General features: G+C 75.6%; 55 protein-coding genes and 1 pseudogene (1 of these 56 running past the window's edge). 24 read left to right on the top strand and 32 right to left on the bottom strand.

The window, feature by feature from the left end; genetic code table 11:
• From ACI796_RS12250 to ACI796_RS12275, 6 genes are all read right to left on the bottom strand, one after another.
• The coding region (locus ACI796_RS12250) for an alpha/beta fold hydrolase (protein ID WP_456941509.1) at positions 1-608 on the bottom strand (608 nt) is incomplete at its 3' end.
• Positions 592-2,361 (bottom strand): PHA/PHB synthase family protein, encoded by a 1,770-nt coding sequence (locus ACI796_RS12255; RefSeq protein ID WP_456941510.1) that lies wholly within the window; start codon positions 2,359-2,361, stop codon positions 592-594. The genes ACI796_RS12255 and ACI796_RS12250, both read right to left, overlap by 17 nt.
• A 73-nt stretch (positions 2,362-2,434) precedes the next feature.
• Positions 2,435-3,061, bottom strand: coding sequence for a phosphatase PAP2 family protein (locus ACI796_RS12260; RefSeq protein WP_456941511.1), 627 nt, complete (start codon positions 3,059-3,061; stop codon positions 2,435-2,437).
• Positions 3,058-4,164, bottom strand: coding sequence for a lysylphosphatidylglycerol synthase transmembrane domain-containing protein (locus tag ACI796_RS12265; RefSeq protein ID WP_456941512.1), 1,107 nt, complete (start codon positions 4,162-4,164; stop codon positions 3,058-3,060). Before ACI796_RS12265 ends, ACI796_RS12260 begins: the two co-directional genes overlap by 4 nt.
• Positions 4,161-4,784, bottom strand: a complete 624-nt coding sequence (locus ACI796_RS12270; protein ID WP_456941513.1) for a hypothetical protein — start codon at positions 4,782-4,784, stop codon at positions 4,161-4,163. The genes ACI796_RS12265 and ACI796_RS12270 overlap by 4 nt, the downstream gene beginning before the upstream one ends.
• The gene (locus ACI796_RS12275; protein WP_456941514.1) at positions 4,781-6,493 is read right to left on the bottom strand and encodes a phosphatase PAP2 family protein; all 1,713 of its coding nucleotides are present in this window, start codon (positions 6,491-6,493) and stop codon (positions 4,781-4,783) included. Before ACI796_RS12275 ends, ACI796_RS12270 begins: the two co-directional genes overlap by 4 nt.
• Positions 6,494-6,684: 191 nt before the next feature.
• On the opposite strand from ACI796_RS12275, the gene ACI796_RS12280 reads away from it, so the two are divergent.
• Positions 6,685-7,599, top strand: a complete 915-nt coding sequence (locus ACI796_RS12280; RefSeq protein ID WP_456941515.1) for an ABC transporter substrate-binding protein — start codon at positions 6,685-6,687, stop codon at positions 7,597-7,599.
• A gap of 84 nt (positions 7,600-7,683) precedes the next feature.
• Here ACI796_RS12280 and ACI796_RS12285 read toward each other — a convergent pair whose 3' ends face one another.
• Entirely contained in the window at positions 7,684-8,865 is a 1,182-nt protein-coding gene (locus ACI796_RS12285; RefSeq protein ID WP_456941516.1) for an acyl-CoA dehydrogenase family protein, read from the bottom strand.
• Positions 8,866-9,112: 247 nt separating this feature from the next.
• Here ACI796_RS12285 and ACI796_RS12290 point away from each other — a divergent pair, with 247 nt between their 5' ends.
• The gene (locus ACI796_RS12290; RefSeq protein ID WP_456941517.1) at positions 9,113-9,820 is read left to right on the top strand and encodes a hemerythrin domain-containing protein; all 708 of its coding nucleotides are present in this window, start codon (positions 9,113-9,115) and stop codon (positions 9,818-9,820) included.
• A gap of 52 nt (positions 9,821-9,872) precedes the next feature.
• Here ACI796_RS12290 and ACI796_RS12295 read toward each other — a convergent pair whose 3' ends face one another.
• Positions 9,873-10,919, bottom strand: a complete 1,047-nt coding sequence (locus ACI796_RS12295; protein WP_456941518.1) for a YihY/virulence factor BrkB family protein — start codon at positions 10,917-10,919, stop codon at positions 9,873-9,875.
• Between the two features lie 98 nt (positions 10,920-11,017).
• On the bottom strand, positions 11,018-12,535 hold the full coding sequence (locus ACI796_RS12300; RefSeq protein ID WP_456941519.1) for an MFS transporter: 1,518 nt from the start codon (positions 12,533-12,535) through the stop codon (positions 11,018-11,020).
• 199 nt (positions 12,536-12,734) lie between these two features.
• Between ACI796_RS12300 and ACI796_RS12305 the strand changes: the two genes are divergently transcribed.
• Positions 12,735-12,911 carry a hypothetical protein gene (locus ACI796_RS12305; RefSeq protein ID WP_456941520.1) on the top strand — a complete coding sequence of 59 codons (177 nt, stop codon included), beginning with the start codon at positions 12,735-12,737 and terminating at the stop codon, positions 12,909-12,911.
• A 65-nt stretch (positions 12,912-12,976) separates the two neighbouring features.
• On the opposite strand, the gene ACI796_RS12310 is transcribed toward ACI796_RS12305, so the two are convergent.
• The 3 genes from ACI796_RS12310 to ACI796_RS12320 all read right to left on the bottom strand — a co-directional run bounded on the left by ACI796_RS12310 (position 12,977) and on the right by ACI796_RS12320 (position 17,425).
• Positions 12,977-14,770, bottom strand: coding sequence for an acyl-CoA dehydrogenase (locus tag ACI796_RS12310; RefSeq protein ID WP_456941521.1), 1,794 nt, complete (start codon positions 14,768-14,770; stop codon positions 12,977-12,979).
• A gap of 346 nt (positions 14,771-15,116) precedes the next feature.
• Positions 15,117-16,892 carry an MDR family MFS transporter gene (locus ACI796_RS12315; protein WP_456941522.1) on the bottom strand — a complete coding sequence of 592 codons (1,776 nt, stop codon included), beginning with the start codon at positions 16,890-16,892 and terminating at the stop codon, positions 15,117-15,119.
• On the bottom strand, positions 16,889-17,425 hold the full coding sequence (locus tag ACI796_RS12320; protein WP_456941523.1) for a MarR family winged helix-turn-helix transcriptional regulator: 537 nt from the start codon (positions 17,423-17,425) through the stop codon (positions 16,889-16,891). Before ACI796_RS12320 ends, ACI796_RS12315 begins: the two co-directional genes overlap by 4 nt.
• A 296-nt stretch (positions 17,426-17,721) precedes the next feature.
• Between ACI796_RS12320 and hrpA the strand changes: the two genes are divergently transcribed.
• Positions 17,722-21,669, top strand: a complete 3,948-nt coding sequence (gene hrpA, locus ACI796_RS12325) for an ATP-dependent RNA helicase HrpA (RefSeq protein WP_456941524.1) — start codon at positions 17,722-17,724, stop codon at positions 21,667-21,669.
• Here the strand turns inward: hrpA and ACI796_RS12330 are convergent.
• Positions 21,666-22,067, bottom strand: a complete 402-nt coding sequence (locus ACI796_RS12330; RefSeq protein ID WP_456941525.1) for a hypothetical protein — start codon at positions 22,065-22,067, stop codon at positions 21,666-21,668. The genes hrpA and ACI796_RS12330 overlap by 4 nt on opposite strands.
• A 227-nt stretch (positions 22,068-22,294) precedes the next feature.
• Here ACI796_RS12330 and ACI796_RS12335 point away from each other — a divergent pair, with 227 nt between their 5' ends.
• From ACI796_RS12335 to ACI796_RS12345, 3 genes are all read left to right on the top strand, one after another.
• Positions 22,295-22,654: an ATP-binding protein gene (locus tag ACI796_RS12335; RefSeq protein WP_456941526.1), complete on the top strand. Its 360-nt coding sequence runs from the start codon at positions 22,295-22,297 to the stop codon at positions 22,652-22,654.
• Positions 22,655-22,730: 76 nt separating this feature from the next.
• Positions 22,731-22,904: a hypothetical protein gene (locus tag ACI796_RS12340; protein ID WP_456941527.1), complete on the top strand. Its 174-nt coding sequence runs from the start codon at positions 22,731-22,733 to the stop codon at positions 22,902-22,904.
• A 45-nt stretch (positions 22,905-22,949) separates the two neighbouring features.
• Positions 22,950-24,314 (top strand): cytochrome P450, encoded by a 1,365-nt coding sequence (locus ACI796_RS12345; RefSeq protein ID WP_456941528.1) that lies wholly within the window; start codon positions 22,950-22,952, stop codon positions 24,312-24,314.
• A gap of 65 nt (positions 24,315-24,379) precedes the next feature.
• On the opposite strand, the gene ACI796_RS12350 is transcribed toward ACI796_RS12345, so the two are convergent.
• The gene (locus tag ACI796_RS12350; protein WP_456941529.1) at positions 24,380-25,693 is read right to left on the bottom strand and encodes a sulfate adenylyltransferase subunit 1; all 1,314 of its coding nucleotides are present in this window, start codon (positions 25,691-25,693) and stop codon (positions 24,380-24,382) included.
• Between the two features lie 90 nt (positions 25,694-25,783).
• Between ACI796_RS12350 and ACI796_RS12355 the strand changes: the two genes are divergently transcribed.
• Positions 25,784-26,011 carry a hypothetical protein gene (locus tag ACI796_RS12355; protein WP_456941530.1) on the top strand — a complete coding sequence of 76 codons (228 nt, stop codon included), beginning with the start codon at positions 25,784-25,786 and terminating at the stop codon, positions 26,009-26,011.
• Here ACI796_RS12355 and cysD read toward each other — a convergent pair.
• The 6 genes from cysD to ACI796_RS12385 form a co-directional block, all read right to left on the bottom strand.
• Positions 25,965-26,873, bottom strand: a complete 909-nt coding sequence (gene cysD, locus ACI796_RS12360) for a sulfate adenylyltransferase subunit CysD (protein ID WP_456941531.1) — start codon at positions 26,871-26,873, stop codon at positions 25,965-25,967. The genes ACI796_RS12355 and cysD overlap by 47 nt on opposite strands.
• A 109-nt stretch (positions 26,874-26,982) precedes the next feature.
• Positions 26,983-27,714, bottom strand: a complete 732-nt coding sequence (locus ACI796_RS12365; protein ID WP_456941532.1) for an inositol monophosphatase family protein — start codon at positions 27,712-27,714, stop codon at positions 26,983-26,985.
• Positions 27,711-28,424 carry a PaaI family thioesterase gene (locus ACI796_RS12370; protein WP_456941533.1) on the bottom strand — a complete coding sequence of 238 codons (714 nt, stop codon included), beginning with the start codon at positions 28,422-28,424 and terminating at the stop codon, positions 27,711-27,713. Before ACI796_RS12370 ends, ACI796_RS12365 begins: the two co-directional genes overlap by 4 nt.
• Complete coding sequence (locus ACI796_RS12375; protein WP_456941534.1) at positions 28,414-30,000, bottom strand: sensor histidine kinase; 1,587 nt, start codon at positions 29,998-30,000, stop codon at positions 28,414-28,416. Before ACI796_RS12375 ends, ACI796_RS12370 begins: the two co-directional genes overlap by 11 nt.
• 59 nt (positions 30,001-30,059) lie before the next feature.
• Positions 30,060-30,788 (bottom strand): response regulator transcription factor, encoded by a 729-nt coding sequence (locus ACI796_RS12380; RefSeq protein WP_456941535.1) that lies wholly within the window; start codon positions 30,786-30,788, stop codon positions 30,060-30,062.
• A gap of 106 nt (positions 30,789-30,894) precedes the next feature.
• Positions 30,895-31,710, bottom strand: coding sequence for a siderophore-interacting protein (locus tag ACI796_RS12385; RefSeq protein WP_456941536.1), 816 nt, complete (start codon positions 31,708-31,710; stop codon positions 30,895-30,897).
• Between the two features lie 310 nt (positions 31,711-32,020).
• On the opposite strand from ACI796_RS12385, the gene ACI796_RS12390 reads away from it, so the two are divergent.
• Together ACI796_RS12390 and ACI796_RS12395 are read left to right on the top strand one after the other, a co-directional pair.
• The gene (locus ACI796_RS12390; protein ID WP_456941537.1) at positions 32,021-32,230 is read left to right on the top strand and encodes a DUF2945 domain-containing protein; all 210 of its coding nucleotides are present in this window, start codon (positions 32,021-32,023) and stop codon (positions 32,228-32,230) included.
• 28 nt (positions 32,231-32,258) lie between these two features.
• Complete coding sequence (locus ACI796_RS12395) at positions 32,259-32,681, top strand: DUF2795 domain-containing protein (protein ID WP_456941634.1); 423 nt, start codon at positions 32,259-32,261, stop codon at positions 32,679-32,681.
• Between the two features lie 27 nt (positions 32,682-32,708).
• Here the strand turns inward: ACI796_RS12395 and ACI796_RS12400 are convergent, their stop codons facing one another.
• Positions 32,709-33,710, bottom strand: coding sequence for a hypothetical protein (locus ACI796_RS12400; protein WP_456941538.1), 1,002 nt, complete (start codon positions 33,708-33,710; stop codon positions 32,709-32,711).
• 198 nt (positions 33,711-33,908) lie between these two features.
• Here ACI796_RS12400 and ACI796_RS12405 point away from each other — a divergent pair, with 198 nt between their 5' ends.
• Positions 33,909-35,999, top strand: a complete 2,091-nt coding sequence (locus ACI796_RS12405) for an LCP family protein (RefSeq protein ID WP_456941539.1) — start codon at positions 33,909-33,911, stop codon at positions 35,997-35,999.
• A gap of 219 nt (positions 36,000-36,218) precedes the next feature.
• Here the strand turns inward: ACI796_RS12405 and pstB are convergent, their stop codons facing one another.
• The 6 genes from pstB to ACI796_RS12435 form a co-directional block, all read right to left on the bottom strand.
• Positions 36,219-36,998 (bottom strand): phosphate ABC transporter ATP-binding protein PstB, encoded by a 780-nt coding sequence (gene pstB, locus ACI796_RS12410; RefSeq protein ID WP_456927567.1) that lies wholly within the window; start codon positions 36,996-36,998, stop codon positions 36,219-36,221.
• Between the two features lie 28 nt (positions 36,999-37,026).
• Complete coding sequence (pstA, locus tag ACI796_RS12415; RefSeq protein ID WP_456941540.1) at positions 37,027-38,106, bottom strand: phosphate ABC transporter permease PstA; 1,080 nt, start codon at positions 38,104-38,106, stop codon at positions 37,027-37,029.
• A complete protein-coding gene (pstC, locus tag ACI796_RS12420; RefSeq protein WP_456941541.1) occupies positions 38,106-39,059 on the bottom strand; it encodes a phosphate ABC transporter permease subunit PstC in 954 nt (317 codons plus the stop codon). Before pstC ends, pstA begins: the two co-directional genes overlap by 1 nt.
• A gap of 102 nt (positions 39,060-39,161) precedes the next feature.
• Positions 39,162-40,283: a phosphate ABC transporter substrate-binding protein PstS gene (pstS, locus tag ACI796_RS12425; RefSeq protein ID WP_456941542.1), complete on the bottom strand. Its 1,122-nt coding sequence runs from the start codon at positions 40,281-40,283 to the stop codon at positions 39,162-39,164.
• 244 nt (positions 40,284-40,527) lie between these two features.
• A complete protein-coding gene (mshD, locus tag ACI796_RS12430) occupies positions 40,528-41,466 on the bottom strand; it encodes a mycothiol synthase (protein WP_456941635.1) in 939 nt (312 codons plus the stop codon).
• Positions 41,463-42,233 carry a winged helix-turn-helix transcriptional regulator gene (locus tag ACI796_RS12435; protein ID WP_456927571.1) on the bottom strand — a complete coding sequence of 257 codons (771 nt, stop codon included), beginning with the start codon at positions 42,231-42,233 and terminating at the stop codon, positions 41,463-41,465. Before ACI796_RS12435 ends, mshD begins: the two co-directional genes overlap by 4 nt.
• A gap of 99 nt (positions 42,234-42,332) precedes the next feature.
• On the opposite strand from ACI796_RS12435, the gene ACI796_RS12440 reads away from it, so the two are divergent.
• The 7 genes from ACI796_RS12440 to ACI796_RS12470 all read left to right on the top strand — a co-directional run bounded on the left by ACI796_RS12440 (position 42,333) and on the right by ACI796_RS12470 (position 46,897).
• Positions 42,333-43,130, top strand: coding sequence for an alpha/beta hydrolase family protein (locus ACI796_RS12440; RefSeq protein ID WP_456941543.1), 798 nt, complete (start codon positions 42,333-42,335; stop codon positions 43,128-43,130).
• Positions 43,127-43,960 (top strand): hypothetical protein, encoded by an 834-nt coding sequence (locus tag ACI796_RS12445; RefSeq protein ID WP_456941544.1) that lies wholly within the window; start codon positions 43,127-43,129, stop codon positions 43,958-43,960. Before ACI796_RS12440 ends, ACI796_RS12445 begins: the two co-directional genes overlap by 4 nt.
• A 14-nt stretch (positions 43,961-43,974) precedes the next feature.
• Positions 43,975-44,664, top strand: coding sequence for an LmeA family phospholipid-binding protein (locus ACI796_RS12450; RefSeq protein WP_456941545.1), 690 nt, complete (start codon positions 43,975-43,977; stop codon positions 44,662-44,664).
• Between the two features lie 45 nt (positions 44,665-44,709).
• Positions 44,710-45,147 (top strand): TlpA family protein disulfide reductase, encoded by a 438-nt coding sequence (locus ACI796_RS12455; RefSeq protein WP_456941546.1) that lies wholly within the window; start codon positions 44,710-44,712, stop codon positions 45,145-45,147.
• A 177-nt stretch (positions 45,148-45,324) separates the two neighbouring features.
• Positions 45,325-45,732: a DUF4395 domain-containing protein gene (locus ACI796_RS12460; RefSeq protein ID WP_456941547.1), complete on the top strand. Its 408-nt coding sequence runs from the start codon at positions 45,325-45,327 to the stop codon at positions 45,730-45,732.
• A gap of 35 nt (positions 45,733-45,767) precedes the next feature.
• Entirely contained in the window at positions 45,768-46,601 is an 834-nt protein-coding gene (locus ACI796_RS12465) for a sulfurtransferase (RefSeq protein WP_456941548.1), read from the top strand.
• A gap of 2 nt (positions 46,602-46,603) precedes the next feature.
• A complete protein-coding gene (locus ACI796_RS12470) occupies positions 46,604-46,897 on the top strand; it encodes a DUF1416 domain-containing protein (RefSeq protein WP_456941549.1) in 294 nt (97 codons plus the stop codon).
• A gap of 60 nt (positions 46,898-46,957) precedes the next feature.
• Here ACI796_RS12470 and ACI796_RS12475 read toward each other — a convergent pair whose 3' ends face one another.
• Complete coding sequence (locus ACI796_RS12475; protein WP_456941550.1) at positions 46,958-47,269, bottom strand: hypothetical protein; 312 nt, start codon at positions 47,267-47,269, stop codon at positions 46,958-46,960.
• 29 nt (positions 47,270-47,298) lie between these two features.
• Positions 47,299-47,463, bottom strand: a pseudogene (locus ACI796_RS12480) (DUF4184 family protein); the annotation flags it as partial.
• Positions 47,464-47,528: 65 nt separating this feature from the next.
• Here ACI796_RS12480 and ACI796_RS12485 point away from each other — a divergent pair.
• The 3 genes from ACI796_RS12485 to ACI796_RS12495 all read left to right on the top strand — a co-directional run bounded on the left by ACI796_RS12485 (position 47,529) and on the right by ACI796_RS12495 (position 49,975).
• Entirely contained in the window at positions 47,529-47,675 is a 147-nt protein-coding gene (locus tag ACI796_RS12485; protein ID WP_456941551.1) for a hypothetical protein, read from the top strand.
• Positions 47,676-47,741: 66 nt separating this feature from the next.
• Positions 47,742-48,278 (top strand): FABP family protein, encoded by a 537-nt coding sequence (locus ACI796_RS12490; RefSeq protein ID WP_456941552.1) that lies wholly within the window; start codon positions 47,742-47,744, stop codon positions 48,276-48,278.
• Positions 48,275-49,975 (top strand): DUF885 domain-containing protein, encoded by a 1,701-nt coding sequence (locus ACI796_RS12495; RefSeq protein ID WP_456941553.1) that lies wholly within the window; start codon positions 48,275-48,277, stop codon positions 49,973-49,975. The genes ACI796_RS12490 and ACI796_RS12495 overlap by 4 nt, the downstream gene beginning before the upstream one ends.
• On the opposite strand, the gene ACI796_RS12500 is transcribed toward ACI796_RS12495, so the two are convergent.
• Positions 49,976-50,659, bottom strand: coding sequence for a TetR/AcrR family transcriptional regulator (locus ACI796_RS12500; protein WP_456941554.1), 684 nt, complete (start codon positions 50,657-50,659; stop codon positions 49,976-49,978).
• A gap of 129 nt (positions 50,660-50,788) precedes the next feature.
• On the opposite strand from ACI796_RS12500, the gene ACI796_RS12505 reads away from it, so the two are divergent.
• On the top strand, positions 50,789-51,721 hold the full coding sequence (locus ACI796_RS12505; protein ID WP_456941555.1) for an NAD-dependent epimerase/dehydratase family protein: 933 nt from the start codon (positions 50,789-50,791) through the stop codon (positions 51,719-51,721).
• Between the two features lie 2 nt (positions 51,722-51,723).
• On the opposite strand, the gene ACI796_RS12510 is transcribed toward ACI796_RS12505, so the two are convergent.
• Together ACI796_RS12510 and nhaA are read right to left on the bottom strand one after the other, a co-directional pair.
• Positions 51,724-52,422, bottom strand: coding sequence for a hypothetical protein (locus tag ACI796_RS12510; protein WP_456941556.1), 699 nt, complete (start codon positions 52,420-52,422; stop codon positions 51,724-51,726).
• Positions 52,423-52,766: 344 nt separating this feature from the next.
• Positions 52,767-54,116: a Na+/H+ antiporter NhaA gene (nhaA, locus tag ACI796_RS12515; protein ID WP_456941557.1), complete on the bottom strand. Its 1,350-nt coding sequence runs from the start codon at positions 54,114-54,116 to the stop codon at positions 52,767-52,769.
• A 129-nt stretch (positions 54,117-54,245) separates the two neighbouring features.
• Between nhaA and murD the strand changes: the two genes are divergently transcribed.
• The gene (murD, locus tag ACI796_RS12520; RefSeq protein ID WP_456941558.1) at positions 54,246-55,613 is read left to right on the top strand and encodes a UDP-N-acetylmuramoyl-L-alanine--D-glutamate ligase; all 1,368 of its coding nucleotides are present in this window, start codon (positions 54,246-54,248) and stop codon (positions 55,611-55,613) included.
• On the top strand, positions 55,606-56,489 hold the 5' portion of the coding sequence (locus ACI796_RS12525; RefSeq protein ID WP_456941559.1) for a hypothetical protein. It continues 463 nt past the right edge of the window; the window shows 884 of its 1,347 coding nt (coding positions 1-884); it begins with the start codon at positions 55,606-55,608; its stop codon lies beyond the right edge, outside the window. The genes murD and ACI796_RS12525 overlap by 8 nt, the downstream gene beginning before the upstream one ends.

The following is a 56,489-nucleotide window of genomic DNA, read 5'->3' on the forward strand; positions in this document are numbered from 1 at the left end:
CGGGCCGCGCCCGCCGCCCGCGCCCGCGCGCCCCCCCCCCGCGGCCCGCCCCCCCCGCCCCCCCCCCGCCCCCGCCCCCCCCCCCCCCCCCCCCCCCCCCCCCCCCCGCCGTAGACCGTCGGCGCGATCCGCCGGGCGTACTCGGCGTCGCGGTGCCGCCGCGGCGTGAGCATGTGCGAGAGCACCCGCGGGGACGCGGGCACCATCAGCGCGCCGGTGCCGGTGGCCGCGAGCACCAGCCGGCGGCAGCGGCGCCGGTGCTGGACGGCGAAGTGCTGCGCCAGGCCGCCGCCCCAGGACAGCCCCAGCACGTCGACCGGCCCGTCGTGGCCCAACCGGCGCAGGACCCCGGCGACCACCGGCGTCAGCGTCCCCAGCACGTAGGGGACGACCGGCCGGGGGGACCCGCCCACGCCCGGGACGTCGAACCGGATCACGGTGCGCCGCGGGTCGAGCGCGTCGACGAAGGGCTGCAGCACCTCGAGGCTCGCGCCGATGCCGTTCATGAGCAGCAGCGGCGGCGTCCTGCCGTCGCCGGGCCGCTCGGCCACCCGGAGGGTGCGGCCGAGGACGGTCAGCGTGCGGACGGACTCACTTCTCGAGGACATAGGTCCCAGGAGCCTCCCCCAGGACCGGCAGCTCCGCACTCCCGAGCGACTCCGGCGCGGGCACCTCGTCCCCCGACCGCTCGCCGAGCCAGGACATGAAGTCCGGCCACCAGGAGCCCTTCTCCTTCGTCGCCCGGGACAGCCACTCCTCGGGGTCGGCCGGGGTGTCCGGCGCCACCTGGAACGTCGACTTCGGGTTGCCCGGCGGGTTGACCAGCGAGGCGATGTGGCCGTTGGTGGAGAGCACGAACCGGGTGTCCCCGCCGAGCAGCTGGGTGGTGCGGTAGCACGCCTGCCAGGGGCAGAGGTGGTCGGCGATCCCGGCGGTGACGTAGGCGTCGACGTCGACGGCGGACAGGTCCACCGGCGTGCCGAGCATCGTCGCCCTGCCCGGTTCGGTGAGGGAGTTGCCGACCGCGACCTCGATGAAGTCCCGGTGCAGCGCCGCGCTCATGCGGGTGGTGTCGGCGTTCCAGAAGAGGATGTCGAAGGCGGCCGGCGGCTTGCCCTGCAGGTAGTTGTTGACCCAGTAGTTCCACACCAGGTCGTTGGGGCGCAGCCAGGCGAAGACCTCGGCGAGCATCGCGCCGTCGAGGTACCCCTTCCTCCGCGACTTCTCCGTCGCGTCCCGGACCGCCTCGGGGTCCATGAGCGCCGACACCGTGCCGGCCCGCGCCCAGTCGAGGACGGTGACGGCGAAGCTGGCGGCGGCCACCCGGTCCAGCCGTCCGGTGGCGGCCAGGTGGGCCAGCACCATCGCGGTGACGATCCCGCCGGAACAGAACGCCTGGAGGGCCACCCGCTCGCTGCCGGTGATGCGCTGCGCGGCGTCCATCGCGTCCAGCACGGCCTGGCCGTAGGCGTCCAGGCCCCAGTCGGCGTGCCGCTCGTCGGGGTTGCGCCAGCTGATCATGAAGACCTGCTGGCCGGCGGCCACGTAGTGCTCCACGATGCTGCGGCCGGGCGCGAGGTCGGTGATGTAGTACTTGTTGATCGTCGGCGGGACCATCAGCAGCGGGACGGCGCGGACGGTCTCCGTCGTCGGGCGGTACTGGATCAGCTCGAACACGTCGGTCCGCAGGACGACGGCGCCCGGGGTGACCGCGAGGTCCTCGCCCACGGTGAAGGCGTCGGGCTCGACCATCGAGGGCACCCGCGGCGGGGACACCAGGTCCGAGACCATCCGGCGGAGCCCGCTGACCGCGTTGCGGCCGCCGGTGTCGATGACCGCCTTGAGCGCCAGCGGGTTGAGGAACGGGACGTTGGACGGCGCCAGCGCGTCGACCACGTTGGTCAGCGTGAACCGGATCCGCTCGTCGTCCTGCCAGTCGAGGTCGGCGTCCTCGACCAGGCGCGCGGCGGCCTGCGCGGCGGCGATGTGCGCCTGCATGGTCCGCCGGAGGAAGGGGTTGCCGGTCCAGGCGGGGTCGGCGAAGCGGCGGTCCTTCGGCGAGGGGGCGACCTCCGAGCGGCCCACCGCGATCCGCCCCAGCTCGCGCACCAGGTCCCCGCCGGTGCGGACGACGGTCTCGGGCCGGCGCGCCAGGGAGGCGCCGAGCCGGGCGACGGTGCGGGCCGGCGGGACCATCCGCCGCAGCGGGCCGCGGGCGCCGTCGACCAGCACCATGTCCAGGCCCATGACCGCCTCGGACGCCTCCGGGGAGGGGGACCGGCCGCCGTCGGGAGCCCCGTCGGTGACCGGCGCGGGGCGCGGGCGGGGCGGGGCGGACGGGCGGGGGGCGGTGGTGGTCATCCCGGGCTCCTCGGGTCTTCGGGCCTCCTGTGACCTCAGTCACTCAACCACAGGCGGCGCCCGGCGGCAGACCTCACCGCGGCCGGCCGACCACCAGCAGCGCCACCGACCCGACGAGCAGCCCCAGCCCGATCCCGCCGACGACGTCCAGCGGCAGGTGCGCGGCGGTCCACACCCGCGCCAGGCAGACCAGCGCCACGAGCACCACGGCCACGATCCGCGCGCGGCGGCCCAGCCACGGCCAGGCCACGGTCAGGACGGCGGTCACGACGGCCGCGTGCCCGGACAGGAAGCCGCGGCCGCGCGCCGCCGCACCGCGGATCACGACGTCGTCGAGCAGCCCGTCGGGCCGGCCGCGCACGACGACGTCCTTGATCCCCTTCGCCGCGAGGTAGGTGCCGACGCCGGCGAGCAGCAGCCCCAGCGCGAGCCGCCAGCGCCGCATCGCGGCCGCGACCACGGCGGCCGCCGGGACGACGAGGAAGTTGCCCAGCTGCATGACCGGCCAGACGAGCAGGAACGGCACGACGTCGACGCCGTTCACCGCCCGGAACACCGCCGCCTCGGCCGCGGGCACCGACGTCCGCTCCACCGGCAGCGCGGCGAGCACGAGAACCAGCGCGCCGACGGCGGCCAGGACCACCTCGCGACCGCCGCGGGTGACCGGCGGCCGCGGGCGGGTGGCCGCCCGCCCGGTCACGCCGTCTCCGGCACCAGGTCCGTGCGCGGTGCGGAGTTGGGCTCCCGCCGCCACGAGCGGTTGTGCCGCCAGAACAGGTAGGTGCCGATCCCGAGGGGGATGGGCAGCAGGTAGGTGAGGCCGCGGAAGACCAGCACCGCCGCGGCCACCAGCGACCGGTCCCCGCCGTACGCCGACATGCCGGTGATCAGCGCCAGCTCGATGACCCCCAGCCCGCCCGGGGTGAACGGGACGGCCGTGAGCAGCCGGGCGAAGGCGAAGACCGTGAGCGCCTCCACCACGCTGACCTGCTCGGCGGACACGCCCACCGCGCGCAGCGCGACGATCAGCACGAGGAACAGGGACAGGTGGCTGACCAGCGTCGTGAGGGTGAGCCAGTGCCAGCGGGCGCGCAGCAGCAGCGCGGTCCGGTCGCGGAACTTCGTCGTCGCCTGGTCCCAGCCCTGCACGGGCGGCCGGCCGAACGGCTTGATCAGCGCGGAGGCGACCCGCCCGCTGCCCCGGCCGATCCGGGCGGCGCCCTCCCGGCTGTGCAGCAGCAGGCCGAGCACGACCACGGCCGCGACCAGCCCGGCGACGCCGGCGATCCCCGCGGCCACCCGGCCGGGACCGGGGGCGGAGGAGGTGAAGGCCATCAGCACGAGGGCGACCACCGGCAGGGCGAGCTTGGCGAAGTTGTTCCACAGCCCCGACAGCAGCACCGACACCGACGTGCGGGACCGCGAGAAGCCCCACGAGGAGTTCATGGCGTAGGTCAGCCCGAGCGCGATCGCCGCCCCGCCGATGACGGTGTTCGACACCGCGGTGGTGGTGAGGGTGGAGACCGTCGCCTCGCGCAGCCGCAGGCCGGGCATGGTCACGACCATCACGAACTGGTAGGTGGCCAGGTTCCACGCGGCCGCGACCAGGAGCAGCAGCAGCGCCCCCCACGACAGGTCGACCACCGCGTCCCACACCTGCGCCATGTCGGTGAAGCGCGGCAGGAACCACAGGAAGACGGCGGCGACGAGCGCGAGGGAGAACAGCGGGGCGAGCACCCGGCGCCACAGGGGCCTGCGCCGGGACGGCCGGACGGGTGGCGCCTGCGGGGTCACGGCGGTCATGGCGGGTCCCCCTCGTCCTCGGGGCCGGCGGCGTCGGCGGGCGGCGGGTCGAGCTGGAGCCGGCCGCCGCTCTCCTCGTGGACCTCGGCGGAGAGCACCTCGCGGCTCACCACGCCCAGGCTCTGGGTGGCGAGTGCCAGGGGCTCCCCGCGGTTGTCGCCGGAGAGCGTGAACACGACGGTCAGGCAGCCGCCGGGGAACACGTAGTAGCGGCGGCCCAGGTACTCCGGGGTCACCCGGACGACCCGCTCGAAGCGCTGCAGCCCGTCCCGCTCGCTGGGGATCTCGGTGGCACCCGTGGTGTCGCAGCCGGCGGTCAGCCGCACCTCGATGGCGTGGTAGCCGTCGCGGTCGGAGTTCAGCCAGAACCGCGCCGAGCCCGAGTGGGCGTCGAGGCCGGCGAAGGTCCAGCCCACCGGGACGCTCTCCACGCACGGCACCCAGGTCGCCGTCGGCACCGCCTGGGCCATGAGCACGACGCCGTGGGCGGCCCGGTCGTCGTCGCCGGTGCGGCAGCCGGGCAGCTCGCCGCTGACGGTCGGGGTGCCCGGCGCGCAGCCCGCCGTCAGCAGGGCGGCCGCCAGCACCGCCGCCGCGGCCGGGCGCAGGGCGCCGCTCACAGCGGCGACCCGAGCAGGTTGACCGCGATGGTCACGGCGAGGACCAGGGCGAGCGCGGTCACCAGGCACAGGCCGGCCCGGCGCCAGGTCCACCGCTGGATGCGCACCGGCGGGAGCCGGTAGGGCAGCAGCTCGAGGAAGTCCCGGTGCAGGTCGCGGCCCTGCGCCCGCAGCATCCGGCGCAGCTGCGAGGGCATGGTGAGCCCACGGGTGGCGGCGAAGGCCTCGGCCAGCTCCTCGTCGGAGAAGTAGCGCCGCGCCCGCTCGTACACGCGGGCGGCGTCCGTGCGCAGCGCGAGGACCAGGAGCATGTTCGCCAGGTCCACGGCCTGCCGCCACGGGCTGGGGCGCACCTCGGCGAACGCGGAGTCGATGAGGAACAGCGTGCCGTCGCGGACCATCAGGTTGGCCGGCTTGATGTCGCGGTGGGCCATGCCGATCTCCCACAGCCGCCGGACGACGGCCAGCCCTTGGTCGATCACCGCGTCGTCGACGACGACCTCGGGGTCGCCGATCTCCCGCGCGCCCTGGAGGAACTCGGTGACCAGCAGGTACTCGCGCTCCGGGGTGATCTCCACGATGCCCAGCGGGTGCGGCACGGGCAGGCCGGCGTCGGACAGCAGCCGCAGGACGTAGTCCTCGTACTGCACCAGCCGCCGCACGCTGTGGTAGGGCTTCTCGTCCTCCAGCCGGCCGTAGAGCAGCGTGCGCCCCAGCTTGAACCAGCGGTCGGACCGCACGTGCGTGGCGGCGTAGAGCTTGCCGAAGACGCAGCTCTCCTCCTGCTCGGCGGCGTCGGCGGCCTTGACGGTGATCTTCAGCGGCGTGGAGCCGCCCGACCCCGCCAGACCGAAGGGCTTCACCGAGGTGACCAGCAACCCGAGCTGGTCCTGCAGCGCGCGGACGATCGCCTCGCCGCGCGCCCCGGTGACGTCCAGGTGGGCGGGGCTGCCGCGCCGGTAGACGACGGGGTAGACCTCGTTGGGCGTCAGCAGCCGGAAGGCGGCCAGCGGCGCGGCCACGCCGAGGACGACGCCGGCGAGGACGTCGGTGGGGTGGTCCTGCGCGAGGTAGAGCCGCGAGGCGGCGGTGACCAGCAGCAGGCCCCACACCACCCACTTGCCGATGTCCCGGGGCCGCCCCGCGGGCACCAGCGAGTAGAGCGTGCTGACGAGGAAGGTGGCGAGCACGGTCATCGGCACCGACGGCATCGAGAACCCCGCCCAGCTGCCGAGGATCTCCACCTCGTAGGGCCGCGGGCGCTGCAGCGTGGCGGCCAGGGTCGCGGCGGTGTTCACCACCAGCAGGCCGACCCCGATCCACACGAACAGGTGCCGCCAGCGGCGGAAGACCGCCAGCACCACGAGGTTGGCCAGCCACAGCAGGTGGATGGCCCGGCCGGTGCCGAGGACGCCGGCCACCTCGGCGACGTCGGTGAGGCCGGGGGAGCGGATGGCGGCGATCGCCTGCAGCACCCGGGTGTCGACGAGGTCGAAGAACGCCGAGCTCCCGGTGACGAGGACGGCGCCCCAGGTCACGACGACGACGCCGCTGAGCGCCAGCCACCACTTGCCCGACGCGTTGAGGTGCCGCGGCAGCGGCGGCGGCTCGCCCGAGGGGCGGCGTCGCCGGGGCTCGCGGTGGATGGGCGGGAGGTCCGGCCGCCGGACCTGCCCTCCCGCAGGTGCCTGCGCCGCGGGTGCCGTCACCGGTCCCCGCGGTGCCGGAGCCGGGACCGGCGTCTGGGGCGCCGGGGGCCGCGCCGTGGCCGCCATGCCGCCCGATGCTGCACCGGTTGCGCTCCCGGGACCATCGACCTTGGTCCCGAGCAGGGCTAGCGTGGCCGTCCCCGCGCCAGTCCGCCCGCGGGGCGTCGCCTCCTGTCCCGGGAGGGTCCGCGATGCGTCGTCGACCGCTCGCCGCCCTGCTCCTCGCCGCCCTGCTCCTCGCCGCCGCCGTGCTCGGCGCCTGCGGCTCCCCGGCCGCGGAGTCGGACCCGCCCGCCGACGGCGTCGTCCGGGTGGCGTCCTACGACTTCCCGGAGAACCAGACGCTCGCCGAGGTGTACGCGGAGGCGATCCGGCGGGCCGGGTTCGAGGTGGCGGTGCAGCACGGCATCGGCACCCGCGAGGTGGTCTTCCCGGCGCTCGAGCAGGGCGTCGTCGACCTCGTCGTCGACTACCTGGGCACCGCGTCGGAGTTCCTGGAGGCCGGCGCGGGGACGGCGTCCCACGACCCCACCGTCCTGCGGGAAGGGCTGGCGGCCGCCCTCGCGCCGCGCGGGCTGACCGTCCTGGCCCCGGCCGAGGCCGAGGACCAGAACGGGTTCGTCGTGCTCACCGACCTCGCCGCCCGGCACGGCGTGACGACGCTCAGCGGGCTCGCCGCGATCGCGCCGCAACTGGTGTTCGGCGGCCCGCCCGAGTGCAGCGATCGGCGGTTCTGCCTGCCCGGGCTGCGCGAGGTCTACGGCATCGAGTTCGCCGAGGTGCGCAGCATGCCGTCGCGGGCGGCCACCGCGGAGGCGCTGCTCACCGGGCAGGTCGACGTCGGGATGCTGGAGACGACCGATGCCCGGCTGACCGACGCCTCGCTGCAGCTGCTGCGCGACGACCGGGCGCTGCAGCCGCGGGAGAACGTGGTGCCGCTCGTGCGGACCGAGGTGGCCGCCGAGGGCGGCGAGCCGCTGCGCGCCGCGCTGGACGCGGTCAGCGCCCAGCTGACGACGATCGACCTGGTCCGGCTCAACCGGTCGGTCGCCGTCGACGGGCTCACCCCCGCCGAGGCCGCGGCCCGCTGGTGGGACGGCCGTTGAACGAGGCCGCCCGTGATCATGGCGCCGTGACCGGTGTCCCGGGCCCTCCGGTGGTCACGGCGCCGTGATCGCGAGGAGCGCGCGTCAGGTGATGGCGCTGGTGCCGGTGATCGCGCGGCCGACGATGAGGCTGTTGACCTCGCGGGTGCCCTCGTAGGAGTAGATCGCCTCGGCGTCGGCCACGAACCGGCCGACGTGGTTCTCCAGCAGGATCCCGTTGCCGCCCATGAGCTCCCGCGCCCAGCCGACGGTCTCCCGCATCCGCATGGTGCTGTAGCCCTTGGCCATGGACGCGTGCTCGTCGCGCAGCATCCCGCAGTCCTGCAGCTGGGAGGCGCGCGCGCACAACGCCGCCGACGCGGTGATGTTGCCGAGCATCCGGAACAGCAGGTCCTGCACCAGCTGGAACGAGGTGATCGGCCGGCCGAACTGCTCGCGGCCCAGCGCGTAGCGCAGCGCGTGCTCGTACGCGCCCCGCGAGCAGCCGACCGCCGACCACGCCACGCTCACCCGGGTGGCCCGCAGGACGTTCGCGGTGTCGCGGAAGGAGTTCGCGTTCTGCAGCCGGTTCTCCTCCGGCACGCGGACGCCGTCGAGGGTGATGTGCGCGTTCTGCACCGCGCGCAGCGCGATCTTGTCCTCGAGGTCGACGGCGCTGAAGCCCGGCGTCGGCGTCTCGACGACGAAGCCGAGCACCCGGTCGGTGTCGACGTCACGTGCCCAGACGATCACCAGGTCGGCGAAGCTGCCGTTGCCGATCCACTTCTTCTGCCCGTCGAGGACCCACTCGTCACCGTCCCGGCGGGCCGTCGTCTGGATTCCCCGGGCGACGTCGGAGCCGTGCTCGGGCTCGGTGAGGCCGAAGGCGCCGATGAGCTCCATCCGCGCCATCGCCGGCAGCCAGCGCTCCTTCTGCTCCTCGGAGGCGCACAGGTGCATCGTCCCCATCGCCAGCCCCCCGTGGACGCCGATGAAGGTGGCCACCGACGGGTCGCCCCGGCCCAGCTCCATCGACACCATGCCGTCGAACAGCGACGAGCGGCCGGGCGAGCCGTGACCGGAGTACTGCGCCCCCGCGATGCCCAGCTCGGCCAGGCCCGGGATCAGCTCCCGGGGGAACTGCGCCCGGGTCCAGTACTGGTTGATGACCGGCTCGACCTGCTCGTCCATGAACGCCCGGACGCGCATCAGTGTCGCCCGGTCCTCCTCCTCGAGGAGGGCCTCGAGCTCGTAGAAGTCCGACGTGACGGTGGGCCGGTCGGCCATGGCACTGGCTCCTTCCGCTGCCGGGACCCCGCTGTCCCGTGGGTCCGGCCTACCCCCGCCCCTGCGCGGCAACCGGCCCCGGCGGCGCGGGTCGGTGCCGCGGGGCGCCGACCGGTCGTCGACGTCGTCCCGCGCTCCCGACCGGCCTTCCCCCGCCTCCGGGGCGGCGACCGGCAAGGCGGCATGGCGGCGCGCCGATCGGGGCAGGGACCGGCGGATCCGACCGCCCCGTCCCGAGGAGGGCCCCGTGCCCCGATCCATCGCCGACCAGACCGACGACGAGCTGGGAGGCCCCGGCAGCGTCCTGGTGCGCCAGCGGGAGGACCACGTCGAGCTCGACCGGCTGCTGCACGAGCTCGACGGCGCCGCCGGCCGCGCGCAGGAGGAGGTGCTGACGCGCATCGACCGGCTGGTCTTCAGTCACGCGTTCGCCGAGGAGACCGTGCTCTGGCCGGTGATCCGCCGGGTGCTGCCCGACGGCGACGCGCTGACCCGGCAGATCGAGACCGAGCACCAGGAGGTCAACGAGCTGGTCGCCGCACTGGAGGAGGGCGGTCCCGACTCCCCGGAGCGGCCCGCCCGGCTGGCCCGGCTGGTCGAGGTGCTGCGCGAGGACGTGCGAGACGAGGAGGACGTGCTGTTCCCGCGGCTGCAGGAGCGGCTCGACCCCGCCGAGCTGCGCCGACTGGGCCGCCGGTGGGAGCTCGTGCGCCGGATCTCGCCCACCCGCGCGCACCCGACGGTGTCCCGCCGCCCGCCGGGCAACGCGCTCTCGGGCCTGCCGCTGTCGCTGCTGGACCGCAGCCGCGACGTCGTCGACGCGCTCGTCCGCCGGGCGCCCGCCCCGCTGACCCCGGTCGGGGAGGCGGTCAGCCGGGGGCTGGCCGCGGTGGCCGCCGTGGTCGAGCGCACCCCGCCGGCCCGCCGCGGGGACGGCCCGCCCACCGCCCGCTGAGCACACGACAGCGGCCCCCTCCCCCGCCGGGGAGGGGGCCGCTGTCGTGTGCTCAGTGCGTGTTGCGGGGCTTGGGCTCGGCGCGGGCGTCGAGCTGGATCTCCTTGTCCGCCCCCGGGACGCCCTCCTTGAGCTCGGTCGTCCGCTCCTTCTCGGCGTCGAACTCGATGCCGAACAGCAGGGCCAGGTTGATCAGCCAGAACCAGATCAGGAAGACGATGACGCCGGCCAGGGCGCCGTAGGTCTTGTTGTAGCTGCCGAAGTTGGCCACGTAGAAGGCGAAGGCGGCCGAGGCCAGGACCGCGACCAGGATGGCCACGCCGGCACCGGGGCTGATGAACCGGAAGCCGCGCAGCTTGACGTTCGGCGTGGAGTAGTAGAGGACGGCGATCATCAGGGCCAGGACCACCAGGATCACGGGCCACTTGACGACGTTCCACACGGTGAGCGCGGTGTCGCCCAGGCCGATGGCCGAGCCGACGGCCTCGACGACCGGGCCGCTGAGGACCAGCATCGCCACGATGACGGCGGCGAACAGGATGCCGATCAGGGTGATCAGCAGCTGCAGCGGCTTGAGCTTCCAGATCTTGCGGCCCTCGGGCGTCTCGTAGACGACGTTGGACGCGCGGGTGAAGGCGCCCACGTAGCCCGACGCCGACCAGATCGCGAGGGCGAGACCGATGACGAGCCCGACGCCGGCGGTGCTCTGGTTGCCGGCGACCTGCTCGATGACCGGGCCCATCGTGCTCGCGGCGCTGGCGGGGACGACGGTGGTCAGCGCGTCGGTGAGCTGCTGAGGGGTCGTCAGCAGGCCGACGATCGACGTCAGCGCGATCAGCGCCGGGAAGAGCGCGAGGACGCCGTAGTAGGTCAGCGACGCCGCCCAGTCGGTGAGGTTGTCCTCCTGGAACTCCTTGACGGTCCGCTTGACCGTGCCGAAGAAGGTCGGCGTGGTGTCCGCGCCGCGCGGCGCGTTGTCGAAGCGGGTGGAGTTGACCTTGTCGTCGTGCGGCGCGGGGTCACCGGCGGTGTTGCCGGAGAAGCGCGTCGGCTTCGCCGTGTCGGTGCTCGCGGCGCGGGAGCCGTGCGGGCGGGCCATGGTCGTCCTCCGGGTCTGGGGCGAGTCGATCGGACCGTGGTTTCCCCGGACGGGGCGCTTCCATGCGCGCGGTGATCATCCCGGCGCGTCGCGGGGCGTCAGCGGATGCCGGAGACCGGGGACCACTCGCCGGCGCCGGCGGTGGCCCGCTCGACGTCGTGGAGGTCGTCGGGGCCGGCCGGCCCGCTGCGCCGGGCCTGCACCATCCCGGCCAGGCTGACCAGCCCCACCGCGGCCGCCGCCCCGGCGCCGAGCAGGGCGACGGCGGTGAACCCGGCGGCCGTCGGCAGGCCGGTGGCGGGGTCGAGGGTGGCGCCGAGCAGCGCCACGGTGAGCGTGCTGCCCACCGCCTGGCCGAGCGAGCGGGCGATCGAGTTGACCGCGTTGGCGACGCCGGTCTCGCTGCGTCGCACCGCCTGGACCACCAGCGTGGGCAGCGCCGCGTAGGCCACGGTCACCCACGCCTGGGACAGCAGCCCCGCGACCACGACCAGCGCCGGCTCGGACCGGCCCAGCGCGAACACCACGAACCCGGCGACGCCGGCGACCGCGCCGGTGAGCAGGGTGGGCAGCGCGCCGATGCGGTCGACGACCTTGCCGGCCAGCGGCGCCAGCAGGATGCCGACCACGCCGCCGGGCAGCAGGTAGACGACGGCGGCCTCGAGCACCGGCGCGCCGAACCCGTAGCCGGCCACCCCGGGCGGCGTCTGGACGTACTGCATGACGGCGAGGAAGGACACGAACAGCCCGATGCCGGTGGTGAAGCCGGCGATGTTGGGCACGAGCATCCGCGGGTCGGTGAGCAGCGCCGGGCGCACCAGCGGCTGGGCGCTGTGGCGCTGCAGCAGCACCCAGCCGGTGAGGACGACCAGGGCCCCGGCCGCGCAGCCGAGCGTCAGCGGGGAGGTCCACCCCCAGGTGTTGCCCTGCGACACCGGCAGGAGCAGCAGCACCAGGCCGACGCCGAGGACGACGGCGCCGAGCCAGTCGACCCGCCCGCTCGCCGTGGCGGCGCGGCGGGGCAGCAGGACGGCGGCGAGGACCAGGGACAGCAGCGTGACACCCAGCCCGATCCAGAACGGCCGGTGGTAGTCCCCGCCGTCGCCGGTGAGCAGGCCCGCGGCGACCAGGCCGACGACGCCGCCGACGCCGAGGGTGCTGCTGACGACCGACATCGCCACGCTCAGCCGCTCCGGCGGGAGCTCGCGGCGCAGCACGCTGATCGACAGCGGGAACAGCCCGTAGGAGGAGCCCTGCAGGACCCGCGCGACCAGCAGCAGCGGCAGCGAGCGGGTGACGATCGCCAGCAGCGTGCCGACCGCGACCGCGGCCAGGATGCCGAGGATCACCGGCCGCTCGCCGCGGGTGTCGCCGAGTCGGCCGAGCACCGGGGTGAGCACCGCGGCGGCCAGCAGGTTGGCCGTGAGCACCCAGCCGGCCGCGGCCGGGGAGACGCCGAGCTGCTCGCCGATCGGCCCGAGCACCGGGACCACGAGGCTCTGCAGCAACGACAGCGTCGTGACACCCAGTGAGAGGGTCAGGACGAGCAGCGCGGGCCGCGGGCGGGCGGGGGCGGTGCCGGTGCCGGCGGTGGAGACCTCGGCACCTGCGGACACGTCCCGATGACACCACGTGCCGGACCGGGCGGCGCACCGGGCTCCGAGGGCCCCGTCGGGTGAAGTCGCTCACAGCCTGTCAGGTGAACAGTGCGTAGCGACGATTGAGAGGGCGGTTCGCTGGGGAAACAGTCTCCAGAGACGAGCCGCCGGCCCGCAGCCCGGCCGGCGTCACGAGACGAGCAAGGGGACGTTCGAGATGTTTCTGTGGCCTGCAGTCACCCTGGTCGGGTTCCTGGTCCTGACCGCCCTGGTGATCGCGATGGGCACCTCGACCACGGCACGGTACGAGCGCGAGCAGCGGGCGGCCGCCCGCCGCGAGACCGCGCCGGCCGGTGCCGCCGTCGAGGCCGTGGGGATGGCCCGGGCGGCCTGACCCGCCCGCGCCCCGGACGACCCGCGCCCCGCCGCTCCTCCCGGAGCCGCGGGGCGCGAGTGCGTTCAGAGGTGGGCGTCGGGGGTGTCGAGCACCGTCCGGTCCAGGGACTCCAGCAGGTCCAGCCAGGTGTGCACCTTGGGCAGCTCCCAGTGCTGGAAGTACCGCGCCGCGGCGCGCTTGCCCTCGTGGAAGTCGCTGGTCTCGTCGCGCGTCGCCAGCGCCTGCTCCAGCCACAGCCAGCCGACGACGGTGTGCCCGGCCGCGTCGAGGTAGGCGCTGGCGTTGGCCAGGGCCAGCGCCGGGTCGCCGGTGCCCCACAGCGTGCCGGTCACCGCCACCAGCCGGGTGACGGCGGCGTCGACGTCCGCGGCCAGGTCGGCGAACGGCGTCCCGGCCGCCCGTGCCGTCGTCGCCGCGATCGTCTCGGCCAGCAGCCGCAGGCCGGCGCCGCCCTGCACGGTCACCTTGCGGCCGAGCAGGTCCAGCGCCTGGATCCCGTTGGTGCCCTCGTGGATCGGGTTGAGCCGGTTGTCCCGGTAGAACTGCTCGACCGGGTAGTCGCGGGTGTAGCCGTAGCCGCCGTGCACCTGGATGGCCAGGTCGTCGGCGACCGGCCCCCACTGCGAGGGCCACGCCTTGGCGATCGGCGTCAGGGTGTCGAGCAGCAGGTGGGCGCGGCTGCGGTCGTCCTCGGTCTCGCCGGTCTTCTCCTCGTCGACCAGGCGGGCGCAGTACAGGCCCAGCGCCAGGCCGCCCTGCGCGTAGCTCTTGGCGGCCAGCAGCATCCGGCGGACGTCGGGGTGGTCGACCAGCCGCACCATCGGCGACGACGGGTCCTTGCTGCTCGCCGAGCGGCCCTGGGTCCGGGTGCGCGCGTACTCCAGCGCGTGCAGGTAGCCGGTGTAGCCGAGGACGGTGGCGCCCATCCCGACGCCGATCCGCGCCTCGTTCATCATGTGGAACATGTAGGAGAGCCCCTTGTGCGGCTCGCCCACGAGGTACCCGACGGCGCCGGCCCGCCCGCCGGGGGTGTGCACGCCCTCGCCGAAGTTGAGCAGCGTGTTCGTCGTCCCGCGGTAGCCCATCTTGTGGTTGAGGCCGGCCAGGACGACGTCGTTGCGCTCGCCCAGGGACCCGTCGTCGTCCACCAGCACCTTCGGGACGATGAACAGCGAGATGCCCTTCACGCCGGGCGGCCCGCCGGGGATCTTGGCCAGCACCAGGTGGACGATGTTCTCGGTCAGCTCGTGGTCGCCGGCCGAGATCCACATCTTGTTGCCGGTGAGCCGGTAGGTGCCGTCGTCCTGGGGCTGGGCGCGCGTGGTGATGTCGGCGAGCGACGACCCGGCCTGCGGCTCGGACAGCGCCATCGTGCCGAACCAGCGGCCCTCGAGCATCGGCCGGACGAAGCGGTCCTTCTGCTCCTGCGAGCCGTGCGCGAGCAGCAGGCGGGCGTTGCCCATGGTGAGGAACGGGTAGCTCGAGGTCCCGACGTTGGCCGCCTTGAACCAGGCGAACGCCGCCTGCCCGACGGTCTGCGGCAGCTGCAGGCCGCCGTACTCCTCGTCGAAGGTCCCGGCCATGATCCCGGACTCGCGGAACACCGCGAGCGCCTTCGCGACCTCGGGGATCATCTCCACCCTGCCGTCGACGAACCGCGGCTCGTTCTCGTCGGCCTTCCGGTTGTGCGGCGCGAAGTGCTCCGTGGCGATCTGCTGGGCCAGCTCCATCACCGCGTCGAACGTCTCGCGGGAGTGCTCGGCGAAGCGGGGCCGCTTGGTGAGGGTCTCGACCTCGAGCCACTCGTGGAGCAGGAAGTCCAGGTCGCGCGGCGACAGGACGAGGTTGGGGGACACGGGGCCTCCACGGACGACGGCGGCGGGAGAGCCGGGCGCGCGGCCCGACCGGCCCACGATAGGCCGGGTCCGCGCCCGGGTCGCAGCTCCCTCGTGGACCTGCAGCAGCTGATGGGCCGTGCGACCGGCCTGGCCTCCGGAGCAGGTGCGGCAGTGCTGCACCGGCTGCAGCACGTCCGCATGCCCGGTGCCGGCCAGGCCGTGTCGGTCATCGGCTGTGTGCACGCGACACGGCACGACACGCCGCCGCACCGTGCACGCGTCCGGTGATCGACGGCCGACCCGGCCCGGGACGACGAGAGGCCCCTCCCCGCACGGTGCGGGGAGGGGCCTCTCGGCCGGTGCGTCAGGAGCGGTGCCGGCCGGCGGGCTCGGCGTCGCCGGGGCGCCCGGTCGGGGGAGCCGTCGACGTCGGCGCCGCGGCACCGGCGGCCTGGGCCACCTGGGCGCCGGCGTCGTCCCCGGTGGGCTCGCCGGCGGTCTGGCGGGCGGCCTGCTGGGCCTGGATGCCGGACTGGTTGCTCAGCGCCAGCTGCGGCAGGAACAGGAACACGAAGAACCCGATCGCCACGACGCAGGCGGCGATGAGGAACACCAGGTCGATCGAGTTCGAGAACCCGGTCTTGAACGGCGCCGCGAGGAACGACGGCAGCGTCTGGATGAACGAGGTGTCCGACAGGTCGCCGCCGCCCTGGAGCTGGCCGCTCTGCAGCGCCTGCTGCACCCGCGGGTCGGTCGACGACGTCAGCGCCGACCCGATGTCCACCGGCAGCCGGCTGAACAGCACGGACAGGAAGACCGCGGTGCCGATCGTGCCGCCCATCTGCCGGAAGAACGTGACCGACGAGGTGGCCACGCCCATCTCCCGCGGGGACACGGCGTTCTGCACGGCGAGGATCGTGGGCTGGAAGTTGAAGCCCAGACCCAGGCCCAGCAGGACCATGAACGGCACGAGCGTCCACACCGAGGTGTCGGCGTCGACGACGAACGACATCGACAGCAGCGCGACGGTCATGAACACGATGCCGACCAGCGGGAAGACCTTGTACTTCCCGGTCTTCGAGATCGCGATGCCCGAGCCCATCGCGCCGGTCATGATGCCGGCGACCAGCGGGATCATCTGCAGGCCGGCGACCGTGGCGCTCGAGCCGTGGACGATCTGCAGGTACTGCGGGAGCAGCAGCAGGCCGCCGAACATGCCCGCACCCATCACCACGCTGCCGACGCCGACGACGCTGAAGCTGCGGTTGCGGAACAGCCGCAGGGGCAGCAGCGCCTCGTCGCGGTAGGCCCGCTCGGCGAGGAGGAACAGCACGAAGCCGACGGCGCCGATGCCGTAGCAGACCAGCGAGCGGGTCGAGCCCCAGCCCCAGATGCGGCCCTGCTCGGCGACGATCAGCAGCGGCACGAGGAAGGCGATCAGCGCCAGCGCGCCGGGCCAGTCGATGCGGTGCTCGCGCCGCTCGTGCGGCAGGTGCAGCACCCGGAAGACGGCGGCGAAGGCGACCAGGCCCAGCGGGACGTTGACGTAGAAGATCCAGCGCCAGCCGTCGACGCCGAGCAGCGCGTCCTGGCCGGCGAAGAAGCCGCCGATGACCGGGCCCAGGACGCTCGAGGTGCCGAAGACGGCCATGAAGTAGCCCTGGTACCGCGAACGCTCCCGCGGCGGCACGATGTCGCCGATGATCGCCAGCGCCAGCGACATCAGGCCACCGGCGCCGATGCCCTGGACCGCGCGGAACGCGGCGAGCTCGTACATGGAGTCCGCCAGGCCGCAGAGCATCGAGCCGACGACGAACACGGCGATGGCGAACAGGTAGAACGGCCGCCGGCCGTAGATGTCGGAGAGCTTGCCGTACAGCGGCGTGGCGATCGTCGAGGTGATGAGGAACGCCGTCGTCGCCCAGGCCTGCAGGTCGTAGCCCTGCAGGTCGTCGGCGATGGTGCGGATCGCGGTCGCGACGACGGTCTGGTCGAGGGCCGCGAGGAACATCGCGACCATCAGGCCGACGATGATCGTCAGGATCTGGCGGTGCGTGAAGGCGCCGGAGGAGTCCGGTGCGGCCGCCGCGGCGCGGGCGCCGCTGCGCCCACCCGTGGGGCGGGCGGTGGTCTGGCTCATGGCTTCTCTCTCGGGACGGGGAGTGCAGAGGGGGAGCGGGGGTCGGACGGCAGCGCTGCCGTCAGGTCGTCGAGCAGGCGCCCGAAGAGCTCGGTGAGCGTGGCGAGGTCGGCGTCGGACCAGCCGGTGAGCATCCCGGCGAGCTGGGCGGTGCGCTCCTCGGCCAGCCGCTCGACGGCGGCCCGGCCGGCGTCGGTGACGACGAGGCGCGTGGCGCGGCCGTCGGTCTCGTCGGCCACGCGCTGCACCAGGTCGCGCTCGACCAGCCAGGCCACGTGCCGGCTGACCGTCGACGGGTCGGCGTGCACGAGCTCGGCCAGCGCGCTCTGCCGCAGCGGGCCCAGCCGGGTCAGCGGGAAGAGCAGCACCAGGGCCGCGCGCTCCCGGCCGTCGGCGCCCGACGGGAGGCTCTTGAACGCGTGGGCCAGCCGCATGAAGCGCGGCATCTGCTCGGAGAGCCGGCGGACCTCCGCGGCGCGCTGCGGCGACGGTGCGGCCGGGGGGCCGGCGTCACGGGACGCGGACGGCGACATGGGGACTCCGGGGAACGGGTGGCGAAGATGAGTGCACGGTACAACTTCATGTGCGGTGCACACAACCAGTTGCAGCGTGCACGCATCGTGACCTGGGCGACAGCGCGGCCCCACTCCGGTACCCGCGGGTGCCGGTCGGTGCACGTCTCGGGGGAAGGGTCCGCGGCCCCGGCGCGTTGCACCGCTCGGTCCAGCGGCCCCGGACGTCCGGCGGCACGGGCCGGACCTGCGATCCTGGGGGCGGTGGCCCCGGTCGCCACCCGTCCCCTCACCCGGAAAGGGAGTCGAGCGCGCCCGTGACCGTGACCCTCGCGGACCTCCGGTCCCGGCTGGCCGCGCTGACCCTCGACGACGAGCACCGGCTCGGCCGCCGGCTCGAGGGCCTGCGCCGCACCCGCGACGAGGCCGCGCGCGCACGGGCCCTCGACAAGGTCGCCGCCGACGTCGCCGCCGCCGAGGAGCGCATCGCCCGCCGGCGGGCCGCCGTCCCGGCGGTCAGCTATCCCGAGCAGCTGCCGGTCAGCGCCCGGCGCGACGACATCGCCGCCGCGCTGCGCGAGCACCAGGTCGTCGTCGTCGCCGGGGAGACCGGCTCGGGCAAGACCACCCAGCTGCCCAAGATCGCCCTCGAGCTCGGCCGCGGCGTGCGCGGGCGGATCGGGCACACCCAGCCGCGGCGGATCGCCGCGCGCACGGTGGCCGAGCGGATCGCCGAGGAGCTCGGCACGCCGCTGGGTGGTGCGGTCGGGTGGAAGGTGCGGTTCACCGACCAGGTCGGCGACGGCACGCTGGTCAAGCTCATGACCGACGGCGTGCTGCTGGCCGAGATCGCCCACGACCGGCTGCTGCGCCAGTACGACACGATCATCGTCGACGAGGCGCACGAGCGGAGCCTCAACATCGACTTCCTGCTGGGCTACCTCGCCCAGCTGCTGCCGCGCCGGCCCGACCTCAAGGTCGTCATCACCTCGGCCACCATCGACGTCGACCGGATCGCCAAGCACTTCTCCGTCGACGGTGCCGAGGTGCCCGTCGTCGAGGTCAGCGGCCGCACCTACCCGGTCGAGGTCCGCTACCGGCCCGTCGTCGACCCCGACGACCCGGACGCCGACCCCGACCGCGACCAGGTCAGCGCCATCGGCGACGCCGTCGGGGAGCTGGTCGCGGAGGGTCCGGGCGACGTCCTGGTCTTCCTCGCCGGTGAGCGCGAGATCCGCGACACCGCCGACGCGCTGGCCGAGCGCTTCCCCGGCGTCGAGGTGCTGCCGCTCTACTCCCGGCTGTCGGCCGCCGACCAGCACCGGGTGTTCCAGCCGCACACGGGCCGCCGGGTCGTGCTGGCCACCAACGTCGCCGAGACGTCGCTGACCGTGCCCGGCATCCGCTACGTCGTCGACCCCGGCACCGCGCGCATCTCCCGCTACAGCGCACGGACGAAGGTGCAGCGGCTGCCGATCGAGCCGATCAGCCAGGCCTCGGCGCGGCAGCGCTCGGGCCGCTGCGGCCGCGTCGCCGAGGGCATCGCGATCCGGCTGTACACCGAGGACGACTTCGACGGCCGGCCGGAGTACACCGACCCGGAGATCCTCCGGACCAGCCTCGCCTCGGTGCTGCTGCAGATGGCCGCGCTCGACCTCGGCGCCGTCGAGGACTTCCCGTTCGTGGACCCGCCGGACCGGCGCGCGGTCGCCGACGGCCGCGCCCTGCTCGAGGAGCTCGGCGCCCTCGACGCCGAGGGCCGGCTCACCCCCACCGGGCGGGCGCTCGCGCAGCTCCCGCTGGACCCGCGGCTGGGCCGGATGGTCGTCGAGGCCGACCGGCGCGGCGTGCTGGAGGAGGTGCTCGTCATCGCCGCGGGTCTGACCATCCAGGACCCCCGCGAGCGGCCCGCCGAGCACCAGCAGGCCGCCGACCAGGTGCACGCCCGGTTCGCCGACGAGCACTCCGACTTCCTCACGCTGCTCAACCTCTGGCGGTACCTGACCGAGCAGCAGGAGGCGCTGTCGGGCAGCGCGTTCCGCCGCACGGTCAAGCGTGAGTTCCTCCACTACCTGCGCATCCGCGAGTGGCAGGACCTGCACGGCCAGCTCCGCAGCACCGCCCGCCGCCTCGGCATGACCCCCGGCTCGCTCGCCGCCGAGCCCGACGAGCGCGGCATCACCACCGCCCTGCTGTCCGGACTGCTGTCGCAGATCGGCCTGCAGGTGGAGGAGAGCCATGCGCGCGCGAGAGGCGGAAGGGGGCGGGGGCGCGAGTACCTGGGCGCCCGCGGCGCCCGGTTCGTCATCGCCCCCGGCACCCCGCTGGCGAAGAAGCCGCCGCGCTGGGTCGTGGCCGCCGAGCTGGTGGAGACCAGCCGGCTGTTCGCCCGCACCGTGGCCCGCGTCGACCCCGACGACGTCGAGCGGCTGGCCGGCCACCTGGTCCGGCGCGAGTACTCCGAGCCCCGGTGGGACACCAGGCGCGGCTCCGTCGTGGCCACCGAGCGGGTCACCCTCTACGGCATCCCGCTCGTGGTCGGCCGGCGGGTGCAGTACGGCTCGATCGACCCGGTGGTCTCCCGCGAGCTGTTCATCCGGCACGCCCTCGTCCAGGGCGAGTGGACGACGCACCACCGCTTCTGGGCCGACAACCAGCGGGCGCTCGAGCGGGTCGCCGAGCTGGAGGAGCGGGCCCGCCGCCGGGACATCCGGGTCGACGACGAGACGCTGTTCGAGCTCTACGACGCCCGCATCCCCGCCGAGGTCGTCTCCACCCGGCACTTCGACCGCTGGTGGAAGCAGGCCCGCCGCGAGACGCCGGACCTGCTCACCCTCACGCCGGAGGTGCTCACCGACGCGGCCGCGGCCGGGCAGGTGGACCCCGCGGACTTCCCCGACGAGGTGCCGCTGACGCAGGGGCTGACCCTGCCGCTGTCCTACGCCTTCGCCCCCGGCGCGCCGGAGGACGGCGTCACCGTCGACGTCCCGCTGGCGGTGCTCGACACCGTCGCCGAGCGGACCTCGGGGGAGTCGCTGGCCTTCACCGTCCCCGGCCTGCGCGAGGAGCTGGTGACGGCGCTGCTGCGGACGCTGCCCAAGCAGCTGCGCCGGGCGCTGGTGCCGATCCCCGACCGGGTCCGCGAGGTGCTGCCGCGCATCAGCCCGGCCGAGCCGCTGCTGCCGGCGCTGGAGCGCGAGCTGCGCCGGTCCGCGGCCGTCGTCGTCCCGCCGGACGCCTGGCGCCCGGCCGAGGTGCCCGCGCACCTGCGCGCCACCTTCCGCGTGCTCGACGACGAGCAGAGGCCGCTGGCCACCGGCAAGGACCTGCAGGCGCTGCGCCGCGAGGTGGCCCCGGCCGGCCGGGCGAGCCTGGCCCGCGCCGCCTCCGACCTGGAGCGCACCGGGCTGACCGCCTGGACGATCGGCGAGCTGCCGCACACCGTCGAGGTGCGCCGCGGCGGGCACGTGGTCACCGCGTACCCGGCGCTGGTCGACGAGGGGGCGACGGTCGGCGTCCGGGTGGTGGCCACGGAGGCCGAGGCCGGACGGCTGACCTGGCGCGGCGCCCGGCGGCTGCTCGTGCTGGTGGCCGGCTCGCCCACCCGGCAGGTGGTCAAGGGGCTCTCCCCGACGAGCCGGCTCGCCCTGCAGTTCAACCCCGACGGCGAGATCCCCGCGCTGGTCGACGACTGCGTCGACGCCGCGGCCGACGAGCTGGTCGCCGGCGCCGGCGGGCCGCCCCCCGACGAGGCCGCCTTCACCGCCCTGGTGGCGACGGCGCGGCAGCAGCTGCTGCCGCTCACCCAGGACGCCGTCCGCCGGGTCGAGGCGGTGCTCACCCAGGCGCGCGAGGTCGCCGTCGCGATCGGCGCGGCGCCCGGGCGCCGGGTGCCCGAGGCCGCCGTCGCCGACCTGCGCCGCCAGATGACCGGGCTGCTGCACCGCGGGTTCGTGGCCGACGCCGGCCGGCGGCGGCTGCCCGACCTGGTGCGCTACCTCAGGGGGATGGCGCTGCGGCTGGAGAAGCTCCCGGCCAACGCGGTGCGCGACACCCTGTGGACGGAGCAGGTCGCCGCGGTGACCGCCGAGTACGAGCAGCTGCGCCGCGAGGTGCCGCCCACCGGCGGCCCCGACGACCCGGTCGCCCGCATCCGGTGGATGGTCGAGGAGCTGCGCGTGGGCCTGTTCGCCCAGCAGCTCGGCACGCCCCGGCCGATCTCCGAGCAGCGCGTCTACAAGGCCATCGACGCCCTGACCGCCTAGGCCGGAGGGGTCTCGCGGCCGTCGTCCCGGGCGGGCTGCTCGCGGAGCAGGGCCGAGATGCGCTGGCGGGTGACGCCGAACATCGCGGCGATCCGGTTGATGCTCACCTGCTCGGCCTGCAGGGCGCGGGCCTGCGCGCGGCGCCAGACCGACCCGGCGCCGGCCAGGGCTCCGAGGACGGTGGTGATCCGCTCGACGACCAGCGGGCGGGACTCCTCGGTGACGATGGCGAGCCAGCTGTCCCCCGCGCGGCGCTGGGTGAGCAGCTGCTGGGCGCGGGTCCGGGCGTCCTGCAGCTCGGCCGCGCACCGGTCGATCTCCCGGACCAGCTCCTCCAGGGCCGCGACCGCGTCGTCCCCCGGTGCCGACGTGGCGGTCCCCGACGGTCCTGTGGTCACCGGGAGCCTCCTGACGTGCCGGCGGGCCCCTGCCCGCGATCGGTTGGGCGCGATCCTACTGAACGGCCGTTGCGTGCAACGGGTGTGACGCGCAACGGCCCTTGCACGCAACGGCGGTTGCCAGGGGAGACCGGTCCTGGGACGGTGGCCGCGACCCGATGACGCACAACCGGCCCGCCCCGGACGGCCGGTCACCAGGGGGCGAGATGTCGGCACCCACCGCACGGGTGGACCTGCCACCGGAGCCGCGCAGCGTCCCCACTGCCCGGCACGTGGCCCGCGAGACGCTGCGCACCTGGCGGGTGCCCCAGGACGCCGACGACGTCGCCCTCCTCGTGACCGAGCTGGTGGCCGACGTCGTCGACCACGTGGGCGGGGAGAGCGTGCTGTCCCTGGAGCTCGAGTACTCCGACGGCTGGTTGCGCATCGCGGTGTCCGACGGCTCGGGCACCCGTCCCGTCGTCGGCGAGCTGCGCGGCGACCGGCCCCGCGGCCGCGGCATGCAGATCGTCGACGCCATCGCCGACTCCTGGGGCGTGGAGGACGTCGACGGCGGCGAGCGCGTCCGGTTCGTGCTCGGGAGGTGACCGGGGCCGGAGTTTGACCGCGGGGCCCGCCGGGGAGGGCTGGAGGGACCGAAGCCGTTTCGACGGAGGAGATGGGATGAGCGAGCCCACCAGCCACACCGAGGCCGCGGGCGAGGGCCTGTCCGACGAGGAGATGGCGCAGACCGTCGCCGACCAGACCGACAGCGCCTCGGGGCACGCGTACAAGGCCGGCAAGGACTGGGACGGCGACGCCAGCCAGGCGCCCGCGCCCCCGGACACCGACGCCTGAGCTGACAGACTCCTCCCGCCCGGTGTGCGCCGGGCGGGAGGTGCTGTGACGACGACGTCCCGGCGGCCGGCCCGGCCCGCTCCCGGCTCCCCGGCCGCACCCGCCCCGGCGCGCCTGCTGCGCCCGGCCCGCACGGCCACCCGCTACGCGCTGGGCCACGGCCTGCCGGCCCTCTACCTCGCGCGCGCCGCCCGCCGGGGTGACCCGGTCGCCCGGCTGCTGCGCGACCCGGCGTCCCGCGAGGACCCCTACGGCCTCTACGACCGGCTGCGCGCCCGCGGCCCGCTGTCCGGCAGCGCACTGGGCCCGGTCACCGCCTCGCACCCCGTCGCTGCCGCGGTGCTGCGCTCGGACGCGGCCGGCGTGGGCTGGGACCGGTCGCAGGCGCCGGCCCCCGTCCGGTGGGCGCTGCGGTTCGCCGACGAGCTCGACGCCACCGGCGTGGCCGAGCCGCCGTCCATGCTGGTCACCGACCCGCCCGACCACACCCGCTTCCGCCGGCTGGTCAGCCGCGCCTTCACCCCGCGCGCCACGCTGGCCTCCGGGCCGATGGTGCGGCGCACCGCCGAGGCGCTGCTGGACCGGCTCGCCGGCCGCGACGACGTCGTCGACCTGGTCGGCGCCTACGCCGCGCAGCTGCCGGTGCTGGTCATCGCCGACCTGCTCGCCGTCCCCGCCGACCGCCGCGGGGACTTCCTGCGCTGGGGCGCCGCCGCGGCCGCCACCCTCGACCCCGGCCTGCCGCTGCGCCGCTACCTGGCCGCCGAGCGCGCGCTGCGCGCCATGCACGCCTTCCTCCGCGGGCATGTCGCGCGGCTGCGCGCCGATCCCGGGGAGGACCTGGTCAGCCGGCTGGTCACCCTCCCCGACGACGAGGCGCTCACCGAGCGCGAGCTGCACGCCACGGTGATGCTGCTGCTCGGCGCCGGGTTCGAGACCACGGTCAACCTGCTCGGCAACGCCGTCGTGCTGCTCGACGCCCACCGCGACCAGTGGGACGCCCTGCGGGAGGACCCGGCGGGCTGGGACGGCGCGGTGGAGGAGGTGCTCCGCCACGACAGCCCGGTCCAGCTCACCGGCCGCGTCGTCACGCGGGACACCGAGGTCGCGGGCACGCCCCTGCCGGCCGGCACGCGGGTGACCCTGCTGCTCGGCGCGGCCAACCGGGACCCGGCGGTGTTCGCCGATCCCGCCCGCTTCGACGTCACCCGGGCCAACGCCCGCGAGCACCTGGCCTTCTCCGGCGGGATCCACTACTGCCTGGGCGCGGGCCTGGCCCGGCTGGAGGGCGTCGTCGGCCTGCGGACGCTCACCGAGCGGTTCCCGCGGCTGCGGGTGGCCGGCCGCCCCGTCCGCCGCGACCTGCAGACGCTGCGCGGCTTCGAGACGCTCCCCGTCAGACTGCGGTGAGGGCCTCTCCGTCCGGGCCGGTGGCCCCCTCGCAGGGGCCGGCAGCGAGCCTGCGGGGGGGGGCTTCAGCGGTGCGGCGGGAGCATCCCGGCGCCGACGGTGGCGTTGGTGGCCTCGTCGACGAGGATAAACCGGCCGGTGACCCGGTTGCTGTTGTAGTCGTCGACGAACAGCGGCTGCGTGGTGCGCAGCTTGACCCGGCCGATGTCGTTGAGGCCGAGCTCGGTGGCCTCGAGGTCGCGGTGCAGCGTGTTGACGTCGAGCCGGTAGGTCAGCTCCTTGACCATCGCGCGCACCGTGCGGGTGGTGTGCTTGACCGCCAGCCGCTGCCGCGGCCGCAGCGGCTCCTCGGCCATCCAGCACACCAGCGCGTCGAGGTCCTGGGTCACCTGCGGCACGTTGCCCGGCCGGCAGACCAGGTCGCCGCGGGAGACGTCGACGTCGTCGGCCAGGCGCACGGTCACCGACATGGGCGGGAACGCCTCGGCGACCGGGCCGCGCGGGCCGTCGATGCCCGCGATCGTGGTGGTCAGGCCGCTGGGCAGCACCTGCACCTCGTCGCCGGGGCGGAGCACGCCGCTGGCCACGGTGCCGGCGTAGCCGCGGTAGTCGTGGTGGGCGTCGGACTGCGGCCGGATCACGTACTGGACCGGGAAGCGGGTGTCGACGAGGTTGCGGTCGCCGGCCACGTGCACGTGCTCGAGGTGGTGCAGCAGCGACGGCCCGCCGTACCAGGGCGTGTTCTCCGACCGGGTCACCACGTTGTCGCCGTGCAGCGCCGAGATCGGGACGACGGTCAGGTCGTGGATCGACAGCTTCGTCGCGAACGCGGTGAACTCGTCGCGGATGCGCTCGTAGACGTCCTCGGACCAGTCGACGAGGTCCATCTTGTTGACCGCGACGACCAGGTGCGGCACCCGCAGCAGCGAGGCGAGGAAGGCGTGCCGGCGGCTCTGCTCGACCAGGCCCTTGCGGGCGTCGACCAGCACGATCGCCAGGTCCGCCGTCGAGGCGCCGGTGACCATGTTCCGCGTGTACTGCACGTGGCCGGGGGTGTCGGCCAGGATGAACGTCCGCCGGGGGGTGCTGAAGTACCGGTAGGCGACGTCGATGGTGATGCCCTGCTCGCGCTCGGCGCGCAGGCCGTCGGTGAGCAGCGCGAGGTCGACGTAGTCGCCCTTGCTGGCCCGCTCGATCGCCGCGTACTGGTCCTCGAACACGGCCTTGCTGTCGTAGAGCAGCCGGCCGATCAGCGTGCTCTTGCCGTCGTCGACCGAGCCGGCGGTGGCGATGCGGAGGATGTCCTTGCGCGCCGTCGCGATCTCGGCCGCCTGCTCGGCGGCGGGGGAGTGGACGTCGACCGGGGACTGCTCGGGCATGGCCCCCATCGTCCCAGCCACGGCACGGGGGCCCGCGATCGGGGACGCTGGTGTGAGCGGGACCACCCGGGCCCGCGGGGAGGGGCGGCCGTGGGCGGCTTCGTGTTCCTCGTCCCGGTGCTGCTGGTCGTCGTCGCGGGGTACGCGCTCGGCTACGTCGTCGCGGAGGCGCTCGGCGTCGCGCAGCCGGAGGCGGTGGGGTGGCCGGCGGGCCTGCTGCTGCTCGCCGTCACGGTCGTCGTCCTGCTCCGCCACCGCCGCCGGCGCCGGGCTAGAAGTAGCCCTCCTTCTTCCGGTCCTCCATCGCCGCGTCGCTGACCTTGTCGTCGCCGCGGGTGGCGCCGCGCTCGGTCATCCGGGTCACCGCGACCTCGGCGATGACCTCCTCCACCGTGCGCGCCTCCGAGCGCACCGCCGCGGTCAGGTTGGCGTCGCCGACGGTCCGGTAGCGCACCGTCTCGCGGAACACCCGCTCGCCCTCGCGCGGGCGGACGAACTCGTTGACCGCGTAGAGCATCCCCTGCCGCTCGACGACCTCCCGCTCCTGCGCCAGGTACAGCGGCGGGATCTCGATGTCCTCCCGGGCGACGTACTGCCAGATGTCGAGCTCGGTCCAGTTCGACAGCGGGAACACCCGGATCGACTCGCCCAGGTGGATGCGGCCGTTGAAGAGGTCCCACAGCTCCGGCCGCTGGTTCTTCGGGTCCCACTGGCCGAACTCGTCGCGGAAGGAGAACACCCGCTCCTTGGCCCGCGCCTTGTCCTCGTCGCGCCGGGCACCGCCGAACAGCGCGGTGAAGCCGTGCTCCTCCACCGCCTCGAGCAGCACCGGCGTCTGGATCCGGTTGCGCGAGCCGTTGGGCTCCTCGCGGACCAGGCCGCGGGCCATCGCGTCGGGCACCGAGGCCACGACGAGTTCCACGCCCAGCTCGGCCACCCGCTTGTCCCGGAACTCGAGGACGTCGGGGAAGTTCAGGCCGGTGTCCACGTGCATCACGGGGAACGGGATCCGCGCCGGCGCGAACGCCTTGCGGGCCAGCTCCAGCATGACGATGGAGTCCTTGCCGCCGGAGAACAGCAGCACCGGCCGCTCGAGCTCCGCGGCGACCTCGCGGATCACGTGGACGGACTCCGCCTCGAGCGTCTCCAGCTGGGTCAGGCGGTAGTCGGGTGTGGTCACGTGCGCGGACTCCGGGATCGACGACGACGGCCTCGGACCAGCACCAACCGCACCGGCCCAGGGGGGATTCCCGTACCCAGTGTCCGCCATCGGGTCGGCGGGCCCGCGCTCACCCCGGGCGGACGGCGGCGAGCAGGTCCGCGGCCAGCTCGGGGCGGCACACCAGCAGGTCGGGCAGCGAGGGGTCGGGCTCGTTGTAGCGCAGCGGCGACCCGTCCAGCCGGACCGCGGTCAGCCCCGCGGCCAGCGCGACGGCGACCGGCGCCGCCGAGTCCCACTGGTACATCCCGCCGGCGTGCACGTAGGCGTCGACCTCGCCGCGGACCACCGCGGTCACCTTGAACCCGGCCGACCCCAGCGGCACGAGCTCGCCGCCGACCGCCACCGCGGCCGCGTCGGCCTGCGCCGGCGGCCGGGTCCGGCTCACCGCGATCCGCGGCGCGCGGGCCACCGGCGGCGGCAGCGCCGGCGCCGGGTCGGTCACCAGCACCTCCCCGACGGCGGGCAGCGCGACGGCGCCGGCGGCCAGCGTCCCGCGGACCCACAGCGCCACGTGGACGGCGAAGTCGGACCGTTCCGTCTCGCCGTACTCCCGGGTGCCGTCGAGCGGGTCGACGATCCACACCCGGCCGGCCTCCAGCCGGCTGCGGTCGTCGGCCGCCTCCTCGCTGAAGACGACGTCGTCGGGGCGCTCGGCGGCGAGGACGGCGGTGATCGCCTCCTGGGCCGCGGCGTCGCCGGCGTCGCCGAGGGCACGCCCGGTCAGCCCCCCGACGCGCAGCCCGGTCAGCACGTCCGCGGCCGCCCGCGCGGCGGCCGCGGCGACCTCGACGTCCCTCACTCCGCGCGTCCCGGGGCGGTGGCGTCGGTGGGGCGCGAGGGCGGGGCGTGCCGGCCGGAGGCGTCGGTGACCCGCGCGAAGTACTCGGCCCGCAGGTCCTCCCGCGGCAGCACGAACACCGCCCGCGCCTCGACCAGCGGCCGGTCCGGCGCCCCGGCGAGCGCGATCGTGCCGGTGACGACCGACTTGCGGCCGCCGGCCTCGGTCACCCGGCCGCGGCAGACGACCGGGGTGTCCAGCGGCACCGGCCGCCGGTAGTCCAGCTCGAGCCGGGCGGTCATGCCCCACAGCCCGGCGCGGATCGTCGCCGCGCCCAGCACCTGGTCCATCACCAGGCTGCTCATCCCGCCGTGCAGGAAGCCGGGCGGCCCCTCGTAGGCCAGGCCGAAGGACACCTCCCCGACGACGCCGCCGGGCTCCTCGCGCAGCCGCAGCGGCGGGGCGAAGGCGCTGCCGACCCCGGCCACCGGGTTGTAGACGCGCCGGAACCGCACCGGGTCGTCCAGCGCCGGCAGCTGCCCCGGCGGGCGGACCGCGGCGGTGAGCCGGCCGGTGGCGGTCCGCACCACCGCGGCGACCTCCTGCAGGTCCGCGGCGGGGACGGCGGTGCGCACCGAGGCGTCGACCAGGCCGCGCAGGGCGTCGCCCAGGTCGGCGACCGCGGCCATCAGCGCGGCGTCGTGGGGGGCTCCTCCGCTGTCAGTGCTCACCGGCGGACGGTAGCCCCGCGGGCTCGGCGGGCTGCCCGGGGGGACCGTCGGGCGCGGGCCCGGGCGCCGCGCCGGGAGCGCCGCCCGGGACGCCGGGCAGCTCGGGGCCGGAGCGGGGGAGCCGGACGGTGAAGGCCGCGCCCCGGCCGGGCGCGGTGTCCAGGGAGACGTCCCCGCCGTGCGCGGCGACCAGCGCCGCCACGATCGACAGGCCCAGCCCGGTGCCGCCGGCCACGCGGCTGCGCGAGGCGTCCGCCCGGTAGAAGCGCTCGAACACCCGGGCGGCGTCCTGGGGCGCCATGCCGGGGCCCTCGTCGGCCACCCGCAGCACCACCCGGTCCCCGCCGTCGCTGGTGTCCTCGCCGATCGAGACGGTCACCTGCGCGGTCTCCGGCGTGTGCACCAGCGCGTTGGTCACCAGGTTGCCCACCACCTGGCGCAGCCGCGCCTCGTCGCCGAGGACCACCGGCACCTCGGTGAGGGAGTCGTCCAGGTGCAGGCTGATCGGGCGGTCCGGCTGCAGGACCCGCGCGTCCTGGACGGCGTCGCCGGCGACCTCGGCCAGGTCGACCGGCGCGATGGACAGCGGCCGCTGCTGGTCCAGCCGGGCCAGCTGCAGCAGGTCCTCGACCAGCACGCCCATCCGGCCGCCCTCGCTCTCGATGCGCTGCATCAGCCGGGCGGTCTCCTCCGGGCTGGTGACGGCGCCCTGCCGGTAGAGCTCGGCGAACCCGCGGATGGAGGTCAGCGGCGTCCGCAGCTCGTGGCTGGCGTCGGCGACGAACCGGCGCATCCGCTCCTCGGACGCGCGGGCCTGCTCCTCGGAGGCCTTCTGTGCGCGGAACGCGCTCTCGATGCGGGCGAGCATGCCGTTGAGCGCCTGGGACAGCCGGCCGACCTCGGTGCGGCTGTCGCCCGGCGCCACCCGCTGCGACAGGTCGCCGGCGGCGATGGCCTGCGCGGTGCGCTCCACCTCGGCCAGGGGGCGCAGGCTGCTGCGCACCAGCCAGTACCCGGTCACGCCGAGGGCGACCAGCACCACCAGCCCGACGACGATCTCGATGGACACCAGCCGCGCGATCACCCGGTCGTCGCGGTCGAGGTCCCCGCCGACGACGAGCACCAGCCCGCCGCGCAGCTCCGCGGCCGTGACCCGCCAGGCCGTGTCGCCGTCGCCGGAGACCACCGTCTGCGCGAGCGGCCGGCCGGGGCCCGCCTCCGGGGGCGGGCCGCCGGGAGCCGCGGCGCGGGCCGCGATCGCGGCGGCGTCCTCGGCGTCGAGGGCGGGCAGGTCGTCCTCGTCGTCCGGGCCGGAGAGCACCACCGGCTCCTCGTCCCCGGGGATCACGCAGGCCACGTAGTTGTCGGGGGCCAGGTAGCGCTGGCGGCTGCCGAACAGGCAGTCGGTGAGGTAGTCCTGGGAGCCGGCCGTGTCGCGCAGCGTGCTCACCAGCTGCTGGTCCAGCTGGGCCACCAGGTAGCGCTTGAGCAGCGACGTCGCGGCCACCCCGGTGGCGACCAGCGCGAGGGTCACCAGGACCAGCAGCACCGCGACGAGCGTGATCCGCAGCGGCACCCGCGGGAGGCGGGGGCCGCTGCGGAGCGCCGCTCCGGGAGCAGGACCGGGGGGAGTGCTCACGCGCCGCGGGGCAGGCGCAGGGTGTAGCCCACCCCGCGGATGGTGTGCAGCAGGCGCGGCTCGGTGGTGTCCACCTTGCGCCGCAGGTAGGAGATGTAGGACTCGACGACGTTGGCCTCGCCGTTGAAGTCGTAGTTCCACACGTGGTCCAGGATCTGCGCCTTCGACAGCACCCGCCCGGCGTTGGCCATGAGGTAGCGCAGCAGCTTGAACTCGGTGGGGGACAGGCTCACCACCTGGCCGGCCTTGACCACCTCGTGCGACTCCTCGTCGAGCTCGATGTCGGCGAAGGTGAGCCGGCTGGTCGCGGCGGCCCGCTGCTGGCCGGCGCTGCGGCGCAGCACCGCCCGGATGCGCGCGAGCACCTCGTCGAGGCTGAACGGCTTGGTCACGTAGTCGTCGCCGCCGAGGGTCAGCCCGGAGACCTTGTCCTCGGCGGCGTCCCGCGCGGTGAGGAACAGCACCGGCGTGTGCCGGCCGCTCTCCCGCAGCCGGCGGACGACGCCGAAGCCGTCCAGGCCGGGCATCATCACGTCGAGCACCAGCAGGTCGGGGCGGAAGGTGGAGGCCACGGCCAGCGCCTGCTGGCCGTCGGACGCCGTCGCCACCTCGAACCCGGCGTAGCGCAGGCTGGCCGAGAGCAGCTCGCGGATGTTCGGCTCGTCGTCGACCACCAGGAGGCGGGCCTCCGGGGCGGCGGGTCGAGCGGTGCGGGCTCCCGTCACGACAACTCCCGTCGGACGCCTGGCTGCTGTCGTCATGCCCCGAGGCTCTGCCGCGGAACTGCAGTACCCCTGGACGCTACCTGTGAGTTCCCTGGGGGCGGCCCCGCTAGCCCGCGGGCGCCATCGCGCGGCCGCGCCGCCAGTAGCCGATCGCGTGGTGCTGGGCGCGGGTGAGTCCCCAGCGGCCGCGCAGGTCGGCGCGCACCGCCCGGACGGCGGCCGACTCGGCGGCCACCCACGCGAAGACGTCGTCACCGGCCGGGCGCTCGGTCGCGGCCACGGCGTCGGCGAGCAGGGTGCTCTCGCCCGGCGGCGTGCCGCCGCGGTGCAGCCAGCGCACCTCCACGCCGGCCGGCGCGGCCAGCGGCTGCTCCTCCTCCGACCCGGCGACCTCCAGCAGCGCCGTCCCGACGGTGTCCGGGCCGGCCGCGGCCAGGATGCGGCTGATCGCCGGCAGCGCCGTCTCGTCGCCGGCCAGCAGCAGCGTGCCGGCCGGGCGGTCGCCCAGCGGGCCGCTGCCGGCCACGCCCAGCAGGGCGCCGGGAGCCGCCGCGCCCGCCCAGGCGGCGGCCGGACCGTCGCCGTGCAGCACGAAGTCGACGTCCACCTCGCCACGGCCGGGGTCCTGGCGGCGGGCGGTGTAGCTGCGCAGGCTGACGCCGTGTGCCCCGGTCGGCCACACGATCCGGCCGTCCCGGGCGACCGCCGGCCACCGCGGCTCCCGGTCGCCCACGCGGGGCACCAGCAGGTTGACCGTGGGGCCGGCCGCGGCGACCGCGTCGGGCGTCCCCGAGAGCACGACCCGGCGCACCGACGGGGTCACGTCGGTGACGGAAGTGACGGTGAGGACGTCGACGGGGCGGGGGCTGCCCGGCAGGTGGTCCCCGTCAGCGGGAGCGGGCGGGCCGGCGGGATCGGTCACGCCGGCGAGCGTAGGGACCGGGCGGGGAACGGGGCCGACCCGGCCGACCCCGGGGGAATGGGGTCGACCGGGCCGGCGATCGAGGACGGCTCACCTCACCGAGCGTGACCGCTGCTCGACTCTCAGCAGGAGGTTCGCTCGACCGGTCTCCGTCACCGGACACGCTACGTGAGCGCGGTGGTCCTGCCACCGCACGAGCGGGTGACGCCGGCGCTCCGGAGGGTGATGTGCGTCGCTCCCGGTGCCGATGTGTGTGCGCTCCGGACGCCGGGCACGGGGGAAGGACGACCCGACGACACGGAGGTCCGAGATGGCCGACGACTTCACGAAGGGTGACCACGTCACCTGGAACAGCCACGGCAGCAAGGCCGAGGGGACCGTCACCCGGAAGATCACCGAGGAGACGGAGGCCGGCGGCCGGAAGGTGAAGGCCAGCTCGGACGACCCCCAGTACGAGGTCGAGAGCGACAAGAGCGGCAAGACGGCGGTGCACAAGCCCTCCGCGCTCGAGGAGAAGTAGCCACAGGAAGGAAGCGGTCGTGAGCGATATGGACGACGGGTTCGCTGGTGTGTCGTCGCGCAGCAACAAGCACAACCCGCGGGTCGACGAGGAGCTCGAGCACGAGATCCAGGGGATGCTGAAGGCCGAGCGGGCCACCCGGGCCGAGGAGTTCCGGGAGGTCGAGCCGGTCGCCGAGGGCGAGCCGGACATCGCCGCTGACCCCGCGGGCACCCTCGTCGGCGGCGTCCCCGTCGGGATGACCGAGGACGCCGTGGTCGCCCGTGCGGAGCTGGCGCGCTGGCTGGTGCGGGCCGACTTCCCCAACGACGGTCCCGGGCTGGTGGAGGCCGCACTGGACCACCGGGCGACCGACGCCGTCGTCGACGAGCTTCGCCGGCTGCCCGAGGGTCAGACCTACGAGCGCATCGGCGACGTCGCCCGCGCCCTGGGGTACCCGACCGAGACCTGACCGGCGGGACGTGCGGGACGAGGGGGCTCAGGAGCCGGTGCGCTCCTGGGCCCCCTCGCCGTTCTCGTCCTCGGCGATCTCGTCGCGGCCGCGCCGGCGGAACAGCTTGGAGCCGGGGAAGCCCTTCACCACCTCACGGATGTCCTGCATCGTGTCGACCAGGTCGTGGACGTCGCTGCCGACGTCGCCCAGCGACTCCAGCACCGGCAGCATCGTCTCGTCGAGGTGCGTGACGAGCTCCGGCAGCCGGTCGACCAGCCGGACCAGCGCCTCCACCTCGTGCGGGTCCAGCGTCTCGGCCAGCCGCCGCACCGACGGCGCCAGCCGCGTCAGCGGCTCCTCGTAGCCGGCCAGGAGCGGGTCGATCCGCCCGACCAGCCCCTCGGCGGCCGCGACGGCGCCGTCCGCCCGCCCGAGCGTGCCCTCGGCGCGGTCGACCGCGCCCTCGGCCCGCCCGACGGCGCCCTGCGCCCGCTCGATGGTGGTGCCCACGGCCGCGATGGCGTCGTCGGCCCGCTGCTGGGTGCCGCCGACCGCCTCGATCGCGCGGTCGGCGCGGGCCTGCGTGCCCTCGACGGCGCCGATCGCGGCGTCGGCGCGGGACTGGGTCTGCTCGACGGCGCCGATCACGGCGTCCGCGCGGCGCTGGGTGCCCTCGACTGCGCCGATCGCGGCGTCGGCCTTCCGCTGCGTGCCGCCGACCGCGGTGATCGCGGCGTCGGCCTTCCGCTGCGTGCCGCCGACCGCGGTGATCGCGGCGTCGGCCGCCTGCAGCGTCGACCCCGCGCCGGCGACCAGCTCGTCGGCGCGCTGCCGGGTGGAGTCCAGGGCGGTCACCGCGCCGTCGGCCCGGCCGACCAGGCCCTCCGCGCGGTCCACGACGGCGTCGACGCGGTCCAGCAGCCCCTCGAGCCGCCCGACCGCCGCGGCCACCCGGGGCACGAGGGCGAGCGCCTCGGCGACGCCGTCACGCAGGCTCTCGACGGCGGAGAAGACGTCGGAGGGACCGGGGATCGAGGGCAGCCGCACGCGCCGACGCTACGTCCGCGCGCCGGGCGCCGCCCGTCCGCCGACCGCCGCTCCCTCGTTCGTGGCCTGCGCAAACGCGACCCGCCCGGCGGGTCACGCCGCGTGCAACCGGTCGACGGCCGCTTCCGCCCGTATCGTTGAGTACTGCCGCGCGTGCGGTGTGCGACGGCACGGGCCACGACGATGGGATCGACAGCGGTGCGGGACGAGCGGGGGGACGACCGGGCCGCGCGCGGTGACGCGCCGGGGCCGGTGACCGTCGAGCAGTTGCTCGCCCGCCAGGGCGGGGCCACCGGCCGCCGCGCCGCGCGCCGCACCGGCGAGGTGCCCATCCCGCTCGAGCCCGGTGAGTCGCTGCCCCCGCACCGCGGGCCGAAGCCGCCCGTACCCGGAGCGGCCGCCGCGTCCTCAGCGGCCGCGCCCGAGGAGCCCCGTCGCGGGCTGCCCCCGGTCCCCGCCGCGCCGGCCGGCGTCCAGCACTCCCGTCCGGTCCCGCCGCTGCCCGGCACCCCGCCGAGGGGCGTCCAGCGCCCCGCCTCGGTGACGCCGCCGGCCGGCGTGCAGCACTCCCGCCCGGTCCCGCCGCTGCCGGGGACGCCCGTGGGCGTCCACCACTCGGCGCCCGTCCCGCCGCTGCCCGGCACGCCGCCGGCCGGCGTCCAGTACTCCCGCCCGGTGCCGCCGCTTCCCGGCCGCCCCGCGCACCCGCCGATCCCCGGCCTCGACGGCCCGGCGGTGTCCGGCGCCGGGAGCACCCGCCGGCCCGCGGCCCCGCGCCCGCCGCGCAGCCCCGGCCGCCGCCGGCTGGTCCGCGCCGCCGTGGTCCTCGGCGTGCTGATCGGTCTCGTGGTCGGCTACCACGCCGGCCTCTACGCCTACGTCGACCGCAGCATCGCCCGCGTCGCCGCTCTCGCCCCCGAGGGGCCGGAGGTGATCGCCCCGCAGCTGCAGGACGGGTCGACCACCTACCTCGTGGTCGGCACCGACCTCCCCGGTACCGCCGGGCCGGCCTCGGTCACCACGCTGCTCGTGCACGTCGCCGCGGACGAGCAGCGCGCCGTCCTGGTCAGCGTCCCCCCGACGGCGTGGGTCGACACCCCCGCCTGCCGGACCGACGACGGCGCCGCCCGCGAGCCCGTCTCCGAGGCGTTCGCCGCGTCGCTGCTGGCCGGCGGGCCCGCGTGCATGGTCCGCGCGGTGCAGCAGCTGTCCGGGCTGCGCGTCGACCACTACCTCGCCGTCGACCTCGGCCGCCTCCCGGCGATGGTCGACGCCGTCGGCGGGGTCAGCGTCTGCCTGCCCACCGCCGGTCCCGCCGGCGCCGCCTCCGCCGCGCCGCTGCCGGCCGGCACGTCGGAGCTGACCGGGGTGCAGGTCGGCCGCTACCTGGCGCCCGGTGACGCCGGCTCCGACGTCACCGGGGTCGCCGCGGCCGAGCGCACGCAGCTGCTGCTGTCGGCCACGCTGCGCTCGGCGATGACCGTCGGGACGCTGACCGACACCTACGACCTCACCAGGTTCCTCACGCGGTCCGCCGACGCGCTCACCGTCGACGAGCAGACGACGCTCGGCGACCTCCGCACGCTGGCCTCGGCGCTGGGCGACCTCGAGGGCGACGCCGTCCAGCGGGCGAGCCTGCCGGTGGCGCAGGTCGGCTACGTGCCCGCCGGCAGCGACCAGGCCTACGTGCTGCTCGACGGCGCGGCCACCCGCGCGCTGTTCGACGACGTCATCGAGGACAGCACCGTGCCCGCCGAGCTGGCCGCCCCGGTCGCCGCGGCGGCGACCGCTCCCGCGGACCCGGCCGCGGCGGCCGCCGGCACCCCGGCGGCCGACCCCGCCGCGGGGGCCACCGGTGCCGAGCAGCCCGCCGCGAGCCCGGCCGCCCAGCCGCTGACCGTGGCGCCGGCCGCCGTGACCGTCGACGTCCTCAACGGCACCGCCACTACCGGGCTGGCCTCGACCGTGGCGGACCTGCTGCGCCGGCAGGGCTTCGCCGTGGGCCAGGTCGGCAACGAGCGCGGCACGGTCAACCAGACCGTCGTCCGGCACGGCCCCGGGGTGGTCGAGCAGGCGCGCACCGTGGCCGCCGCCGTCCCCGGCGCGGTCCTGCAGCCCAGCGACGCCATCGGCGACACCGTGCAGCTGGTCCTCGGCCCGGGTTACACCGGCGTCGTCCCGGTGCAGGTGGCCCCCGCCCCGGCGCCCGCCGCGGTCGCCGCGCCGGCGCCGGAGACGTCCGCGGCGCCCGCCACGACGGCTGCCCCCGCCACGCCCGTCAGCTGCTGACCGGGGCGCCCCGCCGGGCGGGACCCCGGGCAGTCGCTCGTGCTCTGCCCCGTCCCACGGGGCAGAGCACGAGCGAGGGCCGAAGGAGTGGCCGTGGGCGGACTCGTGCTCTGTCCGCTTCGGGGGCAGAGCAGGAGCGGGCGCAGGGCCGGATCCGGCTGCCGAACGGCCGCGGGCCCGGTCAGCAGCTGACCGGGCCCGTGGACGGAGCAGGGAGCGTCACCCGAAGCGGCCGGAGATGTAGTCCTCGGTCGCCTTCTGGTCGGGGTTGCTGAAGATCTTCTCGGTCGGGTTGAACTCGATCAGCCGGCCGGGCTGACCCACGCCGTTGAGGTTGAAGAAGCCGGTGGACTGGCTCACCCGCGCCGCCTGCTGCATGTTGTGCGTGACGATCACGATGGTGAACCGCTCCTTGAGCTCGGTCATCAGGTCCTCGATGGCCAGCGTGGAGATCGGGTCCAGGGCGGAGCAGGGCTCGTCCATGAGCAGCACGTCGGGCTCGACGGCGATCGCCCGGGCGATGCACAGCCGCTGCTGCTGACCGCCCGACAGGCCCGATCCGGGACGGCCCAGCCGGTCCTTGACCTCGTCCCACAGGTTGGCGCCGCGCAGCGAGCGCTCGACCAGCTCGTCGGTCTCGGACTTCTTCATCCGCTTGTTGTTGAGCCGGTTGCCGGCGATGACGTTGTCGTAGATCGACATCGTCGGGAACGGGTTGGGCCGCTGGAAGACCATGCCGATCTGCCGGCGGACGTCGACCGGGTCGGTGTCGGCGCCGTAGAGGTCCTGGCCGTCCATGACGACCTTGCCCTCGACGCGGGCGCCGGGGATGACCTCGTGCATGCGGTTGAGCGAGCGCAGGAAGGTCGACTTCCCGCAGCCCGACGGCCCGATCAGCGCGGTGATGCTGCGCGGCTCGATGGAGACGTTCACGCCCTCCACGGCGAGGAAGTTGCCGTAGTAGATGTTGAGGTCGGAGACCTCGATGCGCTTGGCCACGGGGGGATCCTCCGGGTCGGGGGGTCGGTCAGCGACCGGTCTTGGGGGCGAAGAAACGGCTGATCAGGCGGGCCACGACGTTGAGGACCATCACCAGGATGATGAGGACGAGTGCCGCCGTCCAGGCCCGGTCGAGGAACGCCTGGGTGTCGGTACCCGGCTGCGTGAGCTGGTAGTAGGCGAACACCGGGAGCGTCGCCATCCGCCCGTCGAACGGGTTCAGGTTGGTGCCGGTGATCAGGCCGACGGTGATGAGCAGCGGCGCGGTCTCGCCCACGACGCGGGCCACGGCGAGGGTGATGCCGGTGCCGAGGCCGGCGACGGCGGTCGGCAGGACGACCTTCATGATCGTCCGCCACTTGGGCACGCCCAGGGCGTAGCTGGCCTCGCGCAGCTCGTTGGGGACGAGCTTGAGGACCTCCTCGCAGGAGCGGACGACGACCGGGATCATGAGCACCGAGAGGGCCGCGGACCCCATGAGGCCGAGCCGGACGTCGTTGCCGAACAGCAGCGTGAACAGGGCGAAGGCGAACAGGCCGGCGACGATCGACGGGATGCCGGTCATGACGTCGACGAAGAAGGTGATCGCCCGCTTCAACCGGCCGGTGCCGTACTCGACGAGGTAGATGGCGGTCAGCAGGCCGATCGGCACCGAGATCACCGCGGTGATGGCGGTGATGATCAGCGTGCCGAGGATGGCGTGGTAGGCGCCGCCGCCCTCACCCACGACCCGGTACATCGAGTTGGTGAAGAACATGGCGTCGAAGCGGGCCAGGCCCTTCTCGAGCACCGTGTAGACCAGCGACACCAGCGGGATCATCGCGATCGCGAAGGCCGTGGTCACCAGCGAGGTGACCAGCCGGTCGCTGGCCTTGCGCCGTCCCTCGACCACCCGGGACCCGACGTACACCGCCAGCGTGCCCAGGACCGCACCGTAGATCACCGTCAAGGCGATGCTGAACCCGGTGAGCGCCGACAGGAGCGCCCCGACGGCGATGCCGGCCGCGTAGAGCCCGAGCGGGGCGAACCGGGGGAGGCGGGAGCGGCGCGGGACCGGGCCGGACGGGTCCGGGGCGACCTGCAGCGTCGACTGCGTGGAGGTGCTCATCAGTTGGCTCCGGAGAAGTCGGCGCGCCGGTTGACGATCCAGCGGGCGAGCATGTTGACCGCGAGGGTGATGACGAACAGCACCAGGCCGCTGGCGATCAGGGTGTTGATCCCCAGGCCGGTGGCCTCGGGGAAGCTCAGGGCGATGTTGGACGCGATCGTCGAGGGGTTCGAGCTGCTGATCAGGTTGAGCGTGGCGCCGGCGCCGCCCGACAGCACGATGGCGACTGCCATGGTCTCGCCGAGCGCGCGGCCCAGCCCCAGCATCGCCCCGGCGATGACGCCGGACTTGCCGTAGGGCAGCACCGCCATCTTGATCATCTCCCAGCGCGTCGCGCCGAGGGCGAGCGCGGCCTCGCGGTGCAGGGCCGGGGCCTGGCTGAAGACCTCGCGGGAGATGGCCGAGATGATCGGCAGGATCATGACCGCGAGCACCAGGCCGACGGTGAACATCGTGCGGCCGCTGGCGGAGGCCGGGCCGGCGAAGATCGGGAGCCAGCCCAGGTCGTCGGCGGCCCACTGGTGGAACGGGACCAGGGCCGGCGCGAGGACCGCGAGCCCCCAGAAGCCGTAGACGACGCTGGGGATGGCCGCGAGCAGGTCGATCACGTAGCCGAGGCCGGCCGCGATCCGGCGGGGCGCGTAGTAGGTGACGAAGAGCGCGATGCCCACGGCGAGCGGCGTGGCCACGACCAGCGCGAGGACGGCGCCGAGCAGGGTCCCGACGATGAGCGGGGCGATGTAGGAGCCGAGGCCCTCGCCACCGGGGATGTCCGCCGCCGGCGCGGTGAGGGCGGGGATCGCCTCGCTGATGAGGAAGACGGCCACGCCGGCGAGCACCAGCAGGATGAAGATGCCGGAGCTCTTGGCGCTGCCGGCGAAGATGCGGTCCCCCGCCCGGCGCACGACGCGCTGCTGCGACGGGGGTGGGGTCGGGGCCTTCGTGGCGGTCACCGTTGCTCCGAGGTCGATCGGTGGTGCGGGGAGCCCGTCTCCGGGCGGGGCGGTGGCCCGGGGCGTCAGCGACGCCCCGGGCCACCGTTGATGGTGCTCCGGTCAGCCGGCGGTGATCGCGTCCACCGCGGTCTGGGCCTGCTCGCGCAGGGTGTCGGAGATCGGCGCGTTGCCGGCGTTGTCGGCCGCGGCCTGCTGGCCGTCCTCGCTGATCACGTAGGACATGAAGGCCTTGACGTTGTCGGCGGTCGCCTGGTCGTCGTACTGGACGCAGCCCACGTGGTAGCTGACCAGGACGACCGGGTACTCGCCGGTGCCCTCGGTCTGCCGGTTGAGCTCGATGGCGAAGTCGTACTGGCCGCGGCCCTCCACGGCCGGGGAGTTCTCGACGACGGCCGCGGCGGCCTCGGCCGACGGGGCGACGAACTCCTCGCCGACGGCGACGCTGGCGACACCCAGGTCACCGGCGCGGCTGGCGTCGGCGTAGGTGACGGCGCCGGCCGTGCTCTCGACGACGCCGATGACGCCGGAGGTGCCGCTGGCGGCCTCGCCACCGGGCAGCGGCCACACGCCGTCGGGTTCCGAGGTCCACACGTCACCGGCGGTCTGGAACAGGTAGTCGGTGAAGTTGTCCGTGGTGCCCGAGTCGTCGGCGCGGTGCACGGGGGTGATCGCCGTGTCGGGCAGCTGGGCGTCCGGGTTGGCCTCGGCGATCGCCGGGTCGTTCCAGGTGGTGATCTGGCCGGTGAAGATGCGGGCGATCACGTCGGGCGTGAGGTCGAGCGAGTCGACGCCCTCGAGGTTGAAGACGACCGCGATCGGCGAGATGTAGTTCGGCAGCTCGAAGACCTCGCCGCCGCCGCAGCGCTCCTGCGCGGCGGCCAGCTCCTCGTCGTCCAGCGCGGCGTCGGAGCCGGCGAAGTCGGCCCGGCCCTCGATGAACTGCTCGCGGCCCGCGCCGGAGCCGGCCGGGTCGTAGCTGAACTGGACGTCGGGGTACTCGCCCTCGAAGCCGGCCTGCCAGGCCTCCATGGCCGCCTGCTGGCTGCTGGCGCCGGCGCCGACGAGGTCGCCGCTGAGCTCGGCGGCGCTCGCGCCGCTGCCGCTGTCGCTGCCGCCCGAGGAGCTGTCCGACTCGTTGGCGGCCCCGCACGCGGCGAGCGTGAGGGTGCTGGCCAGCGCCGTGCTGAGGACGACGGCGCGCGACCGGGTGCTGAGCTTCAAGCCAGTGCCTTTCCGGAGGTGCCCGGACCTCGTTGCCGGGCAGGGGAGGACCAACGGAACGGGACGGTAGGCAGCGCAGGTGGCCGGTCCCGGGTCGCTCGATGAACGCCCGGTGAACGCCGGTGGAGCCTTTCCCGACCGGGTGAGGACGACGTCACGTCCGGCAGGTGAACCAGGGCGATTCGGGTGGCGGCGGACACGTCCGGTGCGGCACAAAGGGACGTTTGCGCCTCGTATCCCGGACTCAGGGGAGGCGCCGCCAGGAGACGTCGACGGCGTACCGCGTGAAGCCGGTGCGCCCGTAGAGCGTGACCGCCGCGGTGTTGTCCTCCTCGGTGTAGAGGAGCACCTCGTCCAGGCCGCGGGCGCGCAGGTGCGCCAGGCCGCGCCCGGTCAGCGCCCGGCCCAGCCCGAGCCCCTGGGCGTCGGGGTCGATGCCCAGCACGTACACCTCGCCGACGGCGTCCGGGCCGGCGTCACCGGGCGGGTGCACCTTCGTCCAGTGCGCGCCGAGCAGCGTGCCGCCGGCGTCGGGGTCGCCGCGCCAGGCGAGCAGGAAGCCGGCCGGGTCGAACCAGGGCTCGGCCTCGCGCAGCCGCAGGTCCTCCGGCGTCCAGGCGCCCTGCTCGGGGTGGGCGGCGAAGGCCCGCGCGTTCAGGCGCAGCCAGGCCGCCTCGTCCCGGCCGGGGCGGAAGGCGGCCACCGACACGTCCGGCGGCAGCGGGGCGGGCGCGTCCAGGTCGGCGTCGGTGAGCGGGCGGCGCATCTGCAGCAGCACCCGGGCCCGGGTGTAGCCGCGGGCGGCGGCCAGCGCGGTGGCGGCCGGCAGGTCGCCGTGCGCCCAGACCCGCAGCGGCCGGCCGGCGGCGAGCTCCTCGAGCCGGGTCAGCAGCGCGCCGCCCACCCCGCGCTCCCGGGCCGCGGGCGCGACGACGAGCTCGCCCTCGGCGTCCCCGCTGCCGTCGCCGAGCTCGAGCCGGGCGTAGCCGGTGAGCGCGCCGCCGTCGTCGGTGGCGACGACGTCCCGGCCGCCGGGCGGGCCGCCGTGCTGCAGCCGCAGCTCGGCCTCCTCCGACAGCGGCCGCACGCCGTCGGCCACCGCGGCCGCCCGCAGCAGCGCGAGGACGGCAGCGGTCCGCGCGGGGTCGAGCCCGGCGGAGTCGGAGACGGCAGCGGCGCTCAGAGCAGCGGGGCGGTGGTGGGGGAGGCGTCGGCCACCGTGTTCGCCGACCGCTCGGCCTCGGCGCGGGCGGCCGCGGCGGTCGCGTCGGCCACCTGCTGGTCGAGCTTGTAGCCGACGTTGCGGACGGTGCCGATCAGCGCCTCGTGCTCGGTGCCGAGCTTGGCGCGCAGCCGCCGCACGTGGACGTCGACCGTGCGGGTGCCGCCGAAGTAGTCGTAGCCCCAGATCTCCTGCAGCAGCTGCGCGCGGGAGAACACCCGGCCGGGGTGCTGGGCGAGGTACTTGAGGAGCTCGAACTCCTTGTAGGTGAGGTCGAGCGGGCGGCCGCGCAGCTTCGCCGAGTAGCTGTGCTCGTCGATGACCAGCTCGCCGGCCTGGGTGACGCCGCCGTCGGCGCCGTCGGCCGGGGTGGTCGCGGCGAGCCGGCGGGCGGTGGCCCACTTCAGCCGCGCGTCGACCTCGGCCGGGCCGGCGGTGTCGAGCAGGACGTCGTCGACGCCCCAGTCGGCCGAGAGCGCGACCAGCCCGCCCTCGGAGAGGACCGCGACCAGGGCGGAGGCCACCCCGGTCGAGGACAGCAGGCTGCACAGCGTGCGGGCCTGGATGAGGTCGTGGCGGGCGTCGACGAGCACGACGTCGCCGGAGTCGCCGTCGAGCAGGCTCGACAGCTCGGGGGCCACGACGCGGACCTGGTGGCCGAGCAGCCCCAGCGCGGGCAGCACCTCGGTCGTGGCCTGACGCGCCGCGGTCATGAGCACGAGTCGCATGTCGTCTCCTCGGGGAGGGCGTCGACGGCGCTGTCGAACCGAGACCGCAGGATAGCCGACGTGCGTCCCGTCCCCTCCGAGGTCGGCCGAGCGCGTCCGGTGACGGTCCCCACCGAGGACGGCGTGCGGCTCGAGGGTCTCGTCGTCCCGGCCTCCGGGCCGGTGACCGACCTGGCCTTCGTCGTGGCGCACGGGTTCACCAACTCCACCGCGTACCCGCCGTTCCGGCGGATGGCCGGCTGGCTGTCCCGGTTCGGCGAGGTGCGCGCCCTGGACTTCCGCGGGCACGGCCGCTCCGGCGGCGGCACGGGGGCCGGGGGCGACGACGAGCTGCGCGACGTCGACGCGGCGGTGGCCGCCGCGCGGGACGACGGCGCGGGCGCGGTGGTCACCCTCGGGCTGTCGATGGGCGGGGGCGCGGTGCTGCGGCAGGCGGCGCTCGGCCGGCACCGGCCCGACGCGGTGGTCGCCGTCAGCGCGGTCAGCCGCTGGTACGTCCGCGACACCCCGCCCATGCGCCGCGTGCACTGGCTGCTGGAGACGACGCTCGGCCGGCGGGCCGGCGCGCGCCTGCTCGGCGTCCGCCTGGCGCCGCCGTGGGAGACCGTGCCCTCGTCGCCGCTGGAGGCGGTCTCCCGGATCGCCCCGACGCCGCTGCTGCTCGTGCACGGCGACCGCGACGCCTACTTCCCGCTCGAGCACGCCCGCGCGCTGGCGCGGGCGGCCGGCCCGACGGCGACCGCGTGGGTGGTCCCCGGCTTCGGACACGCCGAGAGCGCCCTCACCGCTCCGCTCGTCGAGCGCGTCGGGCGCTGGGCGTCTGCGACGATCGGGGGCGAGCGGGAGGTGCCGGCGCCGACGGGGTCGCCGGGCGGTCCCGGGCAGGAGGGGACGTGACCACGGCGCTGGACTCCCCGCCGGCCACCCGCGCGCGGCACGCCGCCGCGGCCGTCGTCACCGGCGCGGCCGTGGCCGCGGTGCTGCTCGCGCCGGACCTGCTGGGGGAGCGGGGGCGGCTGGTCGCCGTCCTCGTGCTGCAGGCCCTCCTGGTCGCGGGCTGGGTGCGCGCCACGGCGCCGGCCGGGGCCGCGGGCGTCGCGGTGGTCGGGGCCGGCGCCGCCGTCGGCGCCGACCTGGCCGTGGACCTGCTCGCCGGCGACGGGGACCGGCCCGGCCCGGGCCTGCTGCTCGCGGTCGCGGGGCCCGCGCTGATCGTCGCGGTGCTGCACCAGATGCTGCGCCGGCCGCCGCGCACCGACGTCGTCGGCTCGCTGGGCAGCGAGGCGGTGCTGGTGTCCGCCGTCTGCGCGCTGGCGCTCCTGCTGCTGCCCGACGTCGCCGGCGACGACGGCGACCGCGCCGCCTCGCCGCTGCTGGCCGCCGGCGCCGCCCTGGTCGTCGCGCACCTCGTCGACGCCGTGCTGCCCCGTCCCGCGGTGGCCGCCGGCGCCGACCGCGGCGTGCCGGCGCTGCTGCTCGCCGTGGTGACCGGGGTCGTCGTCACGCTGCTCGGGCGCGGCACCGGCGCGACCGCCGACGTCGTCGGCGCCGTCGCCGTCGGCCTGGTGCTCGGCCTGGTCGCCGGGCTGGCGGGGACCGCCGCCTCGTTCGCGGTGGGCGGCGGCGGGGAGCGGCGCCGCGGCGCCGCCGTCGCCAGGGTCGTGGTCGAGGCGGTGCTGCCGCTGGCCGTGTGCGCGCCGGTGCTGCTCGCCCTCGCCGCGGTCTGAGGCCGGTCGCACCCGTGCGCGCCCTGCTCGTCGTCCCCGCCCTGCTCGTCGTGCTCGCGCTGGTGGCCGACCCGGTCGCCGAGGGCGTCGCCGAGGACCGGGTCGCCGAGGCGCTGCGCGACGCCGGCGGGCTCGCCGGGACGCCCGACGTCGACGTCCGGGGCTGGCCGTTCCTCACCCAGGCGGTGTCGGGCACCTACGACGACGTCCGCATCTCGCTGACCGCCGCCGAGCTGGGGCAGCCGGAGGGGACCACCGCCGACGTCCGGCTGCGCGGGGCGCACGTGCCGCTGCCCGACGCGGTGTCGGGGTCGGTGCGCGAGGTGCCGGTGGACCGGGTCGACGGCACGGCGACGCTGTCCTACGCGCTGCTCGCCCAGCAGCTCGGCGGCGACACCACCGTGGCCCGCGAGGGCGACGGGCTGCGCGTCACCCGGACCGTGGAGGTGCTCGGGTACACCGTCCCGCTCACCGCCGCGGGCACGGTGTCGCTGGACGGCGAGGACCTCGTGGTCGACGTCGAGGAGGCCGACGCGGCCGGCGTCGACGTGCCCGGGTTCGTCGTCGACCGGGCGAGCGACCTGCTCGACCTCCGCTACCCGGTCGAGCTGCCGTTCGGGCTGCGGCTGACCGGCCTGCGCCCGGCCGACGCCGGCGTGGAGGTGACCGCCGAGGCCACCGACACGGTGCTGCGCGCGCCCTGAGCCGCCCCGGGAATGCGCACCGGACCGGTCGGGTTGGTGCGGGGGATGAGCGGGACCGGCCTCGTGGTGCTCGCCGTGGCGCTCGTGCTGACCGCCGCGGCGGCCTGGTGGCTGCGCACCCGCGACGGCCGGCTCAGGACGGAGGAGGAGCCCGTGGACGGACCGACCGCGGTCCTCGAGGGGCTCGGCGTGCGGCCGGGCGAGGCGGACCTGACCGTCGTCCAGTTCTCCACCGCGTTCTGCGGGCCGTGCCGCACCACCCGCGCGCGGCTGCAGCACCTGCAGGCCACCCGGCCGGGCCTGGCCTACGTGCACGTCGACGCCGAGAGCTCCCTCGAGGCGGTCCGCGCGCTCGACGTCCGGCGCACCCCGACGCTGTTCTACCTGGACCGGGCCGGCCGGCTGCTGGGCCGCAGCAGCGGCGCGCCGCGCCCGGAGGAGCTCACCGCCCTGGTGGAGGCGCACACGGGGGCCCGGTCGTGATCGGCTACCCTGCCCGCGTGGGCACCCTGCTGACCTCGCGCCGCACAGTGGACCTGTGCCGCGTCGGCAGCTGCCTGTGTCGCGCCTCCTGAGGGCGGTCCCGCTCCGCCCAGACGTGCCCTGACCGCCGTCCGGAGAGCCTCGTCGATGTCCCTGAGTCCTGCCCGTACGGTCGACGTGCGCGGCCCGCGCTCCGCCGCGTGGGTCACCAGCGCCGTCCTGGCCGTCGTCCTGCTGACCGCGAGCGGGGAGCTGGCCGCCGTCCAGGCGGTCGTCTTCGCCGTGGGCGCCGCCGCCGGCCTGCGGTACGCGCCGTACGCGGTGCTGTTCCGCACCCTGGTCGCCCCCCGGCTGGGGCCGGCGCGGGAGCGCGAGCCCGAGGCGCCGGTGCGCTTCGCCCAGTTCGTCGGGTTCGTGTTCGCCGGCGTCGGCGCGGCGGGGTACCTGCTCGGTGCGCCGGTGCTCGGCGCCGTCGCCACCGGGCTCGCCCTCGTCGCGGCCCTGCTCAACGCGGCCACCGGCTTCTGCCTCGGCTGCGAGCTGTACCTGACCGTCCGGCGGGCCCGTCCCGCCCGCACCGCCTGACCGTCCGCACACCCACCACTGGGAGGAGATCCCCCATGAGCCGCAACGACGTGCTCGTCACCGCCGACTGGGCGCAGGAGAACATCGGCGCCCCCGGCATCGTCTTCGTCGAGGTCGACGAGGACACCAGCGCCTACGACAAGGGCCACATCGAGGGCGCGGTCAAGCTGGACTGGAAGAAGGACCTGCAGGACCCCCTGCGCCGCGACTTCGTCAGCAAGGACCAGTTCGAGGAGCTGCTGTCCGCCAAGGGCATCGGCAACGACGACACCGTCGTCCTCTACGGCGGCAACAACAACTGGTTCGCCGCCTACGCCTACTGGTACTTCAAGCTCTACGGCCACGACCAGGTCAAGCTCCTCGACGGCGGCCGCAAGAAGTGGGAGCTCGACAGCCGCCCGCTGTCCTCCGACGCCGTCGAGCGCCCGGCCACCCAGTACCGGGCCCAGGAGCCCGACACCTCCATCCGCGCCTTCCGCGACGAGGTCGTGGCCGCGATCGGCCAGCAGAACCTGGTCGACGTCCGCTCGCCCGACGAGTTCGCCGGCAAGCTGGTCGCCCCCGCCCACCTGCCGCAGGAGGGTGCGCAGCGTCCCGGCCACATCCCGACCGCGGTGAACGTGCCGTGGAGCAAGGCGGCCAACGAGGACGGCACCTTCAAGAGCGACGACGAGCTGCGCAAGCTCTACGCCGACGCCGGCCTGGACGAGTCCAAGGACACCATCGCCTACTGCCGGATCGGCGAGCGCTCGAGCCACACCTGGTTCGTGCTGCGCGAGCTGCTCGGCCAGCAGAACGTCAAGAACTACGACGGCTCGTGGACCGAGTACGGCTCGCTGGTCGGTGTCCCGATCGAGAAGGGGGCCTGAGCATGTGCGGCGCCCCGAAGCAGGGCGGTGCCCTCGCCGGTATCGACCTCGACACCCAGACGGTGATCCAGGGCCAGGTGTGGCACGACGGCGCGCCGGTGGCCGGGGCCTACGTCCGGCTGCTCGACGCCACCGACGAGTTCACCGCCGAGGTGGTGACCAGCCCGGAGGGCGAGTTCCGCTTCTTCGCCGCCCCGGGCACGTGGAAGCTGCGCTCGCTGGCCCCCGCCGGCCGCGGTGAGCGCGTCGTGGAGGCCGAGGTCGGCCTGACGGAGACCACCGTCGTCCTCGACTGAGAGGGACCCCCTGCCCCCCGCCACTCACGGGCTCGCGGCGGGACCCTGCAGGGGACCGGTTCAGCGCCCCTCTCGGCCTCGGCCGAGAGGGGCGCTGTCGCGTCCGCGGACGGTGCAGGCCAGGGCGAGCAGGACGGCGGCGCCGAGCGCCGCGCCGCCGCCGGTGAAGGCCGCGGCGCCCCCGGCCGACCGGACGTCGGGTGCTCCCGCGGCCACGACCGCCCCCGCGACCCCCGACGCACCCGCGAGCACGGCCCACGGCAGCCACCACCGCGGGTGCGCCGCCGCCGGCCCGGCGGGCGTGCGCCGCCACCACCACACCAGCCAGACCAGCAGGACCAGCGCGCCGGCCGGGACAGCAGGCCGTGCCACAGCGCCCACAGCAGCCTGCCCAGCACGACGTCGGTGCTCACGACGGCGAGGGCGGTGTGGGTGCGCACGCCGGTGTCGACCGGCGGGTGGAAGAGCAGGTCGGGGGCGAGGCTCCCCGCGACGAGCGCGGAGGCGGGCAGGCCGGTCCGCAGCAGGGGCAGCACCGCGGCGGGGTGGCTTCCCGTGAACGGCACGTCTCATCCTCCCCGCGGCGGCGGGTCCCGCGGCGCAGCGCCGGGCGGCTGCCTACCGTGGCGTCGTGGTCGCCGCCTGGGTCCTCGTCGCGCTCGCCGTGCTCCTGGCGCTCGCCTGCGGCCTCGCCGCGCGGCGGCTGGCCCGGCGGCCGGCCGAGCGGTCCCGCCGCGTGCCGCCGTCGTCCCCGGGCCGCCCCGGCCGCGGGCGCTGACCGGCGCAGGAGGGCAGGCCGCCGCCGGACTACGGTGGCGGGCATGCCTCCCCGGGACGCCGGCCGGTGACCGGCCCGACCGAACTGCCCGTCGCCGACACCGTCGACGTCCGTGAGGGCCCCGAGGTGGCGCACGCCCTGCTCTCGGTGCTGCCGCTGCTGGGGGAGTGGCACGGCGAGGGTGTCCTCGCCGGCGGGGACGCCGGTGACCGGCGCTTCGGCCAGTGGATCCGCTTCGCCCACGACGGGCGCGACTTCCTCGCCTACGAGTCGCGCACCTGGTTGATCGGCGACGACGGCCGGGTGGAGGGCCCCGCGTCCCGCGAGTCCGGCTTCTGGCGGCCGCGCGGCGAGGACGACGTCGAGCTGCTGGTGACCAGCGCCGAGGGCGTGCTCGAGCTGTACGTCGGCCGCGCCCGCACGACGACGAGCTGGGAGCTCACCACCGACGTCGTCGCGCGGACCCAGGACGCGCCGGACACCACCCGCGCCGTGCGGCTGTACGGCATCGTCGACGGGACACTCATGTACGCCGTCGACCGCGCCGGGGCGGACACCCCGCTGCGGCCCACGATGTCGGCACGGCTGGAGCGCCTGCGGTGACCGCCCCGGGAGGCACTCCCCGCGAGGTCGCCGACCGCTACGTCGACGCCGTCTGCGACCTCGACCCGATCGTCGCGACGTCGCTGGGCACCCGGCCCGGCGACGACCGGCTGCCCGACCCCAGCCCGGCCGGCCTGGAGGCCGAGGCCGAGCTCAGCCGCGCCACGCTGGCCGAGCTCGACGCCGTCCTCGCCGCCGACCCCGCGCTGGGCGAGGACCCGATCGAGCGCCGCTGCGCCCGCCTGCTGCGCGAGCGGCTCGGCGCCGAGCTGGCCGCGCACGAGACCGGCGAGGGCTTCCGCGCGCTGTCGAACCTGTTCAGCCCGGTCCACTCGATCCGCCAGGTCTTCCTGCTCATGCCGACGGCGACCGACGACGACTGGGGCGTGGTCGCCCGCCGGATGGCCCGGGTGCCCAGGGCCTACCGCGGCTACCTCGACACCCTGCGCGAGGGCGCCCGCCGCGGGCTGTTCGTGGCCCCGCGGCAGGTGTCCACCGTCGTCGGCCAGCTCGGCGAGTGGCTGTCCGGGCCGTTCTTCGGCGGGCTGGCCGCCTCCGGCCCCGACGCCGTGCGCGGCGACCTCGACGCCGCCGCCCGCGCGGCCGACGCCGCGGTGGCCGAGGTGCGCGACTTCCTGCGCGACGAGTACCTCCCGCGCGCCGAGGGCACGCCGGACGCCGTCGGCCGGGACCGCTACGCCGTCGCCGCCCGCCGGTGGAACGGCTCGGACCTCGGCGTGGGGCAGGGCCTGGAGGAGGCCTACGCGTGGGGCTGGGCCGAGCACCGGCGGCTGCTGGCCGAGCAGCGGGCCGAGGCGCGGGCGCTGCGGCCGGGGTCCTCGCCGAAGGAGGCGATGGCCTGGCTCGACGAGCACGGCCCCGCCGTCGACGGCGTCGAGGCGATCCGGCAGCGGCTGCAGGCGATGATGGACGAGGCGATCGCCGCCCTCGACGGCACGCACTTCGACCTCGCCGAGCCGGTCCGCCGGGTCGAGGCGATGATCGCGCCGCCCGGCAGCGCGGCGGCGCCCTACTACACCCGCCCGGCGCAGGACTTCTCCCGGCCGGGCCGCACCTGGCTGCCGACCCTCGGCCGCGAGCGCTTCCCGCTCTGGGACCTGGTCTCGATCTGGTACCACGAGGGCGTCCCCGGCCACCACCTGCAGCTGGCGCAGTGGGCCTACGTCTCCGGCGACCTGTCGACCTACCAGACGTCGCTGGGCTCGGTCAGCGGCAACGTGGAGGGCTGGGCGCTCTACGCCGAGCGGCTCATGGACGAGCTCGGGTACCTCACCGAGCCCGGCGCCCGCATGGGCTACCTCGACGCCCAGCAGCTGCGCGCGATCCGGGTGGTCATCGACATCGGCATGCACCTGCGGCTGCCGGTCCCCGACGACGCCGAGGGCGTGCTGGCCGGCCACCGCGGGCAGCCGTGGACGCCGGAGCTCGCGCGGGCGTTCGCCGGCGAGCACCTGGGCAGCGACCCGGCGTTCCTCGACAGCGAGCTGATCCGCTACCTGGGCCTGCCCGGGCAGGCGATCAGCTACAAGCTGGGCGAGCGCGCCTGGCTGGCCGGCCGGGCGGCGGCCCAGCGGGCGCGCGGTGCCGACTTCGACCTGAGGGCCTGGCACATGGCGGCGCTGTCGCAGGGCTCGCTGGGGCTCGACGACCTCGAGGCCGAGCTGGCGGTCCTCTAGCTAGTCGGCGGTCAGCCCGATCAGCGCGCCCAGCTCGGCCACCGCGCGCTCGAAGTACCGGTCGGCGTCCTCGACCGACCCGACGAGGTGGCCGAACAGCTCGAAGCTGACCGTGCCGAACAGCGCGCTCCACGCCAGCAGGGCGCGCACCCGGACGGCGTCGTCGATGCCCGGGGCGTCCCGGCCCAGGATCTCGACGGCCGCGTCGCCGAGCAGGCCGGGCACGCGGCCGCCGTCGCCGTGCAGCCGGCCCGCCCGGGCGGCGTCGCCGAGGACGCGGCCGAGCAGGACGCTGACCCGCGACGCCGCCGGCACGGTGTCGCGCGGCGCGGTGTAGCCGGGCACGGGGGAGCCGTAGAGCAGCGCGTACTCGTGCGGGTGCGCGCGGGCCCAGCCGCGCACCGCCGCGCACACCGCCGCCCAGCGCCGCTCCGGCGCCGAGTCCGGGTCGTCGGCGGCCTCGGCCGCCTCCCCGAGGGCGTCGTAGCCGTCGACGATCAGCCGGGTCAACAGGTCGTCGCGGCTCGGGAAGTAGCGGTACACCGCGGACGACGCCATGCCCAGCTCCCGGGCCACCGCGCGCAGGGACAGCCCGGCCGCCCCGACCTCGGCCAGCTGGCGTCGAGCGGCCTCGGCGATCTCGGCGGTCAGCTCGGCGCGGACGCGCTCGCGGGCGGTGGGCACCCCGCCATGCTCCCCGACGAGAGCGCCGCACACAACAGAGAGCACTGCTCTTGACATCGTCCGGATCGGTGCGAGAGCGTCGTCCTCGATCGAGAGCACCGCTCTCGCCAAGGTGACGAGGAGTTCGGCATGGCACTGCACGTGATCGTCGGCAAGGGCCCGGTGGGCACGACGACGGCGGAGCTGCTCGCCGCCCGCGGCCACCGGGTGCGGGTGCTGTCGCGCAGCGGCGGCACCTCCACCGGTGCGGTCGAGCACCGCCGGATGGACGCCGCCGACGCCGCGGCCCTGACCGCCGCCACCGAGGGCGCCGACGCCCTCTACAACGCGGTCAACCCCGCCTACCACCGTTGGACCACCGACTGGCCCCCGGTCGCCGCGGCCCTGCTCACCGCGGCCGAGCGGACCGGGGCGGTGTTGGTGACGATGGCCAACCTCTACGTCTACGGCCGGCCCACCGCACCGATGACGCCGGAGAGCCCGCTCGCCGCCACCGACACCAAGGGCCGCGTGCGGGTGGCCATGTGGCGCGAGGCGCTGGCCGCGCACGAGGCAGGCCGGATCCGGATGACCGAGGCCCGCGCCGGGGACTTCGTCGGCCCCCAGGTCCCGCCCGCGCAGTCGCACCTCGTGCGGCAGCTGCCCGCGCTGCGCCGCGGCCGCCGCGCCTGGGTGGTCGGCGACCCCGACGTCCCGCGCAGCTGGACCTACCTGCCCGACGTCGCCGCCACGCTGGCGACCCTCGGCACCGACGAGCGGGCCCTGGGCCGGGCCTGGCACGTGCCGAGCAACCCGCCGCGCTCCCAGCGCCAGGCGCTGGGTGACCTCGCCCGCGCGATGGGCCGGGAGCCGGTGCCGGTGAGCGGCATCCCGTGGCCGGTGCTCCGCGCCGCCGGCGTGTTCTCACCGGTGATGCGCGAGGTCGTCGACGTGCGGCACCAGTTCGACCAGGAGTACGTCCTCGACGCGACGGCGACCACCGAGGCCTTCGGCCTGACCGCCACGCCGTGGGACGAGGTGGTCGCCGCGACCGCCGGCGCGCCCGAGCCCGCGCGCGCCTGAGCTCAGGCCCGCGGCGGGACCGCGTTGACCGGGTCGCTGTCGGGCGTGACCGGGTCGCCGGGGCCCGCGGGGGCCACCTCCAGCCGGGTGGCCAGGAGCGCGTCGACGGCGGCCACGCCGGCGCCGACGTAGGTGCTGGTGAGCGCCGGGTCGGTGACGACGCACCAGGCGCGGTCGGCCGGCCACCACAGCGCGGCGCTCTGCTCGTGCGGCTCGCGGGCGAAGTTGGTGGCGGCCCGCTCCACCGGCCCGCGGGTCAGCAGCAGGTCGGCGCGGGGGAGGCGCAACCGGGGCAGGTCGGCGGCGCCGCCGTCGTCCCAGCCGAACCAGCACTCGCCCGGCGTCGTGGTCTGGTCCCCCAGGACCGTGGCCAGCTCCCGGGCGACGTGCGCGACCAGGTGGCCCTCGGCGGGGGCGTCGTTCCACAGCCCGGGCTGGTCGGCCTCGCCGAGGTACTCCCAGGAGCCGGTGACGCCGGGCCACTGCATGAGGCGGTGCGCCTGCCTGCCGTTGGCGGCGGCCACCTCGTCCCAGCGGACGTGCACGTCGACGTCGCCGTCGTAGCGGACGGCGGGGTGGAAGACGCGGGCGTAGGCGGGGAAGCGGGCCGGCAGGAGCGCGGCCACGGTGTCGGGGGGAGCGGCGCGGACGGCGTCGGTGACCCAGCGGCCGGCCGGCGCGGAACGCCCAGCGGTCTGCACGGCCGCCGTTCCTCCCCCTCAGCGCGCTGGGCCGGTCCGTGCCCAGGGACGGACAACCCCCGGGCCGCTCCGTGGCGCCACCTCGGGAGGCGGCAGCGCACGGGCCGACTGGACAAGTGTCGGCAGCCCGGGGGTCGGGTGACTGTCCGGTTCTCGCTCGCCGCCGTACGACGGACGGGCGATCATGCCGTCGTTCGGATTCCACTCCGAACGGGCGGCCCATCTGGACGGCGGCTAGCGGACAGCCACCTCACGAGTCCGATAAGCATGCAATTGTTCGGACCACCTCCCTCCTCGTGTACCCCGACGGTACGTCGCGGTTCCGGGGTCGGCAACGACGTTGTTCAGCCGTCGGCGGAAGGCCTGGGCAGCCCGGGGGAGCCGGGCGTGTCGGGGTCGCGCTGGTAGACGTCGGGGATCCCGTCGTGGTCGGCGTCGACCGCCTCGAGCGCCTCGATGCGCCGGTAGCGGCGGTTGCGCAGCCGCAGCACCACGGTGGCCAGCAGGGCCGACAGCAGCGTGCCGACCAGCACGCCGACCTTCACGTGGTCGTCGCGCTCGCTGCCCACCCCGAAGGCCAGCTCGCCGATGAGCAGCGACACGGTGAACCCGATGCCGCCGAGCAGTGCCATGCCGACCAGGTCCGGCCAGCCCAGCTCGTCGGCGAACTCCGCGCGGGTGAACCGGGTGACCAGCCAGGTGGCCCCGACGATGCCGGCGACCTTGCCCGCCACCAGGCCGACGACGATGCCGAGCGCGACCCGGTCGCCCAGCGACTCGACCAGCCCGGACAGCCCGCCCACGGTCACCCCGGCGGCGAAGAACGCGAAGACCGGCACGGCGACGCCGGCCGAGATCGGGCGGAACCGGTGCTCGAGGTGCTCGGCCAGACCCGGCCCGGCGCCCGGTCCGCCGGCCGCCTCGCTGCGCACCACCGGGACCGTGAACGCCAGCAGCACGCCGGCCACCGTGGCGTGCACGCCCGACTCGTGGACGAACACCCAGGTGAGCAGCGCCAGCGGCAGCAGCAGCCACCACGAGCGGACCCGCTTCTGCACCAGGAACCCGAACACCGCGAGCGGCACCAGCGCCAGCGCGAGCCACCCGACGGCGAGGGACGACGTGTAGAAGAGCGCGATGATCGTGATGGCCAGCAGGTCGTCGACGACGGCGAGGGTGAGCAGGAACGTCCGCAGCGCGCTCGGCAGGTGGGTGCTGATCACCGCCAGGACGGCGAGGGCGAACGCGATGTCGGTCGCCGTCGGGATCGCCCAGCCGCGCAGGCCGCCGTCGCCGCCGAGGTTGACCAGCGTGTAGAGCGCCGCGGGCAGCACCATCCCGCCGACCGCCGCGGCCACCGGCAGGGCCGCCCGGCGCGGGTCGCGGAGGTCACCGGCGACGAACTCGCGCTTGAGCTCCAGCCCGGCGACGAAGAAGAAGACCGCCAGCAGGCCGTCGGCCGCCCAGGTGCCCAGCGTGAGGTCCAGGTGCAGCGACGCCGGCCCCACCCGGGTGTCGCGCAGCGCCTCGTAGGAGTCCGCCCACGGCGAGTTGGCCCACACCAGGGCGATGACGGTGCCGATCAGCAGCAGGACGCCGCCGACGGTCTCCTTGCGCAGGACGGCGGCGATCCGGCTGGCCTCGGTCCACGAGCCGCGGCTGAACACGCGGGTGGATCCGTGCGGGGTGGTCATCGGGCGGCTCCTGGGGGAGGGGTCGGGTGCGATCCCGCCGACCAGACTTCCCGGCACACCTGCCGGCCACCCTAGCGGGCACCCCGTCGTCGCCGTCCGTGCACGGGGCCGGTCCGTAGAGTGGGCGCCGTGGACCCCCGCCCGGCACCGCCCCCGCGGGAGCGGTCCCTCCGGCTGGCGGAGCTGGCCGGCCGGCGCGTCGGGGTCTGGGGGCACGGCCGCGAGGGGCGCGCCGCGGTCGCCGCCGCCCGCGCCGCCGGCGCCGCGTCGGTCCTGGTCGCCGACAGCCGCCCCGTCGACCCCGCGTCGCTGCCCGACGGCGTGACCGCCACCGCCGACGTCGCCGACCTCGCCGGCTGCGACGTCGTCGTCCGCTCGCCGGGCATCAGCCCCTACCGCGAGGACGCCCGGGCGCTGGCCGACCGCACGCTCGTGACCACCGGTACCGGCATCGCGCTCGCCGAGGCCGCCGCCCGGGGGATCCCGGTCCTCTGCGTCACCGGCACCAAGGGCAAGAGCACGACCAGCGCGCTGGCCGCCGCGGTCCTCACCGCCGCCGGCCGCCCGGCCGTGCACGCCGGCAACATCGGCACCCCGCTGCTCGACGTCCTGGACGGGGTCGGCGACCGCACGCTCGTCGTCGAGGTCTCCAGCTACCAGGCCGCCGCCGTCCCGGACTTCGCGGGCCACGGCGCGCTCACCTCGCTCGCGCCCGAGCACCTGGACTGGCACGGGTCGGTCGAGACCTACTACCGCGACAAGCTGCGGGTCTTCTCCTCCTGCCCGGAGCGCTCGGTGGTCGTCAGCGCCCAGGCGCGGCCGCTGGCCGCCGGGTACCTCGACGCCGCGCAGCTGGTGGACCCCGCCGACGTGCTGCCCCCCGGACTGGCCGGGGCCCTGCAGCCGGTGCACCTGCCCGGCGCGCACAACCGCAGCAACGTCGAGGTCGCGCTGGCCGCCTGCGCCCTGCTCGGCCTGGACCTCGCCGCCACCGCCGACGCCGTGACCGGCGCCGTCGCCGCCTTCCGCGCGCTGCCGCACCGGCTCGCGCCGGTGGCCACGCTCGGCGGCGTCACCTTCGTCGACGACACCCTGAGCACCACCCCCGTCTCGGTGCTGGCCGCACTGGACGCGCTGGCCGGCCGCCCGGTCACGCTCATCGCCGGCGGCCAGGACCGCGGCCTGGACTACACGGGCCTGGCCGCGACGTTGGTGGCCCGTCGGGAGGAGGTCGCCCTGGTGACCGTCCCCGACACCGGGGCCCGGCTGGCCGACGACGTCCGCCGGGCGGCCGCCGGCGCCGACGTGCGGCTGACCGAGACGGCGTCGCTGACCGAGGCGGTCGCGGCGGCGATCGCCGGTACCGCCCCCGGCGGCGTCGTGCTGCTCTCGCCCGGCGCCCCCAGCTACAACCGCTTCCGCGACTTCGAGGAGTTGGCAGCCACCTATGAGGAGATCCTCGTCGACGCCGGCGCCGACCGCGTCCACGGTGTGTGAGGACGGCGTCGCCGGGGTCGGCACCTTCGTCGTCGCCGGCCGGTCCCTCGACCCCGCGACCGGCGAGGCGGCCTTCACCTACCGGCTGGGAGACGACGAGTTCACCGAGCGGCTCACCCTCGACCCGGCGCTGCTGACCGGGGCCGCGCCCGCGCAGCTCGGTGCCGCCGTGGAGGCCGCGCTGGACCTGGTGCACCTGGTCATGGGCACCAGCTACTACAAGCTCGCCGCGCCCGGCCGGGTCACCGTCGAGCGGCCGGTCACCGCCGCGCAGCTCGCCGTCGCGCAGGCCGCCTACACGCACGGGCTCGGCGAGTTCGCCGCGGTCAACCACCTGCCGGTGCCGCACCGGGTCGCGTTCGACGCCGAGGTCCGCGAGCCCGGCCCGGCCCCGGCCGGCGGCGGGCGCGGCGCGCTGCTGCCCGTGGGCGGCGGCAAGGACTCCGCGCTCGCGCTCGTCGTGATCCCCGACGGCACGGCGCTGGCGGTCAACCCCACCGGCGCGCAGCGCGACGTCGCCCGTGCGGCCGGCGTCCCGCTGGTCGAGGTCCGGCGGCGGCTGGACCCGCTGCTGGCCGAGCGGACGGCGCAGGGCGGCCTCAACGGGCACGTGCCGGTGACGGCGATCAACTCCTCGATCGCCACGCTGGTCGCCGTCCTCGGCGGCTTCGACCCCGTGGTCTTCGCCAACGAGCGCTCCGCCGACGAGGAGACGCTCACCGTCGACGGCGCGAGCGTGAACCACCAGTACTCGAAGTCCTACGAGTTCGAGCGCCTGTTCGCCGCGGCCGCCGCCGAGGTCGGCACCGGCTACTTCAGCCTCACCCGGCAGCTGTCGGAGCTGGCCACCGTGGCCGCCGTCGCCGCGCTGCCGCT

This window comes from Geodermatophilus sp. SYSU D00525 (assembly GCF_054050475.1).

Excerpts from the sequence above, each read along its gene's own strand:
- ACI796_RS12255 (WP_456941510.1), bottom strand. The coding sequence starts at position 2,361 with ATGACCACCACCGCCCCCCGCCCGTCCGCCCCGCCCCGCCCGCGCCCC.
- ACI796_RS12265 (WP_456941512.1), bottom strand. The coding sequence starts at position 4,164 with ATGACCGCCGTGACCCCGCAGGCGCCACCCGTCCGGCCGTCCCGGCGC.
- ACI796_RS12280 (WP_456941515.1), top strand. The coding sequence starts at position 6,685 with ATGCGTCGTCGACCGCTCGCCGCCCTGCTCCTCGCCGCCCTGCTCCTC.
- ACI796_RS12285 (WP_456941516.1), bottom strand. The coding sequence starts at position 8,865 with ATGGCCGACCGGCCCACCGTCACGTCGGACTTCTACGAGCTCGAGGCC.
- ACI796_RS12295 (WP_456941518.1), bottom strand. The coding sequence starts at position 10,919 with ATGGCCCGCCCGCACGGCTCCCGCGCCGCGAGCACCGACACGGCGAAG.
- ACI796_RS12305 (WP_456941520.1), top strand. The coding sequence starts at position 12,735 with ATGTTTCTGTGGCCTGCAGTCACCCTGGTCGGGTTCCTGGTCCTGACC.
- ACI796_RS12315 (WP_456941522.1), bottom strand. The coding sequence starts at position 16,892 with ATGAGCCAGACCACCGCCCGCCCCACGGGTGGGCGCAGCGGCGCCCGC.
- ACI796_RS12320 (WP_456941523.1), bottom strand. The coding sequence starts at position 17,425 with ATGTCGCCGTCCGCGTCCCGTGACGCCGGCCCCCCGGCCGCACCGTCG.
- ACI796_RS12340 (WP_456941527.1), top strand. The coding sequence starts at position 22,731 with ATGAGCGAGCCCACCAGCCACACCGAGGCCGCGGGCGAGGGCCTGTCC.
- ACI796_RS12350 (WP_456941529.1), bottom strand. The coding sequence starts at position 25,693 with ATGCCCGAGCAGTCCCCGGTCGACGTCCACTCCCCCGCCGCCGAGCAG.
- ACI796_RS12390 (WP_456941537.1), top strand. The coding sequence starts at position 32,021 with ATGGCCGACGACTTCACGAAGGGTGACCACGTCACCTGGAACAGCCAC.
- ACI796_RS12395 (WP_456941634.1), top strand. The coding sequence starts at position 32,259 with ATGGACGACGGGTTCGCTGGTGTGTCGTCGCGCAGCAACAAGCACAAC.
- pstA (WP_456941540.1), bottom strand. The coding sequence starts at position 38,106 with ATGAGCACCTCCACGCAGTCGACGCTGCAGGTCGCCCCGGACCCGTCC.
- ACI796_RS12435 (WP_456927571.1), bottom strand. The coding sequence starts at position 42,233 with ATGCGACTCGTGCTCATGACCGCGGCGCGTCAGGCCACGACCGAGGTG.
- ACI796_RS12455 (WP_456941546.1), top strand. The coding sequence starts at position 44,710 with ATGAGCGGGACCGGCCTCGTGGTGCTCGCCGTGGCGCTCGTGCTGACC.
- ACI796_RS12465 (WP_456941548.1), top strand. The coding sequence starts at position 45,768 with ATGAGCCGCAACGACGTGCTCGTCACCGCCGACTGGGCGCAGGAGAAC.
- ACI796_RS12470 (WP_456941549.1), top strand. The coding sequence starts at position 46,604 with ATGTGCGGCGCCCCGAAGCAGGGCGGTGCCCTCGCCGGTATCGACCTC.
- ACI796_RS12505 (WP_456941555.1), top strand. The coding sequence starts at position 50,789 with ATGGCACTGCACGTGATCGTCGGCAAGGGCCCGGTGGGCACGACGACG.
- nhaA (WP_456941557.1), bottom strand. The coding sequence starts at position 54,116 with ATGACCACCCCGCACGGATCCACCCGCGTGTTCAGCCGCGGCTCGTGG.